Genomic DNA, 57,671 nt, shown 5'->3' with positions numbered 1-57,671 from the left:
GAGGTCGATATCGTGACCGTGTCCGAGCCGTGGGCCGTGGGCATGTATGACGCCATGGGCTGGAGCGTGGGCTACATGAACAGCCCGGAATACAAGGCTGACCGCGAGGAGGGCGCGCAGAAGGTGCTGCAGCCGGCGCTGGCCAAGGCCGCCGAGCAGGGCATCACGGCCAACCCGGTGCACGTGCTGGACCGCTACGCGGCCGACGGCATCATCGAGACGGCGGCCGAGCGCAACAGCGACCTGATCGTGATGACCTCGCACGGCCGCCGTGGCGTGACCCGTGTACTGCTGGGCAGCCAGACTGCCGAGGTGCTGGCGCGCAGCACGCTGCCGGTACTGGTCATCCGCTGATCCATACCCGCTGATTGAAGCGTTCCCCGGGGAGGGGACCCGACGCCGGTGCGCAGGATGCGTGCCGGCGTTGTTTTTTTGTGGGGGGATCGGCGGCCGTGCCGATGGCTTCGAGGGGGTCAGAGCCCTTTCCTGTGGAAAGGGATCCGACCCCGGTCACAACCCCGGTCACCTCACCAGCTGTACAGCTTCCAGTAGACCGGCGAGACACCGTCCTTGTCGTTGTCCATGCGGCCGTCGCCGTTCTTGTCGTACATGTAGAACGGAGCACCGCGCGACGGGGTCACCTTGACCATGCGCAGCTGGCCGGACACACGGTATTCCTCGATGGTGTCACCGTTGTCCATGGTGCGCCTGGACACATCCGCGCCCTTGACGTCCACCGGGGGAGCACCCGCGCCACCCATGCTGGCGCAGCCAGCGAGCAGGAGCAGGGAAGCCAGCATCAGGGTCTTCATCGGCGGGGGCCTTTGCCTGGAAAGAGCCCTGATTATGCCCCATCGCGGTGTGCGCGCCGTGTCGCCGCGGTGCAGGCACGGGCGCGTAGAATCAGCGCATGAGCAGATTAGTCCTGATCGACGGGTCCAGTTACCTGTACCGCGCGTTCCACGCGCTGCCGCCCCTGTCCAATGCACAGGGTGAACCCACCGGCGCGCTGTTCGGCGTGGTCAACATGCTGCGTTCGACGCTGAAGGAGCGCCCGGCCTACGTCGCGTTCGTGGTCGATGCGCCCGGCAAGACCTTCCGTGATGACCTGTACGACCAGTACAAGGCCAACCGCCCGCCGATGCCCGATGAACTGCGCAGCCAGGTCGAGCCGATGTGCCGCATCGTCGAAGCGCTGGGCATCAGCATCCTGCGCATCCCCGGCGTGGAAGCCGACGATGTGATCGGCACGCTTGCGCTGCAGGGCCTGGCGCAGGACCTGAAGGTGACCATTTCCACCGGTGACAAGGACTTCGCCCAGCTGGTGCGGCCGGGCATCGAGCTGGTCAACACCATGACCGGCAGCCGCATGAATTCCGACGCGGCGGTGATGGACAAGTTCGGTGTGCGCGCCGATCAGATCATCGACCTGCTGGCGCTGATGGGCGACGCGGTCGACAACGTGCCGGGTGTGGAGAAGTGCGGGCCGAAGACCGCTGCCAAGTGGCTGGCCGAGTACCAGCACCTGGACGGGGTGATGGCGGCCGCGCCGACCATGAAGGGCAAGATCGGCGAGAACCTGCGCGCTGCGCTGGAACGCCTGCCGCTGAACCGCGAATTGGTGACGATCCGCACCGATGTGGAACTGGAGGCCAGCCCGACCACGCTGGCGCTGCGCGAGCAGGATGTTCCGGCGCTGACCGAGCTGTATACGCGCTATGGTTTCACCCAGGCGCTGAAGGAGCTGGGCGCGCCTGTGCCGGCACCGGTGGCCGCCAGCGAGGCGACCCCGAGCCTGCGCGGCACTGCGGCCGGCTTCGCGCGTGGCAGCGTCGAGGCGCCCGCCGCCGGCACGCTGGATCCGGCACTGTCCGCGCCGGGTGAATACGAGACCGTGCTGACCAGCGGGCAGCTGCAGGCCTGGGTCGAGCGCCTGCAGCAGGCCGAGCTGATCAGCTTCGATACTGAAACCGATGCGCTGGACGCGATGCGCGCGCGCCTGGTCGGCGTCAGCCTGGCTGTCGAGCCGGGCAGGGCGGCCTACATTCCGGTCGGCCACGATTACCCGGGTGCGCCGGCCCAGCTGCCGATGCAGCAGGTGCTGGATGCGCTGCGGCCGGTGCTGCAGGACCCGGCGAAGAAGAAGCTGGGCCAGCACGGCAAGTACGACCTGCATGTGCTGCGCCGCCACGGCGTGGAGGTGCAGGGCTACCACGACGACACCATGCTCGAGAGCTTCGTGCTCAACTCCACCGCCACCCGCCACGACATGGATTCGCTGGCCCTGCGTTACCTGGGCTACACCACCCTCAAGTTCGAGGACGTGGCCGGCAAGGGCGCCAAGCAGATTCCGTTCTCGCAGGTGGGCATCGACGAAGCCAGCCGCTATGCGGCCGAGGACGCCGACATTACCCTGCGCCTCCATCGCGCGCTGCAGCCGCAGCTGCTGGCCGAGCCGGCGCTGGACAGCGTGTACCGCGACATCGAGATGCCGCTGGTGCCGGTGCTGACCAGCATTGAAGCCAACGGCGTGCGGATCGACACCGACGAACTGCGCCGGCAGAGCCAGGACCTGTCCTCGCGCATGCTGGCCGCGCAGCAGAAGGCCACCGAGCTGGCCGGCCGCAGCTTCAACCTGGATTCGCCCAAGCAGCTGCAGGCGGTGCTGTTCGACGAGCTGAAGCTGCCGGCGGTGGTGAAGACCCCGAAGGGCCAGCCCAGCACCAATGAAGAGGCACTGGAGGCAATTGCCGACCAGCACGAGCTGCCACGGGTGATCCTCGACTACCGCGGGTTGGCCAAGCTGCGCAGCACCTATACCGACAAGCTGCCGGAGATGGTCAACCCGGACACCGGCCGGGTGCATACCAGTTACCACCAGTCTGGTGCCGCCACCGGCCGCCTGTCCTCATCGGACCCGAACCTGCAGAACATCCCGATCCGCACCGAGGACGGCCGCCGCATCCGCCGCGCGTTCGTGGCGCCGGAGGGCTTCCAGCTGCTGGCCGCCGACTATTCGCAGATCGAGCTGCGGATCATGGCCCACCTGTCCGAGGATCCGGGCCTGGTGCGCGCCTTCGAGCAGGGCGCCGACGTGCACCGCGCCACCGCCGCCGAGGTGTTCGGGCGCACGCTGGAGGAAGTGACCCCGAACGAGCGCCGCGCCGCCAAGGCGATCAACTTCGGCCTGATGTACGGCATGAGCGCCTTCGGCCTGGCCCGCAATCTGGGCATCGACCGTGGCCAGGCACAGGACTACGTGGCGCTGTACTTCAGCCGCTATCCGGGCGTGCGCGACTTCATGGAGCGGATGCGCCAGCAGGCCCGTGACCAGGGCTACGTGGAAACCCTGTCCGGCCGCCGCCTGTACCTGAACGACATCCACGCCCGCAACCAGGGCCTGCGTGCCGGTGCCGAGCGCGCCGCGATCAACGCGCCGATGCAGGGCACCGCCGCCGACATCATCAAGCGTGCAATGGTGGATGTGGACCAGTGGCTGCGCGACAGCGGGGCACCAGCGCGGATGATCCTGCAGGTGCACGATGAACTGGTCTTCGAAACCGAAAGCAGTTTCGTTGAAGACCTGCGTTTGCAGGTGGTGGAGCGCATGTCGCAAGCGGCCAAACTGCGAGTGCCGCTGGTGGTCGATACCGGCGTCGGCAGCAACTGGGATGAGGCGCACTGACGGAATTCAGGCCGAAAACGATGTGAATGTGTTCATGAGTCGGGGGTTTCTGACTCGACCATGAATGTTGCCCCGATTGAAATTCATTAAATGGGGCCCCTTCACGAACCGTTAGTGTTCGGAGTGCTTCTATAACTCCCGACAGGCGCAATGCCTGTTGTGGATCTCTCCCATCCCCTGGAGCAGATCTCGGAACGGGGACTCCTCCCCAAGTGCCCGTTCCCCGGCCCCGTTGACCTCCCCCTGGTCAGCGGGGCTTTTTATTTGCGCCAACGGAACCTCGGATGGGGTCAGATCCCTTTGCCCGTCGGGCAAAGGGATCTGACCCCAGGTGCTAGGCTGGGCCACCGTTCCGCAGGGGAAGACCATGCCCGACCTGTTCGCCCTGGCCATGCCGTGGTGGGAATTCATCCTGCGCGCGGTGGTGGTGTATGTCGTGGTGCTGGGCATGGTCCGGCTGGGCGGCAAGCGGGCCCTGGGGCAGATCACGCCCTTCGACGTGCTGCTGATCGTGCTGCTGGGCAACGCGGTGCAGAACGCGCTGCTGGGCGCTGACACCTCGCTGGGCGGCGGCCTGCTGCTGGCGGCGACCCTGATCCTGCTGAACTACGGGGTGGGCTGGCTGACCACCCGGAACCGGCGGATGGAGCGGTTGATCGAAGGAGAACCCACCGTAATCGCGCGCGATGGTCGCCTGTTCGAGGCGGTACTTCGCCGCGAGCTGATCAGCCGCGCCGACTTCGATGCCGCGCTGCGCCAGCAGGGCGGGCTGCAGATTGAAGACGTGCAGATTGCCCTGCTGGAGACCACCGGGCACATCACCATCATCGCGCGGAAGGGCAGCTGACCAGCGCCGAGCCCACGCCCCGCGCGACGGCACCCCTCAGACCCAGTCGCGCGGCACCAGATAGTCGGCCAGGCGCGATTCGGGGCTGCCCGGTTCGGGCGAGAAGCCGTATTCCCAGCGCACCCGCGGTGGCAGGCTCATCAGGATGCTTTCGCTGCGGCCACCGCTCTGCAGCCCGAACAGGGTACCGCGGTCGTAGACCAGGTTGAATTCCACGTAGCGGCCGCGGCGGTACAGCTGGAACTCGCGTTCGCGCTCGCCGTAAAGGGCGTCCTTGCGCTGCTGCACGATCGGCAGGTACGCATCGAGGAAGCCATCGCCGACCGCACGCAGATAAGCGAAATCGCGCTCGAAGTCGCCGTGCAGGTCATCGAAGAACAGGCCGCCGACGCCGCGCGTTTCATTGCGGTGGCGCAGGAAGAAGTATTCGTCGCACCAGCGCTTGTGCGCGGCATAGCGTTCTTCGCCGAACGGCGTGCACAGGTCGCGTGCGACCCGGTGCCAATGCTGCACGTCCTCGTCGAACGGGTAGAACGGGGTCAGGTCGAAGCCGCCGCCGAACCAGCTGGCCACCACTTCGCCGTCGCGCTGCGCCTGGAAGAAGCGCACGTTGGCATGGGTGGTCGGCACGTACGGGTTGAGCGGGTGGAACACCAGCGACACGCCGGTGGCGCGCCAGGAGGCGCCCGCCAGTTCCGGGCGGTTGGCCGAGGCTGACGGTGGCAGGCGGCTGCCAGCCACGTCGGAGAAGCCGATGCCGGCCTGCTCGAACACCGCACCGTCGCGCAGCACGCGGGTACGCCCGCCACCGCCCTCGGCACGCTGCCACAGGTCTTCCTGGAAGCGGGCCCGGCCATCGACGGCCTCGATCGCCGCACAGATGCGGTCCTGCAGCTCGGTGAGGTAGGCGCGAACGCGCTCGAATTCGTTCATGGCGCGTACTTTACCGCAGGCCCCGGCCAACGCCGCGGACAGGCCCTGGCAGGCTCAGCGCTTGCTGTTGGTAGTGCGCGGCGCCGGAGCGTCGTCCAGGGCCGCTTCATCAACCGCCTTCTGCAGGGCACCGCCCAGCGTGATCAGCTCCCAGTTCTGGGTTCCGAGCACATCGCAGGCCACATGCAGGCCGCTGCGGTCGGCCTCGCACAGTTGCCCCAGGATGGCGCGTGCATCCACGTCCGCCCCATTGCCCTGCGCGGTGACCAGGTTCTCGCACCCTTCGCGGACGCCGGCGCGGCAGACCGTGGTGTAGTGCTCTGCGGCCTGCAGCCAGTGCCCGGACAGCGCCAGCCGGTTGCCGAGTATGTTGCAGCCCTGCAGCTTGCCCTGCGCACAGCAGGCGTCGGCGCCGTCCTCGTTGGCCAGCGCCAGTGGGCAGTCCTGCGGCAGCGGCAGCACCGTGTAGTGTTTCGGCGGGCTGCAGGTGCTCGCGCCCTCGCCGGTCGGCACGAACACCTGGAAGCGTGTCCACGTGTCCAGGCCCAGCAGCTGGCCCCCGGGCAACGGCCGCAGCACGAAGTCGCCGCCCTTGTCGTGGCGGATGCGGATGTCGCCCTCTTCGACACGGGCACGCAGCTGGCTGTCCCAGCCGATGCCGACCCGTCCCGCATCGCCGAAGTCCAGCGTATCCATCAGGCCACCTGCGGCGCGGAAGGTACCGCAGGGCAGCGCCGTAGCCGGCTGCGGCCGCAACGAGGCGCCCAGCGCCCGCAACGCAGGCAGGCGCTCACAGGCGGCGCTGTCCTTGCCGGGCGCGCACGCTGTGGCCAGTGCCTGCACCGCCTGCAAGGGGTCGCCGGATTCCCACGAGAGCTCGGCCACGCGGCTGCAGAAGCCGCCATGGCCGACCTGCTGGCACAACTGCAACAGCTGCTGGCGCTGCGCGGCCGGCACCACCACCGGCGTGGAGGGTGACAGCACGGAGCTCACCGCTTCAACCATCGCCGCACCCATCGCGGCCTTGACGATCTGCTCCTGCAGCGCCGGATCCGCTTCCAGCGCCGCTGCACAGGCCGGTGTCTCGTTGCTGAAGCCGCCATTCCGGCACGGCACAGGCAGTTCGATGCCGGCCAGTGCGGTATCGAGGATGGCCTGTTGCTGCGCCTCATCCGGCGTGGCCGGCGCCCTGGCCTCGTCATGCCAGCGATCGGCCAACTGCAGGCACATGCCGGGCACGCCCTCCCGGCAAGCCGCTGCCAGCACGGTCGGGGTCGCTTCGCGACGGTTGTCCAGGCACGCCGCCGCATCGGCCAGGCAGCTGCCTTCAGCCGGGGTGGCGGCTGCGGCGCATTGTGCGGGGGCCTGCAGGGTGTAGACCGTGCCATCCACCTCGACCGTGCGGCCCCGATCGCGCACTTGCAGCACGCTGGGCAGGCCGTACTCCAGGTTCACCAGCTGCAGCTTTCCGTCGATCTGCTGGAACGCGACCGGCGTCGGTGCGCTGCCGAAGTGCTTCTGCTCGCCGCGGTTGGATGAGCTGACACGCAGCGTGCTGCTGCCTTCGTCGGCCTCGAACAGGCCGCATTGCGGTGACTGTGCCGCGGCCACCGGCGTGGCCAGCAGCAACGCCCAGGCCAGCCAGTGGCGGTACGGTGCGCGTGAGAGCATGTCGTCTCCTTGACGATCAAAGGCAAACGCCGGGTGCTGCCGGAGGCCCTGGCCCACGCCCGGCAGAACTCAGTGGAAGCGCGCGCGCACGTCGGGGCGCAGCAGTCGCCAGGCCAGCCAGCCCTGCAGGCCGAGAAGCACGAACGACATGCCGACCACGGTCAGCGTGATCAGCCAGCGTTTCAGCTGCAGCTCCTGCAGCAGGGCCGGGTCATCGGCCAGCAGCGGAATGAAGTCGCCCATGAACAGGTCCAGCCACCAGGCGGCTGCGAAGTTGGTCAGGGCACTCAGCAGCAGCAGTACCACGAAGCTCCACAGGCCCCAGCGACGTTCACGCAGCAGGCCCCAGCTGGACACGGTCGAGGCCAGGCACAACAGCGCGACGACCATTGACGCGGCCACCGGGTGCGCCAGCAGCCAGACCAGGCTGTGCAGCTGCTGTTGCTGCACTTCGCTTTCCACCAGGCGCCACAGCCTGAGGTTCTGCAGCGGCCACAGCACCAGTCCCTGCAGCACGAAGTAGATCGTCAGCAGCAGTGACAGCCAGAACGAAGCCTGTGCGACCGGGCGCACCCAGGCGTGATAGGCCGGGGAAAGCGGCGAGGGGATCGACGGGATCGACATTGACATCCGATGTCCTTGCAGTCGGCGCCCGCCTGCTCAGCGGGCCGTCGCCCGGGTGGCGACGGCCGGCAGGATATGGTGTTCGCTCAAGGGTGCCAAGGGTAGGCCATGCGGCGGTTGCAGCGGCACCCAGGCCAGTTCGGCAATTTCGGCGCGCGCCTGCGGCGCACCGTCCACCTGCACCCACCACGCCTGTGCCTGCACGCGGTGGCCGGGCTCGTTCACAGCCCAGTCCTCGAACGTGCCCAGCGCGATGGCGGCATCGGCGCGCAGCTGCACGCCCAGTTCCTCGTCCAGCTCGCGGGCCAGCGCCTGCAGGGGCGCCTCGCCGGGTTCGGGCTTGCCACCGGGCTGGATGAAGCGGCGCGCACCCTGCTTGCGCACCACCAGCGCCCGGCCGCGGTCATCCAGGATGACCGCAGCCACGATCCGGATCGTGGCTGCGGCATTGCTCACTTCAGGTTCTGCTCGAACAGCTTGAGGATGCGCTTGTACTGGTCCAGCCAGGAATCGGCACGCACATAGCCGTGGCGTTCCAGCGGGTAGGGGGCGATCGACCAGTTGTCCTTGTGCAGTTCGATCAGGCGCTGGGTGAGGTTCACCGAGTCCTGGAAGAACACGTTGTCATCCATCATGCCGTGGGCGATCAGCAGGTTGTCCTGCAGGTTCTGTGCGTACTCGATCGGCGAGGACACGCGGTACGCCTCCGGGTCGATGTCCGGGGTGTTGAGGATGTTGCTGGTGTAGCCGTGGTTGTAGTTGTGCCAGTCCACCACCGGGCGCAGCGCGGCGCCGGCCTTGAAGGTGCCCGGCGCACGGAACAGCGCCATGAAGGTCATGAAGCCGCCATAGGAACCGCCGTAGATGCCGGCGTGGTCGCGGTCACCCTGCTGGGTGTCGACCAGCCAGTCCAGGCCGTCCTTGTAGTCTTCCAGTTCCGGGTGGCCCATGTTGCGGTAGATCGCCGTGCGCCAGTCGCGGCCGTAGCCCTCGCTGCCGCGGTAGTCCATGTCCAGCACGATGTAGCCCTTCTGCACCAGCAGGTTGTGGAACATCTGCTCGCGAAAATAGGCCGGGTAGCGCTGGTGCACGTTCTGCAGGTAGCCGGCGCCGTGCACGAACATCACGATCGGGTACTTGCGGCCCGGTTCCTTGTTCTCCGGTTCGTAGTACTTGGCCCAGACCACGCCGGCACCATGCTTGGACGGCACTGCCACCAGCTTCGGCTGGATCCACTGGCGTGCCTTGTAGTCGGCGGTGCGGGTGTCGGTCAGCACGCGCGCCTGGCCACCGGCACTGGGCAGCACCGCCAACTGCGGCGGCAGGTAGGCGCCGGAGTAGCGCACCAGCAGCTGCTGGCCGTCCGGCGACAGCGAGAAGTCTTCCACGCCGTTGAGGCTGGTCAGCTCGCGCACCTGGCGGTTGCCGGTGTCGACCGCGCAGACTTCGTAATCATGCGGCGCCTGCTGGTTGCACAGGAAGTAGAAGCCCTTGCCATCGGCCGACGGCACCGGTGCCGAGGTTTCCCACTTGCCGCTGGTCAGCGCCTGCGGCTTGGCGGTGCCGGCCTGGGTGTACAGGTGCGAGAAGCCCGATTCCTCGGACAACAGCCACAGCGTGCGGCCATCGGCCATCCAGCCGAAATCGTTGAAGCCCCAGTTGATCCAGGCGTTGTCGGTCAGGCGGTGGCGGTTCTGGACGCGGCCGTCGGCGGCGTTGACGCTGATGATCCAGCGGTCCTTGTTGTCGTTGGCACGCAGCATCACCGCGGCCTGCTGGCCGTCGGCGCTCCAGCGGATGCCGCCGCCCATGAAGTCGCTCATCACCTGCACGCTGCGCTCGCCCTTCAGCGCATCCTTGCCGGCCTTGCGGCGCAGTTCGGCCAGCGGGTCGGTGCTGATGCCCGGCAGGCCGGACAGCGAGACTTTCTCGGCCTTGCCGGTGCGCACGTCCACGTACCACAGGGTGTGTGGCTCGAAGCCGTTGCGGCCGACGCGGGTGCGGGTGTCCTCGGTTTCCTCGTAGCCCGACTCGGTCACGTACAGCGGCATCTTGCTGGTGCGGCCGTCGTCGAAGTCCTTCGGCTTGGTCACCACGATCAGGTGGGTCAGGTCCGGCGACAGCACGCTGTCACCGATCTCGACGTCGGCGCCCAGGTAGACCGGGCCCGGTGCGCGGGTCGGATCCGCCTGGCGCCAGCGCTGGTCCTGGTCCTTCAATGCCTCGCGCTGCTCGCGGTCGCGGCGCAGGGTTTCCAGCGTGCGCAGCTGCTGGTCGCGGAGCACGTCGGCCTTCGGCGGCGTGCGCGGGTCCTTCTCGGCCTTCAGGCTGGCCACCTGCTGCACGCCGCTGGCGGCGGTCCAGTGGAACCAGTTCTGGCCGACGCGCCAGATCACGCCGTTGTCGGCCGCGAAGTTCACATTGCCCGCGCGCTCGTTGCTGCGGGTCAGCTGGGTCAGCGCGCCACTGCGCAGGTCGCGCACGAACACATCGCCATTGCGCACGAAGGCGCTGCGGCTGCGGCTGCGGTCGTAGACCGGATCGGCGACGTCCAGGGTACCGCGCTGGTCATCGGCCACCTGCGCGGCCACGCCGCCGGCCACCGGCTGGCGGAAGGTGTCGCGCACCGGGCTGCCGTTGCGCTTGAGCTGGTATTCCACCTGCTGGCTGTTCCACGACCACCAGGCCTTCTCGACCGGCGGACCGATCCAGTCCGGGTCGGCCATGGCCTGTTCGATGGTGATCGGCGTCGGCGCGGCATGCGCGGCCGGTGCGGCCAGCACGGCCGACAGCAGGAGGGACAGGGGCAGCACTCGGGACATGGGCGGACGGCACCAGAAGAGGAAACCGGGCAAGGGTAGCAGCCGTCCGGGCCGGGGGCAGGGGCCACAGGTCATGGCAGCGGAATCGGCAAAAAGGCACCGCCCGGGTCGCTGCGACGGCGTGTGCGGCATGATGGTCATTCCGTTCGGATGGAACCGATATGTACTGCTACGACTACAGGATCTCTCTGGGCGTGCAGCACCCGACAGAGGCCGGCGCCGGAATTGCCGCCCGGCTGGATCTGGAACCGGCGTTTTCCCGTGATGTCGGGACCGGATATCGGGATCGCGACGGTACCTTGATCCGGGTTCATGCGGCGACCCGCGTGGTGTTCGTACTGCAGAGGGGAAAGGACGGTTGGCTGATGGATGCCTGGCCGGCGTTGATCGATCTCCTGCGGGCACGCGCCGACGTGATCAGGGAACTGCTGCAGGAGGGGGCCGGGATCGGCCTGCGTGTTGGCATCTTTGGAAAGACGGCATGGGCGGGTTTCGAGCTGGATCCGCAGTTGCTGCGGCTGATGACGGACCTGCAGCTGGATTTTCAGGTGGAGACCTATTTCCCCGACCCGGCGGACACGACCGGCGCCAGCGAAACGTCGGCGGACAGCTAGTGCAACCGGTTGCCGTGGTCGCGCATCCATTCTCCTGAACCCGCATCATCCATCGAACAGGAGCCCGACCATGCAGGAACTGATCCCGATCACCCTATTCATCTGCATCGCCTACGCGATCCATGCCATTGCCGATGCACGCGCGCGCAGCAAGCTGGTGGCCCCGCACGTACCGGAGGAAGTGATCCGCTCGCTGGCCGTGCTGGAAGAAGAGCGCCGCCGCCAGGGTGCGTTGCGCTGGGGCATCAGCCTGGTCTGCCTGGCCCTGGCCATGGCCCTGCTGGAAGCCATCGGGGCCCGCGACCTGACCTTTGGTGCCGCTGCCGCGCTGGTCGGCAGTGCCGGCCTCGGCCAGCTGCTGGCCTGGCACTTCACCCGGCCTGCCGCGCGCAAGGGCTGAGGCAGGCATGCCACGGGCACAGGGGGCGCCCCGCGCATGAGCCTGCTGGGCGGAGCATTGGCTGCATGGCGGGGACGCCGCCGCGATGTCCGCGTTGAGCCCTCGCTGGACGCGGGCGACGACCGCGCCCTGGTCATCGCCATCATCGACGGCTCGCAACCGGCGTTCGCGCAGCTGGTGCAGGCCCATCAACGTACCTGCGCGCATCTGATCGGGCGGATGGTCGGCGACCGCGACCAGGTGGCCGACCTGCTGCAGGAAACCTTCCTGGCGGTATTCCGCCAGCTGCACCGGTTCCGCTTTGAATCCTCGCTGCGCACCTGGGTCTCAAGGGTGGCCTACACCACGGCGTTGCAGCACCTGCGCCGGCGGCGACTGGAGGCGCAGTGGATGGTGGCGGTGGAGGCGCCGGAGGAACTGGGCATCGGCGATGAAGGCCCCGGGCCCGCCGAGTTGAGCGAGGCGCTACAGGCCGGGCGCCAGCTCAGCGCGGCACTGGAACGGCTGAGTCCGCCGCAGCGCCTGATCGTCGGCCTGCATTACCTGGAAGATTTCGATCTGGCCGAGATCGAACAGGTGACCGGGCTGGCGCGCGGTACCATCAAGAGCCACCTGCACCGCGCGCGCCAGACCCTGAAGCAGGAACTGACGCGGCATGCCACCGCCGGAGAGCTGCTGTGAACCCACCGACCGACCCTCGCGATGCGGAAGCGCGCGCGCTGGCACAGGCGTTGCGTGAGCAGGCGCAGCAGGAAGACACGCCGGATGTGAGCGAGGCGCTGCAGAAGCGCATTGCCGCTGAGTCGCGCGACGGTGGCGTGGGTTATGTGGTGGTGCAGGTGCTGTTGTTTGGCGCCCTGCTGGCTGCGGCGGCCTGGTATTTCTGGCACTGAGGCACCCGCCGGGCAAGGGGCCGCTCCAATCGCGGTGGGTGGATGCCGACCTGGGTCGGCGTTTGGGCGTGTGTGCCAACCAAGGTTGGCAGCTACCAGAACGGTTGACCCCTGCGACAAAGTGAAGCAGCGCGTCACCCGGTCGCATCCCGTCTTAACGAAATCCTCCTAAAGTGGTCCGGTATCCCACCGGTCGCAGGCAGGAGGCGTCCCTTGGACGCGTTGTTGTTGTCCCGGATCCAGTTCGGATTCGTCATCAGTTTCCACGTGCTGTTCCCCGCCTTCACCATCGGTACGGCCAGCTGGCTGGCCTTCATCGAGTGGCGCTGGCTGCGCACGAGGCTGCCCGTGTGGCGCGAGCTGTACTTCTTCTGGCAGAAGATCTTCGCGGTGTCGTTCGGCATGGGCGTGGTCAGCGGCATCGTCATGGCCTTCCAGTTCGGTACCAACTGGCCGCGGCTGAGCGAGGTGGCCGGCACGGTCATCGGCCCGCTGCTGACCTACGAGGTGCTGACCGCGTTCTTCCTGGAAGCCAGCTTCCTCGGCGTGATGATGTTCGGCTGGGGCCGGGTCTCGCCGCGCCTGCATTTCCTGTCCACCTGCATGGTTGCGCTGGGCACGCTGTTCTCCACGTTCTGGATCCTGTCGTCCAACAGCTGGCTGCACACGCCGGCCGGCTACGAGATGGTCAACGGCATCGTGCATCCGGTGGACTGGTGGCAGGTGGTGTTCAATCCCTCGTTCCCCTACCGCCTCGCGCACATGGCGCTGGGCTCGTTCATCACCACCTGTTTCGTGATTGGTGGCGTGGGTGCGTGGTACCTGCGCAGGGGCACGCACGTGGAAGCGGGCCGGCGCATGCTGATCGCCGCTGTGGCATTCGCCGCGCTGACCGTGCCGGTGCAGATCTTCGTCGGCGACATGCATGGCCTGAACACGCTCAAGCACCAGCCGATGAAGATCGCGGCGGTGGAAGCGCATTGGCATGAGACCCGGGAAGGCGAGGGCGTACCGCTGGTGGTGTTCGCGCTGCCCAACGAGAAGGAGGAGCGCAACGATTTCGAAGTGGCCATCCCGAAGCTGGGCAGCGTGATCCTGACCCACAGCCTGGACGGCACCTTCGACCCGCTGACCGCGGTACCGGCCAGCGAGCGGCCGCCGGTGACGCCGGTGTTCTTTGCCTTCCGCATCATGGTCGGGCTGGGCACGCTGATGCTGCTGCTGGCCTGGGTGTCGGCCTTCCAGCTGTGGCGCAACAAGCTGCTCGATTCGCCATGGCTGCTGCGCGGCTGGAACTGGATGCTGCCCAGCGGTTTCATCGCGCTGCTGTCGGGGTGGTTCGTCACCGAGATGGGGCGCCAGCCATGGGTGGTGTATGGCCTGCTGCGCACCGCCGATGCGGTCGGCCCGCAGAGCGCGTGGATGACCGCGCTGTCGCTGGGTGTCTACGTGGTTGGCTATGCCTTCGTGTTCGGCTGGGGCATCTGGTACCTGGTGAAGATCCTGCGCCACGGACCGCAGCCCTACGCCGAAGGGCCGTCGCTGGACCACGGCAGCCACACCCCGGCGCGCCCGCTGTCGGCAGCCGACGAACCGCTGGAGGAGCGCTGACGTGGACCTGATGACCTGGCTGCCGGTGGCGTGGTTCGCGGTGATCGGCTTCGGCGTGCTGATGTACGTGGTGCTGGACGGCTTCGTGCTTGGCATCGGCATCCTCGCCCCCTTCGCCGAGGACGAGGAGCAGCTGGACCTGATGATGAACACCGCCGCGCCGATCTGGGACGGCAACGAGACCTGGCTGGTGCTGGGTGGTGCCGGCCTGCTGGCGGCCTTCCCCAGGGCCTATGCGGTGCTGTTGTCGGCGCTGTACCTGCCGGTGCTGGTGCTGGTGGTGGCGCTGGTGTTCCGTGGCGTGGCCTTTGAATTCCGCTTCAAGGCACATCGGTCACGCCGGCTGTGGAGCGTGGCCTTCGGCCTCGGTTCGCTGCTGGCGACGTTCGCCCAGGGCGTGATCCTGGGCACCCTGGTGCAGGGCATCCCGCTGGTGGACGGTGTCTATCAGGGCGGGCCGTTCGCCTGGTTCAGCCCGTTCGCGATGCTGACCGGTGCCGCGCTGGTGGCCGGCTATGCGCTGCTGGGCAGCACCTGGCTGATCCTGAAGACCGAAGGGCGCGTGCAGGCGCTGGCGCGGCAGATGACCCGGCCGCTGGTGGTGGCGGTGATCGCGGCGATGGGCCTGGTCAGCAGCTGGCTGCCGTTCCTCGATTCGCGGTTGATGGCGCGCTGGTTCAGCGACGGCAACTTCTGGTGGCTGTCGCCGGTGCCGCTGCTGACCCTGGCGGTAGCCGCTGCGCTGTGGCGCAGTGCCACCCACCCGCGCCGTGACCTGCCGCCGTTCCTGCTCAGCCTGGCCCTGTTCGTACTTGGCTTCCTCGGCCTGGTGCTGGGGATGTGGCCCTACCTGCTGCCACCGTCGATGACCCTGTGGCAGGCCGCCGCGCCGGCCTCCTCGCTGGGCTTCACCCTGGTCGGGCTGGTCATTCTGCTGCCGGTCATCCTCGGCTACACGGCGTGGTCGTACCGGGTGTTCCGCGGCAAGGTGCACGCCGATACCGGTTACCACTGATCGATTGAAGCGGGGGCCGCCGGTGCCGGCTCCCGTGTTGGGGAATGTGAAACCTGCACACCCCGTGCAGGACGTGCTAGCGTGCGCTCCTTTCCGGCAGCCAGGGGGGCAGCCGGCGACGTCCTGGACGGACGCACGGCTGCAGGACTGGGGGCCGCCGCGCGTCGCCGTAATGGCTCGTGCCTATCGTTCTCCCGTTGAAGCACCTTCGCTAAATGATCGAATTCTCCATCGTCGACTGGGCTGCCTGGGCGCCCGGCCTGAGCGAGCGTAGCCAGTGGCTGGGCTGGGCCGATGCGCCGTATCCGCCGGTTGGCGAAGACACGCCGGCGCTGGCCGAGATCCCGGCAATGCAGCGCCGCCGCATCGAGCGGCTGGGCCGGATGGCGATCCAGGCTGCCTGCTGGTGCGAGGATGGGCAGGGGGCGGACAACCAGGTCCCGCTGGTGTTCGCCAGCCGCCACGGCGACGTGGCCCGTTCGATGGAGCTGCTGGGGGCGCTGGCCAGTGATCAGCCCTTGTCACCGACGGGGTTCGGCCTGTCGGTGCACAACGCGATCGCGGCGTTGTACTCGATCGCGCGCGGCCACCGTGGCAACTACCTGGCGCTGGCTTCCGGCCAGGCCACGGTCGAAACCGCCTGCCTGGAAGCGGCCGGTCTGCTCGCCGATGGCGCCCGCGAAGTTCGGGTCGTGGTGTATGAGTCGCGCCTTCCCGAGATTTACGCGACGTTCGCCGACGAACCCGACCCGTTCTTTGCCTGGTGTTGGCGTTTGACGGCGCCGATGCCGGGCCAGCCGACCCTCTCCCTGCAGTGGGAGGCGGCGCCGGAGGCCCCTGCCACCGCCCGGGCGCGCTGCCGCACGCGCTGGACCTGCACCGGTTCCTGTTGTCCGGCGCGCCGGCACTGGAACACGTGGCCCACGGCCAGCGCTGGCACTGGGCGCGCCGTGGCTGAGGCGCTGCGCCGCCTCGATCATGCCTGGCGGGTGCTCGGCACCGGCCTGAGCTTTGCCGCATTCGGCATGGGTGGCCTGCTGCTGGGCGTGCTGGTGATGCCGGTGCTGCTGCTGATGCGCGACCCGGTGGTCCGTCGCCGCCGGGCGCGCCGGGTGGTTCAGGTTGCCTTTGCCAGCCATCTGCGCCTGATGCGCGCGCTGGGGGTGATGACCTACCAGATCGAGGGCGGTGAACGCCTGCAGCGCGACGGTTTGCTGGTGCTGGCCAATCACCCGACCCTGATCGACGTGGTCTGCCTGATCTCGCTGCTGCCCAACGCCGATTGCGTGGTGAAACGGGCCGTGGCCTGCAACCCGTTCATGCGCGGTCCGGTGCGGGCGGCCGGCTACATCTCCAATGACGATGGCGCTGGCCTGGTCGATGACTGCGTGGCGGCGGTGCACGCCGGCGGCACCCTGGTGATCTTCCCCGAAGGCACCCGCAGCGTGCCGGGCCAGCCGCCGCGGCTGCAGCGCGGGGCCGCCAACATCGCCGTCCGTGGCCGGCTGGACATCACCCCGGTGCGGATCACCTGCACCCCGCCCACGTTGACCAAGGGACAGAAGTGGTATCGTGTCCCCTCACGTCGCTTTCACGTTCGGCTGCAGATCGGCGAAGATATCCCGATCGCGCCCTTCCTGGCCGATGACGACTCGCCAAGGGGGGATGCCTTGGCAGCCCGCCGCGTCACCGAGCACCTTTCTCGTTATTTCGACCTGTCTGGAGATCCGCCCCGTGCAAGCACTTGAGCACGAGATCAAGGAATTGATCATTTCCTCCCTTTCGCTGGAGGACATCACGCCGGAGGACATCGATCCGACCGCGCCGCTGTTCGTCGAGGGCCTCGGCCTGGATTCGATCGACGCGCTGGAGCTGGGCCTGGCGCTGCAGAAGAAGTACGGTGTCAGCCTCTCGGCCGATTCGGAAGAAACCCGTCGCCATTTCTCCAGCGTGCGCGCGCTCGGCGAGTTCGTCGCCGCCCGCCAGTCGTAACGGCGCCAGGAATAGCCATGACCAAGAATGAACTGTTCGAACGCATCGTCAGCATCCTGACCGACAGCTTCGAGATTGAAACCGCCCGGATCACCCCCGAGGCCCGGCTCTACGACGACCTGGACATCGACAGCATCGATGCGGTCGACCTGATCGTGCAGCTCAAGCCACTGCTCGGCCGCAACCTGCAGCCGGAAGCGTTCAAGGCCGTGCGCACCGTGCAGGACATCGTTGATGTCGTGTATGGACTGCTGCCGGACCAGGCAGCCGCCTGACCGCAGCGCCGGCGGCTTCGCCATGGCTCGCGCACGTACCGTCGTGGTGGCAGCGATTTCGCTTGCCTACCCGCTGCTGGTGTACCTGGCGATGGGCCGCTTCGAGCCGCGCTGGCTGTCGCTGCTGCTGTTCACCCTGGCCCTGCTGCGTGCGCTGAGCACGCGCCAGCCGTTGTGGTGGGCCGCCGCCGCCGGCACCGGCCTGCTGGCGGTGCTGGCCACCGTGCTCAACCAGGCCCTGCCGCTGAAGCTGTACCCGGCGCTGGTCAATGCGGTGATGCTGGCGGTGTTCGGCACCAGCCTGCGCTTCGGGCCGCCGTTGGTGGAGCGCCTGGCACGGCTGCAGGAACCGGACCTGCCCCCGTTCGCGGTGGCCTATACCCGCCGCGTCACCCAGGTGTGGTGTGGCTTCTTCGTTCTCAACGGCAGCCTGGCCCTGCTGACCGCGCTGTACGCGTCGGACCGGGTCTGGATGCTCTACAACGGATTGTTGGCGTACGTGATGATGGGCGTGTTGTTCGCAGGTGAGTGGCTGGTGCGGCGGCGGGTGAAGGCGGCGCACGCGCATGGCTGAGTGGATTGCCCTGGACCGGCTGCTGCTGGAGGCGCGGCCGCAGCGCAGCGTCGGCCTGTGCGACGGAGACATGGTTGACCACGCCTGCTTCCGCCAGCGCGTACGGGGCTGGCGCGCCGCCTTTGCGGCGGCTGAAGGCCGGGACTGGGCCCTGTATTTCGATGACGCCGTGGCCTTCGCTGCGGCGCTGTTCGGCGCCTGGCATGCCGGCAAGCGGGTGTTCCTGGCCGCTGACAACCTGCCGGCCACGCTGCAGGCGCTGCAGCCGCAGGTGAGCGGTTTCGCGGGCGACGTACCGGCCGACTACCGCCCGCTGGCGGCGCTGGACGCCACACTGGACGACGAACTGCAGGCGCTGGACGAGCGCGCCTGCGAGCTGTGCGTGTTCACCTCCGGCAGCACCGGCCAGCCCAGTGCGATCGGCAAGCGCCTGGACCAGCTGGCGCGCGAGGTGGAAGCGCTGCAGGCCGCGTTCGGTGCGCAGCTGGATGGCGCGGAGGTGCACGGCACGGTGTCCCACCAGCACATCTACGGGCTGCTGTTCCGCGTGCTGTGGCCGCTGGCCGCCGGCCGCCTGATCCATCCGCGTCGGTTCTTCCACGAAGACCTGGTGGGTGCGCTGGCCGGTACCGACACGGTGCTGGTGGCGACGCCGGCCCATCTCAAGCGCCTGCCCGAGCAGCTCGACTGGGCCAGCCTGCATGGCCGCCTGCGCGCGGTGTTCTCCTCCGGTGGCCCGCTGCCGGAGGACGCGGCGCGACACGTGCGGCAGTGGTTGGGCGTGGCCCCGACCGAGGTCTATGGCAGCAGCGAGACCGGCGGTATCGCCTGGCGCCGCTGGGACACCGACCTGCCGCCGTGGCAGCCGCTGCCGGGTGTGCAGTGGCGGATCGACGACGGCTGCCTGGCGGTGGCCTCGGCGCATCTGGAAACCCCCGGCTGGTGGCGCACCCAGGACCGCGTGGAAGCCCTGGCCGATGGCCGTTTCCGGCTGCTGGGCCGCGCCGACCGCATCGTCAAGATCGAAGAGCGCCGCGTCTCGCTGGATGCGCTGGAACGCGCGCTGCGCGAAGACGCCGAAGTGGATGACGTGCGCGTGCTGGTGCTGCCCGGGCAGCGCGAGCAGCTGGCCGCCGTGGTGGTTCCGGCCGATCCGGCGCTGCTGGAGGGCGGCGACGCCGCGCGCCGTGCGCTGGGCCAACGCCTGGGCGCGCGTCTGGCGCATGCGCATGACGCGGTGACCCGGCCGCGCCGTTGGCGCCTGGTGCAGGCGTTGCCGATCAACGCGCAGGGCAAGGTGACCCAGGCGGCATTGGCGGCGCTGTTCCAGCCACTGATGCCGGTGCCGGTCTGGGACCGCCGCGACGCCGCCAGCGCCACGCTGCGCATGACCCTCGACCCGGCGCTGCGGCCGTTCCAGGGCCACTTCCCGCAGGCGGCGATCCTGCCCGGTGTTGCGCAGTTGGACTGGGCGATGCGTTTCGGCCGCCAGGCATTTGCGATGCCGCGCGCGTTCCTGCGCATGGACGCGGTGAAGTTCCAGCACGTGGCCCGCCCCGGCGATGAGTTGACCCTGCAGCTGGACTGGGATGCCGCACGCAACGTGTTGGCCTTCCGCTATACCTCCAGCCACGGTGTGCATGCCAGCGGCAAGGTGGTCTTCGCCGATGCGGACTGACCCGGCCGTTGCCGGTGCCGCGTTCGCGCCACTGGTGGTGATTCCCGTCTACGACCACGAGCACGCCATCGTGGCGGTGGTCGACGGTGTGCAGGCCGCTGGCCTGCCTTGCCTGTTGGTCGACGATGGTTCGCATGAGGCGTGCGCGGCGGTGCTGCGCACGCTGGCACAGCGCCAGGGCGTTGACCTGCTGCGCCTGGACGCCAACCAGGGCAAGGGTGGGGCGATGCTGGCCGGTTTTGCTGAAGCCGGCGCGCGTGGCTACAGCCACGTGCTGCAGATCGACGCAGACGGCCAGCACGATACCGCTGACCTGCCACGCTTCATCGAGGCCGCGCGTGTGCATCCCGACGCGGTGATCTGCGGCATTCCGGCCTACGACGCCAGTGTTCCCAAGGCACGCCTGTATGGCCGCTACGCCACCCACGTCTGGGTCTGGATCAACACGCTGTCGCTGCACCTGCGCGACACCATGTGCGGCTTCCGGGTGTATCCACTGCCACCGGTGCTGCGCCTGATCGGTGAAGAGACCATCGGCCGGCGCATGGATTTCGATACTGAAGTGATGGTGCGCCTGTACTGGCGCCAGCTGCCGGTCGAGCACCTGGCCACGCGCGTGACCTATCCCGCCGATGGCGTGTCGCACTTCGATGTGTGGCGCGACAACGTGCGCATCAGCCGCATGCACACCCGCCTGTTCTTCGGCATGCTCTGGCGCGCACCGCGGCTGCTGTGGCGCCGCCTGCAGGGGCAGCGCTGAGATGGCGACCGCGCAGGATGCCCCGCACTGGGCCGATATCGGCGAATCGACGTCGGTGGCCGGCGTGCTATTCCTGTGCTGGGTGCACCGCTGGTTCGGGCGCTGGCCATTCCGCCTGTGCGCGTGGCCGGTGGTGGCCTGCCATTGGCTGGGCAACCGTGTGGGGCGACAGGCCTCGATGCAGTACCTGCAGCGGCTGCAGGCATACAGCGGTGTGCTCGGCCGCGCGCCGACCCGGCGCGACAGCCTGTGCCACTTCTTCGCCTTCGCCGACACGATGCTGGACAAGATCCTCGGCCTGGGCGGGCGCTACCCGGCCAACCGTATTCACCTGCACCGCGACCTGGTGCTGCAGAAGATCGCGCGCCGCGAAGGCGGTCTGATCCTCACCGCGCACATCGGCTGCCTGGAACTGTGCCAGGTGCTGGCCGAACAGGTGCCGGGGTTCCGCATCACCGTGCTGGTGCATACGGCGCATGCGCAGCGCTTCAATCGCCTGCTGCAGCGGCTGGACCCGCTGGCGGCGGTGGAGCTGGTGCAGGTGACCGAAATGGGGCCGGCCACCGCGGTGATGCTGGCCGAGCGCGTGGCGGCCGGTGGCTTCGTCGCCATCGTCGGCGACCGCACGCCGGTGCAGGGCGGCCGCAGCGTCACCGCCGATTTCCTCGGCCATCGCGCGCCATTCCCGATCGGCGCCTATGTGCTGGCCGCGGCGCTGGGCTGCCCGGTCTACACCATGGCCTGCCTGCACCAGGGCGAGGGCTATCGCGTGGCATTTGAACAATTCGCCGAACGCATCGTGCTGCCGCGCGGCTCGCGCGACGCGGCACTTGCCGAACAGGCACAGCGCTTCGCGCGCTGGCTGGAACTCCAGGTCATCCAGTCCCCGTTGGACTGGTTCAATTTCTTCCCCTTCTGGGATCAGGCTCCGCATGACGACTGACGCCGTACCCGTGTGCCGCTTTGGCGATGCACCGTTGACCATCGAAGACGTGGTTGCCCTGGCCCAGCGCCAGTGCGAGGGCGCACTGAGCGACGCGCCGGCGTTCCGCGCACACATCCAGCGCGGTGCCGACTTCCTTGACCGCCTGCTGCGCGAGGATGGCGTGATCTACGGTGTGACCACCGGCTATGGCGATTCGTGCACGGTGAACATCCCGCCGGCACTGGTGGCTGAACTGCCGCACCACCTGTACACCTACCATGGCTGCGGCCTGGGCCGCTACCTGGACCCGGTCGAGACCCGTGCGGTGCTGGCCGCGCGCCTGGCATCGCTGGTGCGCGGCATGTCCGGTGTCAGCGTGCCGCTGCTGGAAGGCCTGGCCACGCTGCTGCAGCACGATGTGCTGCCGATGATCCCGGCCGAAGGCTCGGTCGGTGCCAGCGGCGACCTGACCCCGCTGTCGTACGTGGCTGCGGTGCTGTGTGGCGAGCGCGAGGTGCTGCACGATGGCCGCGTGCAGCCGGCGGCCGAGGTGCTGGCGAAGATCGGCATGACCCCGCTGAAGCTGCGGCCGAAGGAAGGCCTGGCGATCATGAACGGCACAGCGGTGATGACCGGCCTGGCCTGCCTGGCCTGGCAGCGCGCCGACTACCTGGCGCGCATGGCCACGCGCCTGACCGCGTTCAACGTGCTGGCCAGCGACGGCAACGCGCACCACTTCGACGAAACCCTGTTCGCGGCCAAGCCGCATCCGGGCCAGGGCCGCATCGCCGCGCGTCTGCGCAGCGACCTGCACAGCGAGCGTCCGCCGCGCAATGAACAGCGCCTGCAGGACCGCTACTCGCTGCGCTGCGCGCCGCACGTGATCGGCGTGCTGGAGGACAGCCTGCCGTTCCTGCGCCAGCTGATCGAAACCGAACTGAACAGCGCCAACGACAATCCGCTGATCGATGCCGATGGCGAGCGCATCCTGCATGGCGGCCACTTCTACGGCGGCCACATCGCGCTGGCGATGGACACCCTGAAGAACACCGTAGCCAACGTGGCCGATCTGCTCGACCGCCAGTTGGCGCTGGTGGTCGATGCCCGCTACAACCATGGCCTGCCGGCCAACCTGTCGGCGGCCACGGGCCCGCGCGCGGCCATCAACCACGGCCTGAAGGCGCTGCAGATCAGCGTGTCGGCCTGGACGGCCGAAGCGCTGAAGCAGACCCTGCCGGCCAGCGTGTTTTCGCGCTCCACCGAGTGCCACAACCAGGACAAGGTCAGCATGGGCACCATCGCCGCGCGCGACTGCCTGCGCGTGATCGAGCTGACCGAGCAAGTGGTGGCCGCGATGCTGATCGCCGCCCGCCAGGGCCTGGCGCTGCGCGAACGGGTTGGCCTGAACGCGCAGCTGCATGGCAGTCTGGCCGACATGTACGCCGACCTGGGGCAGCGCATCGCCCTGGTTGAAGAAGACCGCGCGCTGGATCGCGAACTGCGGGAACTGCTGGTGGAGATCCGCGCGCAACGTTGGGAGCTGTATGCCGGTGAATGAGGCCATCGAACGGGTCGGCGAGATTGCGCTGACCCCCGCCTTCCATGACTGCGATCCGATGAACGTGGTCTGGCATGGCAACTACTTCAAGTACTTCGAGATCGCGCGCTGCGCGCTGCTCGGGCGCTATGACTACGACTACCCGCAGATGCTCGAATCGGGCTACCTGTGGCCGGTGGTCGATGCCCGGGTGAAGTACGTGCGCCCGCTGCTGTTCAACCAGGCCTTGCGCGTGATTGCGCGCATCGTGGAATGGGAGAACCGGCTGAAGATCGAGTACGAAATCGTCGATGCGCAGAGCGGCCAGGTGCTGACCCGCGCGATGACCATCCAGGTCGCGGTGGACGCGGCCAGCAAGGAAATGCTGTACCAGTGCCCGCCGGTACTGTGGGAACGCCTGGGAGTGCCTGCGCCGTGAACATGCTTGCCCGTCTTTCCAGCGTGCTGCTGTGCGCGCTGATGTTCATTGCCGCACCGCAGGTGCAGGCCGCCGACCGCGCCATCGATGCGATCACCCAGGCGGTGGCGCGGCCGGACGTGCTGCGTGGCCAGTTCAGCCAGGAAAAGCAGGTCAGCGGCTTCAAGAACCCGCTGCGCTCGCAGGGCCGGTTCGTGGTCGCGCGCCAGCATGGCGTGATCTGGACCACGCTCAAGCCGTTCCCCTCCGAAGTGGTGGTCACAGCCGACCGCATCCTCAGCCGCCAGCGCGATGGCAGCACCCGTGTCGAGCTCGATGCACGGCAGCAGCCGGCGATGCGTTCGGTGAACGCGATCATGTTCGCGCTGATGAGTGGCGACGTGCAGGCGCTGTCCGGCCAGTTCAACGTGGCGGCCAGCCGTGAAGGGCAGGGCTGGCGGCTGCGACTGACGCCGAAGTCGGCGATGCTGGCCAAGGCGTTCCAGTCGCTGACCCTGCAAGGTGACCGCTACGTGCGCCAGGTCGAGATCGTCGAGGCCAACAAGGACCGCACGCAGATCCAGTTCAGTGCACTGAGCGAAGCGCCGGCCACGCTCACCGCCGACGAGGCACGCCGCTTTGAGTGAGGGGCAGCATCGAACGGGCCGGACCGGTTGCGGCGCTGGTGGCACTGGCTGGGCATCGCCTGGCTGGTGCTCCTGCTGGTGTTGGGTGCGCAGCAATGGCGCCTGTGGAGCCAGCAGTCGCGGATCGACACCGACATCCTCGCCCTGCTGCCGCAGGACGCGCATGACCGCCTGTTGAGTGACGTCACCCGGCGCATCGCCGACGGCAGCTCGCGCCAGGTGGTGGTGCTGCTGGGCAGCAAGGATGGCGCCGCCGCCAAGCGCGCACAGGCGGCGTTCGCTGCGGCGATGGCGGCGGATGCCGACAGCGCGTTGCTGGTGCCCAGTGGTTCGATCGAAGGCTGGTTCGACGAGGCGCGCGCGTTCTACGCGCCGTACCGCGACCGCCTGCTGACCCCGGCCCAGCGCGAGCAGCTGCAGGGCAGCGAGCCGGGCGCGTTGGCCGAGCAGGCGTTGGCTGCGCTGTACGGTCCGATGGGCGCACCGCGCCTGACCGATTGGCGGCAAGACCCGCTCTCGCTGTGGCCGCAATGGTGGCAGCAGCAGGCGCAGGGGTCGGGGTTGCGGCTGGGCGATGATGGCCTGCTCGAAGCCGAGGGCAGGCATTGGGCCGTACTGCAGTTCGATACGCCGGGGTCGGCGTTCCAGCTTGACGGCGAGCGCCATCTCGACGGCCTGCTGGAACGTGCCGGGCTGGCCGCCAGGGCGGCGGCGCCCGAGCTGGAAATCCTGCATGCGGGTGTGCCGCTGCACGCCGAAGCGGCGGCGGTGCAGGCCAACCAGGAGATCAACACGATCGGCTGGGGCTCGCTGGCCGCAGTGCTGCTGCTGGTGTGGCTGGCGTTCCGTTCGCTGCGGCCGATCCTGCTGGTCGCCGCGTCGTTGCTGATCGGCTGCGGCGTGGCGCTGGCGGTGACCGTACTGGTGTTCGGCAAGGTGCACGTGCTCACCCTGGTGTTCGGCGCGTCGCTGGTGGGCGTGGCCGAGGACTACGGCATCCATTGGTTCGCTTCGCGCCAGGCCGAACCGGCTGATCGTCGCTGGAAGCTGCTGCGGCACCTGTTGCCCGGCCTGTGGCTGGCCCTGCTGACCAGCGCGCTGGCCTACCTGGCACTGGGCCTGGCCCCGTTCCCGGCCTGCGCCAGATGGCATTGTTCTCGGTGGTCGGCCTGGCCGCCGCCTTCCTTACGGTGATTTTCTGGTTCCCGTGGCTGGATGGCGGTGAGATCCGCCAGACCCGTTTCTCGCAGTGGCTGGGCAACACGCTGGAGCGCTTCCCGCGGTTGCATGGCCGCCGGCCGGTGACGGTGTTCGTGGTGATCACGCTGGCGCTGTCTGCCATCGGCATTGCCCGCCTGAACAGCAACGACGACCTGCGCAGCCTGCAGTCCTCGCCGCCGGCGTTGATGGCCCAGCAGATCCGCCTGAGCCAGCTGCTGGGCATGCCCAGCCCGGCGCAGTTCTACCTGGTGCAGGGCAGTGACGCCGCACAGCTGCTGCAGCGCGAAGAAGCGCTGACCGAACGCCTGCGTGTACTGGCCAACGACAAGCGCATTGGTGGCTACCGTGCGATCAGCGACTGGCTGCCGTCGCCAGCGCGCCAGCAGGCCGATGCCGCGCTGACCGCCAAGGTGGAACCGGGCGTGCTGGACGCGGTGTCCGAGGCGGTCGGCGAACCGCTGCCGCGCCCGGATTTCGCCGCTACGCCGCTGACCGCGGAGGCGTTCCTGGCCTCGCCGGCCTCGCAGCCGTTCCGCCACCTGTGGGTGGGCGAGGTCGGCGGGCAGATGATCAGCGTGGTGATGGTCGATGACCTGTCGCGCGCCGATGCGCTGGCCACCCTGCGCGGGGCGGCCGAAGGCCTGCCGGGTGTGCGCTGGGTGGACCGCACCGCCGACTTCTCGCAGCTGCTGGGCCACTACCGCAAGCTGATGGGCGGGCTGCTGCTGGTCGGCATCGTGCTGGTGTTCGGCGCGCTGTGGCTGCGCTACCGCCGCCAGGCCTGGCGCGTGTTCGCGCCGACCCTGATTGCCGGCGCATTGACCTTGGGCCTGCTGGGCCTGTTCGGCCAGCCGCTGCAGCTGTTCAACGTGCTGGCACTGATGCTGCTGCTGGGCATGGGCATCGACTACGGCATTTTCCTGATCGAGCACCGCGGCGACGCCAGTGCATGGCTGGCCGTGTGCGTGGGCGCGGCCAGCACCTGGCTGTCGTTCGGCCTGCTGGGCCTGTCGCAGACCCCAGCGTTGCGCGCGTTCGGCCTGACCCTGCTGTTCGGCATCGGCCTGGTCTGGCTGATCTCGCCGCTGTTCCGTCCGCCGCCGCACGATCTGCCGCCGGCCTGAACCTGTTTCCGACTTCCTTCTTTCCACTTGATCGAGCAACAAGGACGCACCGATGAACACTGCTGTGGATGCTGTCGAACGTACTGAAATCCTGATCATCGGCGCGGGCCCGGCCGGTGCGGTGGCTGCGGCGATGCTGCGCCAGCAGGGCCGCCAGGTGCTGATGCTGGAACGCCAGCAGTTCCCACGCTTCTCCATCGGCGAAAGCCTGCTGCCGCAGAGCATGGAGTACATCGAGGCGGCCGGCCTGCTGCAGGATGTGGTCGAGGCGGGCTTCCAGTACAAGAACGGTGCCGCCTTCGTGCACGGCGAAGCGCGCACTGCATTCGACTTCAGGAAGAAGTTCTCGCCGGGTTGGGGCACCACCTACCAGGTGCAGCGCGCCGACTTCGACAACGTGCTGGCACGCGGTGCCGAGCGCATGGGCACCACGCTGCGCTTCGGCGACGAAGTGCTTGCGGTCGAGCCGGGCGAGCAACCGGCGGTGACGGTGCGCCGCCCGGACGGCAGTGAATACCGCATCGAGGCCGATTTCATCCTCGATGCCTCCGGTTTCGCGCGGCTGCTACCGAGGTTGCTGCAGCTGGAGTCGCCGTCCAACTTCCCGGTGCGCGGCGCGATCTTCTGCCACGTGCGCGACAACATTCCGGCCGAAGCGGACTTCGACCGCAACAAGATCCTGATCACCACCCACCCGAGCACATCGACGTCTGGTACTGGACGATTCCGTTCTCCAACGGCTGCTGTTCGCTGGGCGTGGTCGCCGAGCCGTCGTTCTTCGAGCGCTACGAGGGTGACGACCTGCAGAAGCTGCAGGCCATCGTTGGCGAGGACCCCAACCTGACCCGCCTGCTGGCCAACGCCGAATGGGCGGTGCTGCCGGTGCGCCGCATCACCGGCTATTCGGCCAACGTCAGTTCGCTGTGGGGGCCCGGTTACGCGTTGCTGGGCAACGCCGGCGAGTTCCTCGATCCGGTGTTCTCCTCCGGCGTGACCATTGCCTTCAAGTCCGCGCAGCTGGCCAGTGAATGCCTCAAGCGCCGCTATGCCGGCCAGGCCGTGGACTGGGAGGCTGAGTTCTCGATCCCGCTGCGTGCCGGCGTGAAGACCTTCCGGCGCTTCGTCGAAAGCTGGTACGAGGGCGGTTTCCAGAAGATCATCTACCACCCGCAACAGCAGCCCGAAGTGCGCGACATGATCAGCTCCATCCTGGCCGGCTACGCCTGGGACACCAACAACCCTTACGTGGCCGACGACAGCGGCCGCCGCATGCGCGTGCTGGAGCAGCTGTGCGGCGCGTGATTGCCCGTACTGCGGTGCTGCTGCTGTGCCTGCTGCTGGCCGCCTGTGCCGGCCGCATGCCGAAACCGCAGGTGGAACTGCCGCCGCTGCGCCTGGCGCCGGCCAGCCTGCCGGCGCCGCTGGCGCTGCAGCAGCAGCTGCATTTCCGCTTCGGCACGCATGAGCGCGATCTCGACGCGCTGCTGGAAGCCGACGCCCAGCAGGTGCAGCTGGCCGTGCAGGCGATGGGCCAGACCGGCGTGCGCCTGCAATGGGACGGCCAGCAGCTGACCCAGCAGCGCGCGCCATGGCTGCCACCGCAGGTGCGCGCCGAGCGCGTGCTGGATGACCTGCAGTTCGCGCTGTGGCCGACTGCGGCCATTGCCGCCGTGCTGCCGGCGGGCTGGCAGGTCAGTGATGATGGCCATCAGCGCAGCCTGTCGCGTGAGGGCACCGTGTGGCTGCACCTGCAGCGGCTGGACGATGGCAGCGTGCAGCTGGACAACCGCGCCGAAGGCTATGCGCTGCGCATCGAATCGATCGACATGGCCGGGCCGGACCGATGAGCGCACCGATCTACCTGAACGACCTGGGTGTGGTCTGTGCACTCGGCGCTGGCCGCGCCGCCGTGACGTCGGCACTGTTCGCCGACGCGCCGGGCGGGCTCAGCGACAACGACAGCCTGTTGCCGGGGCGCACCCTGGCGCTGGGGGAAGTACGCACGCCGCTGCCGGCGCTGGATGACCTGCCGGTGGCCCTGCGCGGGCGCAACAATGCCCTGCTGGACGTGGCATTGGCTCAGATCGCGCCGGCAGTGGCTGCGGCGATCGCCCGCTACGGTGCCGAGCGCGTAGCGGTGGTGCTGGGCACCAGCACCTCGGGCATTGGTGAATCCGAGCAGGCATTGCGCAGCCACGCCGAACAGGGCCAGTGGCCGCAGGGCTTTGATTACGCCCAGCAGGAAATGGGCACCGCCGCGCAGTTCGTGCGCCAGCGCAGTGGCGCACAGGGGCCGGCATGGACCCTGTCCACTGCCTGCTCGTCCAGTGCCAAGGCGCTGATGTCGGCCGCACGCATGCTGCGCGCCGGCATCGTCGATGCGGTGATCGCCGGTGGCGCCGATTCGCTGTGCCGCTTCACCGTGGCCGGCTTCAGCGCGCTGGAATCGGTCTCGGCCCAACGTTGCAATCCGTTCTCGCAGCATCGTACTGGTATCAACATCGGCGAAGGCGCCGCGCTGTTCCTGCTCACCCGCGAACCCGGCCCGGTATGCCTGGCGGGGTGGGGCGAGTCGGCCGACGCCCACCACATGTCCGCCCCGGACCCGCAGGGCCTGGGCGCCATCGACGCCCTGCAGCAGGCGCTGCAGCGTGCTGGCTGGGCCGCCGGCGAAGTGGACTATGTGAACCTGCATGGGACCGCGACCGGCCACAACGATGCGATGGAAAGCCTGGCCGTGTCGCAGGTGCTGGGCAGCCACGTGCCGGCCAGTTCGACCAAGCCGTTGACCGGCCATACGCTGGGTGCCTCGGGTGCCATCGAGGCGGCGCTGTGCTGGATCGTGCTGGCCGAGAACCCGCAGCAGCTGCTGCCGCCGCACTGGTGGGACGGCGTGGCCGACCCGGCACTGCCGGTGCTGCCGCTGGTCGCACCGGGCACGCGCCTTGCGCAGCCGCCACGGCGGGTGCTGAGCAATTCGTTCGCCTTCGGCGGCAGCAATGCCGTGCTGGCACTGGAGCGTCGATGAACACGCTGTACGCGATCGAAGACGTGGTGCCGCACCGCCAGGACATGTGCCTGCTGGAGCGCATCACGCAGTGGGACCAGGACGCCATCGAGGCCGAACTGGTGGTGCCCGAGGCCGGCCTGTTCGTCGAGGATGACCAGGTGCCGGCATGGGTCGGCATCGAGTACATGGCGCAGGCCATCGCGGCCTGGGCCGGTTGCCGAGCGCGTGCGGCCGGCAGGCCACCGCAGCTGGGCTTCCTGCTCGGCAGCCGCCGCTACAGCAGCGCGCGCAGCAGCTTCCCCAGCGGTTCGCGGCTGCGCGTACAGGCGCGCTGCGAGTTGTTGGGTGACAATGGATTGGGGATGTTCGCCTGCCGCATCCTGGCAGGCGAGGAAGAATGGGCGACAGCCAACGTGTCGGTGTTCGAACCGGCCGACGCGATGGCCTATCTGGAGAGTGGACAGGCATGACAGGGAATCGAAGCGTGCTGGTGACCGGCGCCAGCCGGGGCATCGGCCGGGCCATCGCGCTGCGCATCGCGCGCGATGGCTTCGACGTGGTGGTGCATTGCCGCAGCCGCGTGGATGAAGCACAGGCGGTGGTCGCCGAGATCCAGGCACTGGGCCAGCAGGCCCGCGTGCTGGTGTTCGACGTGGCCGACCGCGCGTCTGCGCGGGCCGCTCTGGAGGCCGATGTCGAAGCGCACGGCGCTTACTACGGCGTGGTCTGCAATGCCGGCATCGCCCGCGATGGCGCCTTCCCGGCGCTGTCAGCGGACGATTGGGACCAGGTCATCCACACCAACCTGGATGGCTTCTACAACGTGCTGCATCCGCTGATCATGCCGATGGTGCGGCGGCGCAAGCCGGGCCGCATCGTCACCCTGTCGTCGGTCTCCGGACTGGCCGGCAACCGCGGCAGGTCAACTACAGTGCCGCCAAGGCCGGCATCATCGGCGCCACCAAGGCCCTGGCGCTGGAACTGGCCAGCCGCCAGATCACCGTCAACTGCGTGGCCCCGGGCCTGATCGAGACCGAAATGCTCAACGACGAAGTGGTTGAACACGCGCTCAAGCTGATTCCCGCCGGCCGCGTTGGCCGCCCGGACGAAGTGGCGGCTACCGTGGCGTTCCTGCTGTCCGAACCGGCCGGCTACATCACCCGCCAGGTGATCTCGGTGAACGGAGGCATGCTCTGATGGCCGCCGATCGTCGCGTGGTGGTTACCGGCGCCGCTGCCATCAGTCCACTCGGCCACGACTGGCCGACCATCGAAGCGCACCTGCGCAGCTGCCGCAACGCGGTGCGTGCGATGCCCGAGTGGGATGTCTATTCCGGGCTGAACACCAAGCTGGCCGCGCCGGCGCAGGACTTCGAGCTGCCGCCGAACTACAACCGCAAGACCACCCGCTCGATGGGCAAGGTCGCGATCATGTCGGTGCGCGCCACCGAGGTGGCGCTGCGCGAGGCCGGCCTGAATGAGCATCCGGTGCTGCGCAGTGGCCGTACCGGCGTGGCCTATGGCTCCTCGTCCGGCAGCCACGAGGCCACCGGCGAATTCGGGCGCATGCTCAACGAATTCACCACCGATGGCATCAGCGCCACGACCTATCTGAAGATGATGAGCCACACCGCGCCGGTCAACATCGGCGTGTTCTTCGGCCTGTGCGGGCGCGTGTACACCACCTCCAGCGCCTGCACGTCAGGCAGCCAGGGTGTGGGCGCGGCCTATGAAGCCATCCGCAGCGGCAAGCAGACGGTGATGGTGGCCGGCGGTGCCGAGCAGCTCGATGCCACCGCTGCAGCGGTGTTCGACACGCTGTTCGCCACCAGCGTGCGCAACGACGCGCCGCAGACCACGCCTCGCCCGTTCGATGCCGGCCGCGATGGCCTGGTGCTGGGCGAGGGCGCCTGCACGCTGATCCTGGAAGACCTGGAACACGCGCAGGCGCGCGGCGCCACCATCCTTGCCGAGGTGGTCGGCTACGGCACCAACAGCGATGGCCAGCACGTCACCCAGCCCAGCGCCGACACCATGGCCCAGGCCATGCGCCTGGCATTGGAGGACGCCGGCCTGGACGCGGCGCAGATCGACTACGTCAACGCCCATGGCACCGCCACCGACCACGGCGACATCGCCGAGACCCAGGCCACCGCACAGGTGTTCGGCAGCCGCGTGCCGATCAGCTCGCTGAAGAGCTACGTCGGCCACATGCTGGGTGCCTGTGGCGCGTTCGAGGCCTGGGTGAGCATCCAGATGATGCGTGCCGGCTGGTTCGCGCCCACCCTGAACCTGGCCGCGGTCGACCCGCGCTGTGGCCAGCTCGACTTCATCACCGGGCAGGGCCGCGAACTGCAGGCCGAGTACGTGATGAGCAACAACTTCGCCTTCGGCGGCATCAACACCTCGCTGGTGTTCCGCCGCTGGAGCGAGTGATCCACTGCGCCAACACACCGTTCCCGTTACCCCGCGCCCTCGACAAGGAGATGTTCCGATGCGCCGCACTCTCATGATCGCCACGGCTACCGCGCTGCTGGCCCTGACTTCCACCGCTTCCGCCCGCGACACGCGTGTCGAACAGTCCCTGCAGGAACTGGTCAATTCGCAGGCCGCCAAGGACGCCGGCATCGACGGCAGCGTGCGTTTCTATCTGGCCGGCCAGCCGGTCAGCGTGCAGCAGCGCCTGGGCGAAGACGTGACCAACAAGAAGACCAACGCCGCCAACAAGAGCGATGCCGAGGCCTGCCGCTGGGTTGCGCTGTCGGCACTGCGCGCGCTGCAGGACGGTGCCAAGTCGCGCGGCGCCAACGCCGTGGTCGACATCGTCAGCTATTACAAGAAGAACGAGTTCAAGAGCAGCACCAACTACGAGTGCTACGCCGGTGCCATCCTCGCGGGTGTCGCGCTGAAGGGCACCTACGCCAAGGTCAAGTAAGCGCCCGTGTGGCGGCGGCGCAGCCTGAACGTCGCCGCCACATTGCTGAACCCCACAGGCGAAACGCCGCCGATCGCGCCGCCATCGTCGGCTGACGGCTTTCCCCGGTGTCGGCTTTCCGACACAATCATGGCTCTTCCCGGGTTATCGTCCCGCGGACATGCACGCCTACGTCTATAAAAGCCAACTCAAGCCGGACACCTACGTCTACGTTCCCCGACGCGATGATTTCAGCGCGCTGCCCGCGCCGCTGCTCACCTCGCTGGGGACGCTCGCCTTCGTCCTGGAGGTGGCCCTGGATGCCCAGCGCCGCCTGGCGCAGGCTGACCCGGAAAAGGTCCGCAGCGAAATGAGCGAGCGCGGGTTCTACCTGCAGGTGCCGCCGTCGGTGGCCAGCCTGATGCCGCGCCACTATGACTGACGCCTCCCGTCCGCGCATTCTGTCAATTGCCCTCGCCGCGGGCGCGGTGCTGGCGCTGGGCGCCGCCGTGGGCGGCGTTCCGGGTGCGGTCCTTGCCGCACTGGCGCAGCCCGCGTTCGCGTTGGCGATATCGTGGTGGCGCCGCAGCCGCGCGCTGCTGCCGCTGAAGGTGGTCGCACGCCAGGACCTGCCGGCGCTGCTGGCATTGTGGGCAGCCGCCCCGCTGTTGCTGGCGCTGCTGCTGGCCTGGCCGCTCGCAGCGCTGCGTGACAGCGGCAGCCTGGCGGCAGTGCTTGGCCTGAGCGTACTGGTCAGTGCCGGCCTGCTGGCGGCCTGGCGCACCTGGCCATTGTGGAACGATGTCGAACGCCTGGATGGCAGCCTGGCCCAGCACTGGCAGGCGCTGGCGGGGCGCGACCTGACTGCTTGGCGTGGCCTCGGCGTGGCCGCGCTGGTCATTGCGCTGGCCGCGCTGGTGGTGCTGCCGGCCTGGCCGGGCCTGTTGCCGGAAAGCGCGCGCTGGCCCGCCGCGCTGGCGGTCGTACTGCTGTCGCCGGTGCTGCACCTGCTGCTGCAGCGGGTCGCGCCTGCGCCGCTGGTGTCCTTGCGCTCCAGCCCGTTGGTGGCGTCCAGCGCTGAACCCGAACCGATGTTCGCAGCGGCGGCCGACGTCCTGCCGCTGGAGGCGATGGCGCCGCAGGAACTGACACCGGCGCTGTATGAAGCCGCCCGCCAGGGCCGCATCGACCGGGGCCTGCAGCTGCTGCAGGCCGGTGCCGATCCGTATGCGCTGCCGGACCCGAACTGGCGTGACCAGCGCAGCCTGGCGGTGCTGGCCGCGGTGCTGCCGGACCTGCGCCTGCTACGCGAACTGATTGCCCGCGGCGTCGATGTGAATGCGCCGCACCGGGGCATGACCCCCCTGCTGGCGGCGACCCGCGACAGCTGGCATGGCCGCCCCGAAGCGGTGATGACCCTGCTCGCCAACGGCGCCGACTCGCGTGCCACCGACAGTGATGGCAACACCCCGCTGCACCATGCCGCACGCAGTTCCGACCCGGGCGTGGCCGCGCTGCTGCGCGATGCCGCTGCCGAAGTCGATGCGCTGAACCGTGATGGCTGGTCGCCGCTGGCGGTGGCCTGCCAGGTGGGCAACTGGCGTCTGGCCCGCTTCCTGCTCGAACGCGGTGCACGCTGCGAACCGGCCGATGGCACCCCGGTGCTGCTGGCCGCCGCCGCCACCGAGGATGACGATCCGGCGGGCGTGCAGCTGCTGCTCAAGCACAAGGCACGGGCCGACGCCCGCGATCGCCAGCGCCGCAGTGCGTTGCATGAGGCGGCCCTGGCCGGCCATGTCGAGATCATCGGCGTGCTGCTCGGCGCGGGCGCCAATCTGGAGGCGCGCGATGCACTGGGGCGTACGCCGTGGCTGGAAGCGGCCCGTGCCGGTCGCGCCGCCGTGATCGAGCACCTGCTGCCGCACAAGCCGGACCTGGTCGCGGTGGACGGCGAAGGCCGCAATGCGGTGCAGCTGGCGGCGATGGCCGAGGATGTCTCGCCGCTGCTGATCAAGCGCCTGGTCGAACTGGGCATCGCGGCCGATGCCACCGATCCGGTCGGCCGCCGTGCGGTGGACTACGCCGCCGAGGCCGGCCGCTGGGCGATCGTAGCCCTGCTGGACCCGTCCTATCCGTTGCCGGCCGCGGTCAGTGATGGCCTGGCCGATCGTGGCGAAGCAGCCAGTGCCAGCGGCCTGCTGCCGGACCGTCCGCCGCTGACCCTGCTGCGCGAGGCTCTGGGCTTCGGCAACACCGACGGCATGGCGGCGCTGGCCAGGCTGTGCCAACCGGAGGAACTGGGCGGGCTGCTGCTCGATCCGGAGTTGGCGCTGGAACCGCGTGCGGTGGACTGGCTGCTGGGCCACGGCGCCGATCCCTATGTGCGTGATGCCTGCTCCGACACGCCGATGTTCGCGCTGTTGTCGCGCGGCATCGATGCGGTGCCGGCGTTGCAGGTGATGCTGCAGCGTGGCCTGTCGCCGGCCGGCCGCGGTGGCCTGGCGCGCTTCCTTGCTGCCTGCGCACAGCACGACCAGGCCGCGCGTGGCCTGGAACAGCTGGCACTGGAACTGCTTGAGCGTGGCGCCGATCCGTTCGCCGCCTCGCCGGCGGGCGATCCGCCGCTGTCGCTGGCGGTGCGCCTGGGGTGGCTGCGGCTGCAGCAGGCCCTGCTCAAGGCCGGCGTTGATCGCGAAGCACGCGACAGCCACGGCATGACCGCACTGCACCTGGCCACCGCATTGGCCCGCGAAGGCGCGCTTAAGCTGCTGGTGCAGCATGGTGCCTCGCCGGAAGCACGTGCCGCCGACGGCCAGACACCGCTGGGCGTGGCGCTGTCGATCGGTCGCCGCGATCTGGCCGACTGGCTCGATTGGCGGGTGTGGCCGTTGCCGCGCCGCACCCTGCGCGAGGACGATCTGCCGGCCGCCGCAATGGCCGGTGACGTCGATGCAGTGCGCCGCCTGATCGATCTGGGCTTCGCCGTCGACGCCGTCGACGCACAGGGCTGCACCGCGCTGCTGCGTGCTGCCGGTGGCGGCCACCTGGCGGTAACCGACCTGCTGCTGGCGCGCGGCGCCGATCCGCAGCACGCGGCGGCCAGTGGCGCGACGCCGCTGTCGGCGGCGGTCAGCATGCGCCAGGTGGACATCGTTTCGGCCCTGCTCGACGCTGGCGCCAAGCTGGAACACCGCCTGCCGGGTGGCGTGACGGTGCTGATGCTGGCCTCCGCGCTGGGCCTTCCGGACATCGTCGCGCGCCTGCTCACGGCGGGTGCCGACGTGCATGCCGGTGACGCGCAGCAGCTGGGTCCGCTGCACTGTGCCGCGCTGTACGGTTTCAGTGCCCGCGACCGCTCGCGCCTGCTGGCGCTGCTCGACACCCTGCTGCTGGCCGGTGCTGAACCGGACCAGGCCGCCGCTGGTTCTGTCACGCCGCTGCTGCTGCTGCTGGGCGCGCGCGCCGAGCCGGGTACCGCCTGCGACGAGCAGGTGGTGATGGCCGCAGTGGAGCGCCTGCTGGACGAGGACGTAAGCCTGGATGTACGCGACCCGCGTGGCTTCGGCCCGCTGCATCTGGCCGCGCTGCATGGCCTGCCGCTGCTGGTGCAGCGCCTGCTGCGCGCCGGCGCCGATCCTGAAGCGCGCGACAGCCTCAACCGCAGCCCGCGCGAGATCGCGGTGATGCGTGGCTTCATCGACGTGGCCGGCGAGTTCGAGCCGCGCGTGCCGGGCGTTTCCTCGATGGCGCGGTTCCTGCGCGACAACGGCTGATCGGGACCCGGTAGATCCACGCCATGCGTGGATGATCGTGCCCGGAAGCCAAAGCATCCACGCATGGCGTGGATCTACTGCCGGAATCCGCAACCTCAATCTGTGGTGGGTGCCGACCGTTGGTCGGCACGCCTATTTGTCGTCCCTTTCCGCGTCGGCCTCGAACAGGTGCATCAGGTCGTTGCGCGCATCACGCGAGGTCTGGATCACCGCGGCCTCGTCGTCGTACACCAGGTACTGGTCACGCAGCAGCTGCTCATCATGCTCACGGAAGCGCTGCACATGGCGTTCGGCCACGTCTGGTGCCACGCCCAGCGCCGTCAGCACGCGCCCGCTCATCTCCAGGCTGGTGCCGAACACTTCGCGGAACGGCTCGGCCGACATGTCCATCAGGCGCCACGCATGCTGGCGGTTGCGCGCTCGCGCCAGCACCTTCGCGTCCGGGTACAGCCGGCGCACCATGCGCACCGCGCGCAGGTTGGTCTCCGGGTCGTCCACGGTGATGACGAACACATCGATGTGCTCGCCACCCGCTGCACGCAGCATCTCCGGGCGGGTCGGGTCGCCGTAGTACAGCTGGTTGCCGAAGCGGCGCAGGTCGGCCACCGTGTCCGGGTTCGCCTCCAGCGCCACGAACGGCACCTTCTGTGCGGTCAGCAGGCGTGCGATCACCTGGCCGAAGCGGCCCATGCCGGCGATCAGCACCTTGGGCCGGTTGTCCGGTGCCACCTTGTCGGCCTCGGCGGTCCCGCGCGGTGGAGCCTTCTCCTGGCCGAGCAGCTTGAGCAGCGCGATCATCAGCAGTGGCGTGATCGCCATCGACAGGCCGACGATCGCCACCAGCCGATCGTGATTGGCGTTGCCCAGCAGGTGCGCGCGCTGCGCTTCGTTGAACACCACGAAGGCGAACTCGCCCCCCAGCCACAGCACGCTGCCCAGCAGCAGCGACTGCCGCGGACTGAGCTTTGCAATACGGCCAATCACATACAGCAGGCTGAACTTGACCACCAGCAGGATCGCCACGCCGGCCGCGATCAGCCACGGCTCTGCGGCGATGCGGTCGAGATCGATGCCCATGCCCACCGCGATGAAGAACAGCCCCAGCAGCAGGCCCTTGAACGGCTCGATCTGCGCTTCCAGTTCGTGCCGGAACTCCGAATCGGACAGCAGCACCCCGGCCAGGAACGCGCCCAGGCTGGGGCTGAGGCCCGCTTCCTGCATGAACCAGGCAGTGCCCAGCACCACCAGCAGGGCGGTGGCGGTGAACACTTCCGGGCTGCGGGTGCGCGCGATGATGCTGAACACCTTGCGCAGCACCGGTCGCCCGCACAGGATCACCACGGCCAGCGCGCCGAGGGCCACGGCGGCGTCTTCCCAGCGCAGGGTCTCGTTCTTCGCCCCGCCCAGCAGCGGGATGGCCGCCAGCAGCGGGATCGCGATCAGGTCCTGGAACAGCAGGATGGCAAAACCCAGCCGGCCATGGTCGCTGTTGATCGCCTTGTGCTCGGACAGCAGCTGCAGGCCTACCGCGGTGGATGACAGCGCCAGCGCAACACCGACCACCAGCGCGCTCTTCCACTGGAAGTGGTCGAGCAGCAGCAGGCCGCCCAGCACCAGCCCGGACATCGCCACCTGCGCCGCGCCCGCGCCGAACACCGAGCGCCGCATCACCTTCAGGCGTGCCGGCGACAGCTCCAGGCCGATCACGAACAGCAGCATCACCACGCCGATCTCGGCCGCGCCGAGGATGCGGTCGGCGTCCTGCACGAAGCCCAGCCCGTCCGGGCCCAGCACCACGCCGGCCGCCAAGTAGCCCAGCACCGCGCCGAAGCCGAACTTCTTGAACACCGGCACGGCAATGACCGCCGCCAGCAGCAGCACCAGGGCCAGTTCCAGACCGCCGCTATGCATGGGAATACCTGGTCATCGGGGAAGCCCGCAGTGCGTCCGTTCGGGTGGGGAAAGCGTGGCGAGCGCCACCCGGCCATTATGCGCGCCGGTTGGTGTATGCACGAGAACAACCGGCCGGCAGGCGCCCGGCGCAGGGATGCCGGGTTGACCTGCATGGCCCGCGGGTCCAGACTGCCCGCCGCTGGCGGCGCACCGCCGGCACGCGCATTCCGGAGTCCCCAACCCATGTCCAGCGACAGTAGAAGTCGACCTCGTTCGACGCCAGCGATGGCCACCGCCTGACATCGGGACGGTTTGCCTGCGTTGGCGTTGCGCGAGGTCGCACCCCCACAAGGCAAAACCGATGAACCAGAAGCAATTGCTGCGCCCGGTGGCCGATGCCGCCGCATTGGCCGCACCGCTGGCGAACTACAACACCGCCGATGCGGTGGAATTCCTCAACACATTGGAACTGGCCCGCGCCGCGGAAACGCTGGCCGCGCTGCCGTTGCCGCGTGCAGTGAAGATGCTGGAAGCGCCGGAGCTGCACCGCAGCGGTGAGCTGGTGGCCGCGCTGCCGCCGGCACGCGCCGCTGCCCTGCTCGGGCTGATGGCTGACGACCGCGCCACCGACATCGTCCACGAGCTGGATGAGGAAGAACGCGCGCGGCTGATCCCGCTGCTGGGCACCGACGCCCGCCAGGTCATCCAGAAGCTGCTGAGCTACCCGCCGAACACCGCCGGCGCGCTGATGACCACCGAATACGTGGCGGTGCCCGCCAGCTGGACCGTGGCGCAGACCCTGCAGCACATCCGCCAGGTCGAGCGCACGCGTGAAACGGTGTACGCGATCTACGTGCTGGACCCGGCCAGCCAGCAGCTGCAGCAGGTGGTGACCATGCGCCGGCTGATCACCGGCCTGCCCGAGGAATCGATCCTGGACGTGGCCCAGGTCAATCCGCCGGTGACGGTGGACGCGCTGATGGACCAGGAAGAAGTGGCGCGGCTGATCCGCCGTCACGACCTGCTGGCGATCCCGGTGGTCGACGCGCAGCAGCAGATGCTCGGCATCGTCACCGTGGACGACGTGCTCGATGCGCTGATCGAGGAATCCACCGAGGACGCGCACAAGTTCGGCGGCATGGAAGCGCTGGACAAGCCCTATATGCAGATCGGCTTCTTCGAGATGCTGCGCAAGCGTGCCGGCTGGCTGAGCGTGCTGTTCCTGGGCGAGATGCTGACGGCCAGTGCGATGCAGCACTACGAGGACGAACTGGCGCGCGCGGTGGTGCTGACCCTGTTCATCCCGTTGATCATGAGTTCGGGCGGAAATTCCGGCTCGCAGGCCACCTCGCTGTTGATCCGCAGCCTGGCGCTGCGCGAACTGCGCCTGCGCGACTGGTGGAAGGTGGCCATCCGCGAGATCCCGACCGGCATGGTGCTGGGTGCCATCCTCGGCTGCCTGGCGATCGTGCGCATCGTGATCTGGCAGCTGGGTGGCCTGCATGACTACGGCGAGCACTGGATCCTGCTGGCGATCACCATCGGCGCCGCGCTGGTCGGCATCGTCACCTTTGGTTCGCTGTCCGGCTCGATGCTGCCCTTCGTCCTGAAGCGCCTCGGCTTCGACCCGGCCAGCGCCTCGGCCCCGTTCGTGGCCACCCTGGTGGATGTGACCGGCCTGGTGATCTATTTCAGCATCGCCGCGCTGATCCTGCACGGCACGCTGCTGTAACAAAACGTGCACGCCGGGGTCGGATCCCTTCGCGCAGCGAAGGGCTCTGACCCCGGATATCCGCAGCAGGGGTCGGAGCCCTTTCCTGCGAAAAGGGATCCGACCCTTCCTCCGACCCCATCGCCACGGAATTTGGGTACCGTAGGCGCATGAGTACCTACCACCTGCAGTCCGTATTCCGTCCGCAGTCGGTCGCGGTGATCGGCGGCAGCCCGCGTGAGCGTTCGGCCGGCCGCGCAGTGATGCGCAACCTGCGCGGCACCGGCTTCCCCGGCAAGGTGGCGTGGATCAACCCGCGGCACGCCGAGATCGATGGCATCCGCACGGTCAAGCGCTTGAAGGACCTGGACTGGGTGCCCGACCTGGTGGTGATCACCGCGCCGGCGGCGATCGTGCCGCAAGTGGTGCGTACAGCTGCAGAGCGTGGCGTGCAGGCGGCGATCATCCTCACCGCGCACCTGGGCGAAGGCCCGGGTTCGTTGTCCGCACAGGTAGAGGCGGTGGCGCGCAAGCATGGCCTGCGCATCCTCGGGCCGCATTGCCTGGGCGTCATCGCGCCGCACGCGCGACTCAATGCCAGCATCGCCGCGCACTTCCCGCAGGCCGGCGACCTCGCGCTGATCTCCGAATCCTCGGCCATTGCCGCCGCGCTGGTGGAGTGGGGCGTGGCGCGCTCGGTGGGCTTCTCCGCCGTGGTTTCGCTGGGCGACACGATGGACGTCGACTTCGGCGACCTGCTCGACTACTTCGCCACGGACTACCGCACCCGCGCCATCCTGCTGTATGTCGAGCAGATCAAGGACGCGCGCAAGTTCATGTCGGCCGCGCGTGCCGCCGCCCGCGCCAAGCCGGTGGTGGTGGTGAAGTCCGGTCGCGCCGAGCGCGTGCAGCCGGGCAGCCGCGATACCCATGTGCAGGCCCTGGCGCGTGCCGATGATGTGTATGGTGCGGCCTTCAATCGTGCCGGCCTGCTGCGCGTGGGTGCGCTGGACGAACTGTTCACTGCTGCCGAATCGCTGGGGCGGCTGGGAACCTTTCCCGGTCGCCGCCTGGCCATTCTCAGCAATGGCGGCGGTGTCGGCCGCCTGGCCGTGGACCAACTGATCGCGCTGCGTGGCACGCTGGCCACCCTTTCCGACAGCACGGTGGAGAAGCTCGATGCGGTGCTGCCGCAGGGCTGGTCGCGCAGCAATCCGGTGGACATCGTGGTCGACGCCGATGGTGACCGCTATGCGTCGGCCATCGAAGCACTGCTGGCCGACAACGAGAACGATGCGGTGATGGTGGTCAACGTGCCAACCGCGTTTACCTCGTCCGCCGACGCGGCGCAGGCCCTCACCCGCACGCTCGGCCTGCGCCCGCGCCATCATCGCGACAAGCCGGTGTTCGCGGTGTGGCTGGGCAACGACGACCAGGCCACCGCCACGCTCAACGCAGCACGAGTGCCGACCTATCCGACCGAGGCCGAAGCAGTACGGGGCTTCCAGCACCTGGTGCGCTACCGCGAGGCACAGAACGCGTTGATGGAAACGCCGCCCAGCCTGCCGCAGGACTTCAGCGTCGACACAGCCACCGCGCGCGCACTGGTCGATGCCGCGCTGGCCAACGGCCAGCAGTGGCTGGACCCGCTGGCCACGCACGAGCTGCTCAAGGCCTACGGCATCCCGTCGGCGCCGGTGATGCATGCGCGCGATGCGCATGAGGCGATGGACCTGGCGCAGCCACTGCTGGAACGCGGTGCGTCCGTAGCGCTGAAGATCCTGTCGCCGGACATTCCGCACAAGTCCGAAGTGGACGGCGTGCGCCTGAATCTGTCCACGCTGCCGGCGGTGCAGAGCGCGGCCAACGCGATCCTGTCGCGTGCGCGCCAGCTGCGGCCGGATGCGCGCATCGATGGCCTGCTGGTACAGCCGACCATCGTCCGCCCGAAGGCGCGCGAACTGATTGTCGGCATCGCCGATGACGCGACGTTCGGCCCGGTGATCGTGGTCGGACGCGGCGGAACCGCCGTCGAAGTGATCAACGACAAGGCGCTGGCCCTGCCGCCGCTGGACCTGCGCCTGGCCCACGAGCTGATCGGCCAGACCCGCGCTTCGCGCATCCTCAAGGCCTACGGCGATGTGCCCGCCGCCGACGAGCGCGCACTGGCGCTGGCACTGGTCAAGCTGGCACAGCTGGCCGCCGACATTCCCGAAGTGCGTACGCTGGACATCAACCCGCTGCTGGTCGACGGCAAGGGCATCCTCGCCCTCGACGCGCGCGTGGCAGTGGCACCGTCGCGCATCCTGCACAAGGGCCGCGGGCATCCGCGCTTCTCGGTGTTCCCGTACCCGAAGGAGTGGGAGCGCACCATCGAACTGTCCGATGGCGGCCGCGCGTTCGTCCGCCCGGTGCGGCCGGAAGACGATGCGCTGTTCCGCGCGTTCTTCGCCCGCGTCAGCGACGAAGACCTGCGCCTGCGCTTCTTCCAGTCGGTGAAGCACTTCAGCCACGAATTCATCGCGCGCCTGACCCAGCTCGACTACGCGCGCTCGATCGCGCTGGTAGCGATCGAACCGCGCAGCGGCGAGATGCTGGGCGCAGTGCGCCTGCACGCCGATGCCGATTACCACCGTGGCGAGTACGGCATCCTGATCCGCTCGGACCTGAAGGGCCACGGCATCGGCTGGCGGCTGATGGCGATCATGATCGAGTACGCGAAGTGGCTGGGCCTGGACGTGGTCGAAGGCCAGGTGCTGCGCGAAAACAGCACCATGCTGGCGATGTGCCAGAGCCTGGGATTCAAGACCAGGCTGGACCCGGACGACCCGACGGTGATGATGGTGACCTTGCCGGTGCAGCAGGTCGAGGTGCCCGACGTGCCGCCGGTGGCGTAATTCCTGTAGAGCCGAGCCTACGCTCGGCTGCTTTTGCGTACGCTTGGCGGCTGCATCACCGCACCGGCTCTACCACCACCGCCGTGCCATAGCACAGCACTTCGGTCAGCCCGGTCATCACATCAGTGGCGTCGTAGCGCATGCCGATGATCGCGTTGGCACCCAGCTGCCGCGCGTGCTTGACCATGTCGCGGTAGGTTTCCTCGCGAGCCTGTTCGCACAGCTCGGTGTAGATGGTGATGTTGCCACCGAAGAGCGTCTGGATACCGCCCAGGAAGTTGCCGACGATCGAACGCGAGCGCACGGTGATACCGCGCACCACGCCGAGGTTGCGCACGACGCGATGGCCGGGCAGCTCGAAGGCGGTGGTGACCAGCGCATCGTCGAAGCGCAGTGCCGGCGGGGAAGGGGTGCCGCTGTTGTAGGGGTCTGCCATGGTCGCGTCCGTGTCGCTGCCTTCTGTAGAGTCGAGCCATGCTCGACGGGCTGTGCTGCAGTCGAGCATGGCGCGACTCTACAACGCAATCGCCCGTTGCGGCATGGTTCCGTCACCGTGCTGGCGCGACAATATCCCCATGACCGACCGTATCCCCCTGTTGCTGCTGCCCGGCCTGCTCAACGATGCCGAGCTGTGGCGCGCGCAGCTGGCCGACCTGGCCGATATCGCCGACTGCACCGTGGGCGACCAGACCCGTGGCGAGACCCTGCAGGCGGTGGCCGAAGACGTGCTGGCGCAGGCACCGGAGCGCTTTGCGCTGGCCGGGTTCTCGCTGGGCGGCTTCGTGGCCCAGCAGATCCTGCGCATCGCGCCGGAGCGGGTCCTGCAGCTGGCGCTGATTGATACCTCCATCCACGCCGACTCACCCGAGCGGGCCGAGCAGCGCCGCAGCCAACGTGCCAGCGTGCGCCTACCCGGCAAGTTCCATGGTTTCGGTGATGTGCTGATGCGCAGCTACATCGATGCCTCGCGGCTGGATGATTACGTGCTGGTGCAACGTGTGCGTGACATGACCGCCCGCCTGGGCGCGGAAGTGTTCCTGCGCCAGAGCGCACTGGAACGCCGCGATGGCCATGATGTGCTGGCCGGTTACCGTGATCCGCTGTTGATCGTGTGTGGCGCCAATGACCGCATTACGCCACTCGCGGTGAGCGAGGAAATGCGCGCGATGGTGCCGCACTCGCAGCTGGTGGTGGTGCCCGATTGCGGGCACCTGGCGCCGATGGAGAAACCGGACGAGGTCAGTGCGGCAATGCGTGGGTGGTTGTTGCAGGGCAGGGGATGATCCCCGCGTTCTGGTAGGTGCCGACCTTGGTCGGCACGGTGTTTCATCGATCGGTCAGACGTCTGCGCCGACCAGGGTCGGCGTCTACCAGAGCAGTTGCGCGCCGTCGTTGGAATCAATCCCAGGCTGGGGCGATGCCTTCCGGGTTGGCAAGGCGATGGCCGCGGTCGAGCTTGGCGATCTGTGCCATGTCTTCGTCGGTCAGGCGGATCGCTGCTGCCTCCAGGTTGCTGGCCAGGTTCTCGCGCTTGGTCGAGGACGGAATGACCGAGAAGCCCTGCTGCAGCGCCCAGGCCAGCGCGACCTGCGCCGGCGTGGCCTGGTGGCGGCCGGCGATGGCCTGGATCACCGGGTCCTTGATTACCTCACCATAGGCCAGGCTCATGTAGGCGGTGATGTGGACGCCGTTGTCCTGCAGGAATTTCACCAGCAGGCGGTTCTGCAGGTACGGGTGGATCTCGATCTGGTTGGTGGCGATGGCGCCGGCACCCAGGATGCCGATCGCCTTGCGGGTCTGCGCGATGGTGAAGTTGGAGATGCCGATCTCCTTCGTCAGGCCCTGTGCCTTGGCCTCGGCCAGTGCGGTCAGGTACTCCTCCATCGGCACGTCGACCTTGCCGTTCGGCGACGGCCAGTGGATCAGCGTCAGGTCCACATGATCGGTACGCAGCTTTTCCAGACTGGTACGCAGGCTGGCCAGCAGCGCTTCGCGCTTGAACGCGGTGATCCAGACCTTGGTGGTCAGGTAGATCTCATCGCGCGGCACGCCGGAATCGGCGATGGCCTGGCCGACTTCGGCTTCGTTGCCGTAGATCTGCGCGGTGTCGATGGCGCGGTAGCCGACCTCCAGCGCGTTGCGCACGGAATCGATCACGGTCTGGTCTTTGAGGCGGAAAGTGCCGAGACCGAAGGCGGGGACTGTCATGAGGGGCTCCAGCAGTGGGGGAGGGAGACGGGACTATCCACGAAAGGGTAGGTCAGCGGCCGTGTGCATGCCGGCAACGGTGCATTGCACTGCCGTGTACGACCACAGGCCGTAATGAGTGCGGAACGTTGGTCCGCACTGTTCATGCCGCCACCCATGTAGCGTTGGACGCTGCCGGCCAGCGGCCGGCACTACCCCCGTCCGCGCTCCACGGTGGTGCCGGCCGCTGGCCGGCAACCGGATCACTCAGGCTGCGCGCGCCAACGCGTCCTTCGCTGTCGCCGTGGCCGACAGGTCGAACACATCCACCGCATCGATCAACCGGTTCGCCTGCTGTTCCAGGCTGCGCGCCGCGGCGCTGGCTTCTTCCACCAGCGCGGCGTTCTGCTGGGTGGTGCCGTCCATCTGGATCACCGTCTGGCTGACCTGTTCGATGCCTGCGCTCTGCTCCTGCGACGCCGCGGAGATCTCGGCCATGATGTCGGTCACGCGCTGCACCGAGGCGACGATCTCGGCCATGGTGTCACCGGCCTCGCGCACGCGCTGCGCACCCTCACCGACCTGTTCCACCGACGCCTCGATCAGCGATTTGATCTCCTTTGCCGCCGCCGCAGAGCGCTGCGCCAGGGTGCGCACTTCGCTGGCGACAACCGCGAATCCGCGGCCCTGCTCACCGGCGCGTGCCGCTTCCACCGCAGCGTTCAGCGCCAGGATGTTGGTCTGGAACGCGATGCCATCGATCACGCTGATGATCTCGGCGATCTGCCGCGACGACGTTTCGATCGCACCCATGGTCGCCACCACCTGCCCGACCACGCTGCCACCGTGTGAGGCGACACTCTGTGCACCGATCGCCAGTTGGTTGGCCTGGCGCGCGTGCTCGGCATTCTGGCGCACGGTGGAGGTCAGCTCTTCCATGGATGCCGCGGTCTCTTCCAGATTGGCGGCCTGCTGCTCGGTACGGCGCGACAGGTCATTGTTGCCGGCGGCGATCTCCGCGGCGGCGGTGTGGATGTTGCCGGAGGCGTGCTTGATGTCGGTGACGATGGTCGCCAGCTGCGTGGCGGTGGTATTGGCATCGCCGGCGATACGCGCGAACACACCCTGGAAATCACCGTGCATGCGTGCACCGAGGCGGCCATCGGCGATCGCGCGCAGCATCGTCGAGACTTCGCCGAGGTTCAGTTCTGTGGTCTGCATCAGGCGGTTCAGGCCATCGACCATCGCGCGGAAGTCATGCTCGAAGCGCGCGCTGTCGCCGCGCTGGCTGAAGTCACCGGCGGCCGCCGCTTCGGCCAGGCGGCGGATCTCGCCGTTGATCGCCCCGAGGTTGTGCTTGACCGCATCCAGCGCTTCGGTGATCACTGCCTTCTCGCCGGGCAGGCGTTCCATGTCCTGGCTGAGGTCGCCGACGGCGTAGCGGCCCATGATCGAGATCGCGCGCATCTTCACCCGGATGTGCGCGTCGACCAGCGTGTTGCAGTCGGCCACCATGGTGCCGAACGCGCCGGGGAAGGCAGCGGCGTCCATGCGATGGCTGATGGTGCCGGCCTCGTGCGCCTGGGCCATCGCGGCCTGCGCATCCAGCACGCCGCGCAGCGTGGACTGCAACGCCTGCATCGCTTGGGCGAGGCGTCCGATCTCGTCGCGGCTGCGCACCTGCACCACGTGCTGCAGATCGCCGGCAGCCACTGCGCGTGCAGCGGCTTCCACCGCCAGTACCGGCTGCACGACGGCGCGCCGCAGCCACCAGGCCAGGCCGATCAGCAACAGCACCGCGGCCAGCACCGTCAATGACGCGCACAGCAGCAGGGTCTGCCGCGCCTGCTGCGAACGTGCCGCCAGCGCCGCTTCGGCCACCTGCGTGGCATGCGTACTCAATGCATCCAGTGCGGTCGCCACCGCGCGATCCTTGCCGCGCACGAGGGTGTCGCCGGCGGCGGGATCGTAGCCGGCCGCGGCAAATGCCTGCAGCGCCGCGTGATAGTCCTGCTGCAGCTGCGCGTGCAGGCCGATGAACGCCTGCGCCAGTTCACGCGTGCGCGCGTCCGGGCTGGTCACCAGGCCCTTGGCCAGCTGTTCGACCAGCTGGCCTTCGTTGTCGAAGGCGTCCAGGTGGCGCTGACGCAACGCGTCGTCGTGGCCGCGGAGCAGCACGTTCTTCCATTCCTGCACCTGGCCGCGGAACTCACGCTGCAGGCGTTCGGCGTCGCGGCTGTGCGTGACTTCGGGCGGAACCTCGGTGGACAACTTGAACCAGGCGGAGGCCAGGCCAGCCAGCGCGCACAGCAGGACCACGGCCAAGCCAACAGACACCGCGCCGAGCAGCTTGGACTGCAGGCGCGGAGCACGGACAGACGCATTCATGGGGAAGCACTCTCGGGAAGGGGCATTGCGGTATCGACCCGCCAAGCTCCCGCTGAAGTGCGACGGAAATCACATTGGCGTTTCGTTTAGTGATGTGAAGGAACTGTTTCATAGGACAAATGTGTCCGTATGGAACGAATGTGGACCCTGGACAGGGGATATAAATGTAACTATCGTAGTTACATGAAGACCGCGAACCCGCTCTCCGACGCCCTGCACGTGATGGCGCATCTGGTCGGCCAGGACGGCCCGCGCACCTCCGAGCAGCTGGCGTCCTGCCTGCCGACCCATCCGGTGGTGATCCGCCGTCTGCTGGCGCAGCTGCACAGGGCGGGCCTGGTTCGCAGCGCCCGTGGCCATGGCGGTGGCAGCCACCTGGCCCGTGATGCTGCAACGATCACCCTGCATGACATCTATCTGGCTGTGGGCGCACCACCGCTGGTGCAGGTCGGCGCCCGCGATTCCGGCGGCGGCTGCCCGATCCAGCAGCTGGTCAACAGCGCTTTGCTGGAGGGTGCACGCGAAGCACAGCGCCTGCTCGAACAGCGCCTGCGGGCGACCACACTGGACAAGCTCGGCGCCGACTTCGCCGCCACCTCGCCATCACCGCTCCCTGGAAGGTCACCATGAATCCTGATGTGCTCATCGTCGGCGGCAGTTATGCCGGCATTGCTGCGGGCCTGATCCTGGCCCGTGCCCGCCGCCCGGTCACCGTCATCGACGCCGGTTTGCCGCGCAATCGTTTCGCCAGCCATTCGCACGGGGTGCTGGGGCTGGATGGCATCAGCGGTGCCGAGCTGCTGAAGGCCGCGCGCCAGCAGCTGCTGGACTACCCCAGCGTGCGCTGGGTGCATGCCGAGGCCGTGCAGGCCACCGCCGGCGCAGAGGGTGTGGAAGTGCGAACCGCCGATGGGCAGGTGCTCGCCGCGCGCAAGCTGCTGCTGGCAAGCGGTATCGCCGACCAGCTGCCGGAGCTGCCCGGGCTGGCCGAGCGCTGGGGCAGCACCGTGCTGCACTGCCCCTATTGCCACGGTTACGAAGTGGGCGGTGGCGCCATCGGGCTGCTTGGTGGGCATCCGATGTCCGCCGGCAAGGCGCCGCTGTTTGCCGACTGGGGCAATGTCACCTTCTTCAGCCAGGGCCTGCCGATCACCGATGAGGAACGGGCTGCCATGCAGCAGCGTGGCGTGCGGATCGAGACGTCGCCGGTGCTGGGCGTGCAGGGCGACCAGCCGACCTGGCTGGAAGTGGAGCTGGCCGATGGCCGCCGCATCGCCCAGCGTGCGCTGTTCGTGCCGGCCACCCAGGCGATGGCCACGCCGCTGGTGCAGCAGCTCGGCTGCGTGCTGGCCGAGAGCCCGTTGGGCGTGCTGATCGAGGTCGATGCGATGAAGCAGACCTCGGTGCCGAACGTGTATGCCGCAGGCGATGCGACCACGGTCGGCAACATCACGTTGGCCGCTGCCGAGGGCGTGCGGGCAGGTATCGGCGTGCACCACGCGCTGGTGGCCGAGGACAGCAGCGCGCGCTGAACGTTGCACAGGTAGAGGCCGACCTTGGTCGGCGCCGTTCCATCCACGCATGGCGTGGATCTACTGCAATTGGGTGCGGTGGGTGCCGGCCTTGGCCGGCACCGCTCCATTACCCCTTCACGCACAACACCTGGCGCAGCGTGTGCACCACGTCGACCAGGTCCAGCTGCGCGGCCATCACATCGTCGATCGACTTGTACGCGGCCGGTGACTCGTCCAGCACGCCGCTGTCCTTGCGGCATTCCACATGCGCGGTGGCCTCGCGATGCTGGGCCAGCGTGATCTGCTGGCGCGCGGCGCCACGGCTCATCACCCGGCCGGCACCGTGGCTGCAGCTGTGGAAGCTGTCCGCGTTGCCCTTGCCACGCACGATGTAACTGCGCGTGCCCATGCTGCCGGGAATGATGCCCAGCTCACCCTCGCGGGCACTGACGGCCCCCTTGCGCGTCACCAGCAGCTCCTGTCCGTGGTGCGTTTCCTTCTGCACGTAGTTGTGGTGGCAGTTCACTGCCATCGCCGCCAGCTGGAACTTCGGCAGCCGGTGGCGCATCTCGGCCAGCACGCGCGACATCATCGCCTCGCGGTTCTGCCGGGCGTAGTCCTGTGCCCACGACACGGCTTCGACGTAGTCATCGAACAGCGGCTCGCCTTCCATGAAGAACGCCAGGTCCTTGTCCGGCAGGTGGAAGCCCAGCACGCGCCGGGCCAGTTCCTCGCGCGCCTTCTCGATGAAGTAGGTACCGATCAGGTTGCCGGTACCGCGCGACCCGCTGTGCAGCATCACCCACACCGTATCCGTCTCGTCCAGGCACAGTTCGATGAAGTGGTTGCCGCCACCCAGCGTACCGAGCTGGCGGTCGAGCTTGTCGGTGCGGATCCTGCGGTGCCTGTCCTTGATCTTCTCCAGGCCGACGGCCAGCCCGGACTGCACCAGCCGGGTGTGGATGCTGTCGGGCATGCGCTGATGCTCGCCGCCGCGCCCGTTGCCGACCGGGATGCTGCGCTCGATGCTGTTGCGCAGCTGCCGCAGGTCATCGGGCAGGTCGTTGGCGCGCAGCGTGGTGCGCACGGCCGCCATGCCGCAGCCGATGTCGACGCCGACCGCCGCCGGGATGATTGCACCGCGGGTCGGGATCACCGAGCCGACGGTCGCGCCCTTGCCCAGGTGCACGTCCGGCATCACCGCCACCCACGGGCCGACGAACGGGATCGCGGCGATGTTGCGCAGCTGCTCATGCGCCTGCGCCTCCAGTGGCACGCCGTTGACCCAGCCTTTGATCGGCGTGCTGCCCTCGGCATGCAGCCATTGATAATTGTATTGAGTGTCCATGTCTTCGTGTATGTCCTTGATGGGCCGGCGGCGCGTCCCTGCGCCACCGCGAGCCCCTACCTGATCGTCACCAGCTGCTTCAGCACGCCGTCCAGGCCGCCGAACACGGTGAGCTTGTCGATCTTCTCGGTGACCTTCTCCAGCGCCTCCAGCTCCTTCAGGCGCATCAACACCGGGTTGTCCTCGATCAGCTTTGCGGTGTTGAGCTGCGAACGGGTGGCATTGGCCTCCTCGCGGCGGCGGATCACGCTGGCCTGGGCCTGCTTCTCGGCCAGCACCACGCCGTTGAGAATCTCCTTCATCTCGCCCGGCAGGATCACGTCCTTGATGCCCACGCCAAGCAGACGTACACCGTGGCCCTCGATCGCGGCCTGCACATGGGCGGCGATCTCACCGTCCAGTGCCGCCTTGTCACCCAGCAGCTCGTCCAGGCTGCGCGCGGCAATCGCCTGGCGCAGGCCGAACTGCAGCTGACGATAGATGAACTCATCAGCATTGCTGAGCGAGCGGTGTGCGCGCACCGGGTCGACCACCTGCACGGTCGCGGCCAGGTTCACCCGCAGGGTCACCTTGTCGCGGCTGAGCAGCTCCTGGCCGGACACGTCCAGCGACCGCGCACGCAGCTCCACACGCTCCACCGACACGTTGCCGTTGAAGTTCCAGAACGCGTGCAGGCCGGCGTCCAGCGTCTGCCGCAGCGTGCCATCGATGAACAGCAGGCCCACCGACTCGCTCGGCACGGTGCTGATCACCGCCACACGCGGCAGCACGCCCAGCTGGCCCAGCCGCTGCTGCACGTCCGCCGGGACGCGCGGCTCGTCACCCAGTGCCATCACGCGCACCTGGGTGTCGACAGAACCGCGCCAGTACAGGCGGCGGCTGCCCGGCGGAAGCACTTCATCGATGCGGCCATTGCGCAGCAACAGGCCAACTTCGCTGGCGCCGACGTTGGCCAGCACGAAGTGCGTGTCCAACCGCGCGCCCAGTGCCTCGATCAGGCTGTCCTGGTCGCTGCCGGTGTAGGCCGCGCCCTTCGATGCGGTGTGGATGTCCACCTGCGGGCGGCCGCCGAACGGCGACAGGCGGTGCACGCCCGGCAGCAGGATCTGCTGGAAACGACGGTTGCGATACACCAGGCCGCGCTCGCCGTCGCCGATCACGACCTTGATGGTCCAGAACATGGGAGTCTCTCCTTGTATGGCTCTGGTGGTTCGACCCGTTGCGGATGAATCGCCATGACCCGGGTCGATCGGGTCGTGGCGGGGCCGCCTGCACACCACGTGCAGGCAGCGGAAGAGGGCGGCCATCGGCGGACGGTCCGCGCGCGGAGCCTTCGGTGCACCGGCAGTGCTGCCATCGTCGTTCCCGGCAGGCAGCACCGGGGCGGAACGTGGCTGGCAGTGACAGCGGGCCGAGGCCCGGCGTGCGGTCCGTTGCCTTCCACGCCCCCGCCCGAAGGCAGTGACCGTGGACGGCGACGATGGCCGCTGGGGCTTGCGCCCCAGGTGTTGCTTCAAGTCATGACGTGACAGGTCATGTGGTTGGAGTGGGAGTCGAACCCACGACAGACGGAATCAGGATCCGTTGCTCTACCCGACTGAGCTATCCAGTGGTGAACCGCGCGGAATCGAACCGCGTACCGGCGAACCGGCGCCTGCCTCCAGCAGGCGATCCAGGCGATGGCATGTCCGCGACCTCCGGCATACGCCACGGCAACGCCGCGCGCACCAGCCCGTGGTTGAAACGGGACCGTTGGTAGTCGAGGGTGCAGGCCACCGACATTATCGGCGAGCGATAATGTTTGGGTGCGATGCAGATAATGTCCAGGCGTTGCCGTGCACGCGGAGAAAATCCTCCGGCGCGGCAGAAAAACCTGGATCAGTGAGCGGCGGGTCGCCGCGCGGGGTGCAGTTCTGGCATCGCGGGTCCTTGTGCCGACGCAAACGAAAACGCCCCCGGGACTTGCGTTCCGAGGGCGTCGTCAGGCCTCGGAGATCGGGGTGGCCGATCTCCGCAGGGCGGGCATCAGGCCGTTGTCAGCTGGTCTTCCTTGCCGAACGCGCGCGCCGGCCGGTCCATGCGCAGGCATGGCAGCAGTTTGGCGATGGCGACGGAATGCGCGTTCAAGGGAAGTTTCCCGTGGGTGTTGAAACGAGGTGCGCACGATAAACCACGATTTAGTCGCGCGCAACCATTTTGTTCAATTATTTCCTTCTTTACCGCGCGATGCCGGCCAGCGACCGGCACTACCTGACTGTGTCATGCCGGCCAGCGGCCGGCACAACCGGGTCTCATGATTCGGCGCTGGCGGCATCCAGCTGCGCGACATCCTGCACGCTCAGCGATACGTTGGCTGCGGCCAGCAGGTCGTGCAGCTGTTCGACGCTGGTGGCGCTGACGATCGGCGCGGTGATCGACGGCCGCGCGATCTGCCAGGCCAGTGCGATCTGCGCAGCGCTGGCGCTGTGCTTGCTGGCTACGTCATCCAGCGCCTGCAGGATGCGCAGGCCGCGCGGGTTCAGATAGCGCTTCACCACCGTCTCGCCACGCGCCGGGCTCTTGGCGGCATCGGCCGGCGTGCGGTACTTGCCGCTGAGGAAGCCACTGGCCAGCGCGTAGTAGCCGATCACACCGATCTGCTCGCGCTGCACCAGCGGTTCCAGTTCCTTTTCGTAGCCGGCGCGGTCATACAGGTTGTACTCCGGTTGCAGGGTTTCGTAACGCGGCAACTTGTAGTCGGTGGACATCTTCAGCGCATCGGCCAGGCGCGTGGCGCTGTAGTTGGAAGCACCGATCGCACGCACCTTGCCGGCCTCGATCAGGCGGCCGAATGCGGCCAGCGTGGCTTCCAGCGGCGTCGACTCGTCATCCTCGTGGGCCTGGTACAGATCGATCACGTCGGTCTGCAGCCGGCGCAGCGAATCCTCGACCGCCGCATTGATGTTGTCCGGGGTCAGGCCGGGGCGTTCGGCCCACTTGGCCACCTTGGTTGCCAGCACCACCTTGTCGCGCTTGCCGCTGCGGGCAAACCACTTGCCGATCAGCGTCTCCGATTCGCCGCCGACATTGCCCGGCACCCAGGCCGAGTAAACGTCGGCGGTGTCGACCAGGTTGAAGCCGGCATCGACGAAGGCATCGAGCAGGGCGAAGCTGGCCTTCTCATCGGCGCTCCAGCCGAACACGTTGCCACCGAAGGCGAGCGGACGTACATGCAGGCCGGAACGGCCCAGTTCGCGGGTTGCCGTCATGGGCACGGACTCCTTGGGGAAGTGTTCCAGAATAGAACGCGATGTGTGACCGTGCTGCGGCGACGACCACAAAACAGTGTTCCGCGACGCGCTCGCCGCTAACGTTTTGTGAACACCTGGGACGCTGCGACTGCTAGTCTCGCCGCATCTTCCGCTGGAGTCGTCCCGATGATGCCTGCTTCGTCCCTGCGTGGTTGCCGCCTGCTGCTTGCTTCGGCCCTGCTTGCCGCTGTTCCCGCGTTCGCTGCACCGGCCACGGTGGTACCGGCGAAGATCGAGGTCTTGCCGGCCATCGACGCGGCGGTAAAGGCGCCCACCCGCGATGCCAACAACGTCAAGCGCGATGGCTTCCGCCATCCGGCGCAGACGCTGTCGTTCTTCAAGGTGGCACCGGGAAAGACCGTCATCGAGATCACCCCCGGCAACGGCTGGTACTCGGAGATCCTGGCGCCGCTGCTGCATGACAAGGGCCACTATGTGGCTGCCGTGGTCGATCCGATGGCGGTGCCCGAGGGTCGCGGCCGCGACTACCAGCAGCGCAGCCGCGACAGCCTGGAAAAGAAGTACGCCGGTGCACCCGCGCAGTTCGGCAGGACCGCCGTCGTCGCCTACGATCCGGCCAAGCCGGTGTTCGGCCCGGCCAATTCAGCCGACGTGGTGCTGACCTTCCGCAACGTGCACAACTGGCGCAAGGCCGGCCAGGCGCAGGGCATGTTCCAGGGCTTCTTCAACGTGCTCAAGCCGGGTGGCGTGCTGGGTGTGGTCGAGCATCGCGCCAAGGCCGACGTGGCCGACGACGATGACACCGGCTATGTCGGCCAGCAGCAGGTGATCGCAATGGCCGAGGCCGCCGGCTTCAGGCTGGACGCGCGCAGCGAGGTCAACGCCAACCCGCGCGACACCAAGGACCACCCCAATGGCGTGTGGACGCTGCCGCCGACCAACCAGCACGACAAGGCCGATGATGCGAAGTACCAGGCGATCGGTGAAAGCGACCGCATGACCCTGCGCTTCATCAAGCCGTAAGCCGGCACGCCGTATTGCCAGCGCGGATTGCCCTGTAGAGCCGAGCCGATGCTCGGCTCATCGCGCGCAGCGCGACGGAGCACAACAGCAGCCGAGCGTGGGCAATGCCGGCCGTCCTGACCGGCACCCTTCGGATCGTCGCATGCGACGTTGGCAGCGGCTCCTGCCGCTGCCTCCGGTTCTACAGTCGCCTGGCGCGAGGCGTGGGACAATGCCTTACCCGCCGCCCGCCGTGCCTGCAATGCTGATCGCCTTCAACAAGCCCTTCAACGTGCTCTGCCAGTTCACCGACCGCAGCGTGCCGCCGCGGCCGACCCTGGCCGGGTTCGGCCTGCCGCCGCGCGTGTATGCCGCCGGCCGCCTGGACCATGACAGCGAGGGCCTGCTGCTGCTGACCGACAACGGCACGCTGGCGCACAAGCTCACCGACCCCAGGCACAAGGCCGACAAGACCTACTGGGTGCAGGTGGAAGGCACGCCCGGTGACGAGCAGCTGCAACAGCTGCGCGATGGCGTTGTGCTCAACGATGGACCGACCCTGCCGGCGAAGATCGAGCGCCTCGACCCGGCGCCGACGCTGTGGACGCGCGATCCGCCGGTACGTTTCCGCAAGACCGTGCCGGACAGCTGGCTGGCGATCACGGTCCGCGAGGGCCGCAACCGCCAGGTGCGGCGGATGACTGCAGCGGTGAACCTGCCGACGTTGCGACTGGTGCGGGTGTCGATGGGACCGTACCGGCTGGAGGACCTGCAGCCCGGGCAGTGGCGGCAGATTGGTTGACACAGAAAGGGCCGGAGGCCTTGCGGCGTCCGGCCCTCATGCAGTGCCTTGCGGTCAGAGCCCTTCCCGCGGAAGGGGTCCGACCCTGGCAAATTCACGCGTCGCTGCCGATATCGCTGTGCTCGTCCACGACGGTGTCGTTGCGGCGGTCACGCGCGCTGATGCGCTGCGCCTGCCCATTCACCACGTGGCCATTGGCGGCCTTCTTCTTCTGCTGCTTGCGGTACAGCGCATAGCCGAGCAGGCCAACACCCACCGCAGCAGCGGCCACGGCCACAGCCGGATTGCGGCGCACGAACTTGGTCGCGGCCTTGCCGCCGGTCTTCACTGCGCCGATGGCGGCGCCGGTCTTGATCCAGTCCGCATTGCGCAGGCTGCCACCGGCGCTCTTCAGGCCATCGCCGGCGGTGTGGGCCAGCTCCAGGGCGCGCTCCAGGGCGCGGTCGGTGATTACGGTCAGCTTGCTCATGCGGGGGTCCTTTGCCTCGGGTCGAAGTCCAGTGTCGCGCGTTGCCCGTAAACGGTATGTCAGCCGGTGACGCACGTGGTGTGACTCTACCGCAGCCATTCAGGATCAGGCAGGGTGGGGCGGATCCCTTTCTTTTGGGAAAGGGCTCTGACCCCGGCGCGGTGTATGGGGTCAGAGCCCATTGCGATGCAATGGATCCGACCCCGCCCTCAGGTTCCGCGCGGCTTTGCCCGGTGCGTGGCCGTGGCTGTCCACGGATCATCCGGCCATGGATGGCGCGGGTAACGGCCCTTCATTTCCTTTTTCACTTCGGCGTAGGTGTTTTCCCAGAAGTTGCGCAGGTCCTGGGTGACCTGAAGCGGGCGGCCGCCGGGGAGAGCAGGTGCAGGGTCAGCGGCACGCGGCCATCGGCGATGCGCGGCGTGTCGGCCAGGCCGAACAGTTCCTGCAGTTTCACCGCCAGCACCGGCTGCAGCGGATCACCACTCTCGCTGTCCAACGCGTAGGTGATCGGCCGCTCCAGCCCGGACGGCACGGTGATGCGGGTCGGCGCATTACGCTCGACCAGCTGCCGTTGTGACCATTCCAGCGGCGACTTCAGTGCCTCGCCGAAACTGGCCTCATCCAGCGCGTCCAGGCGGCTCTTGCCGGCGAACGCGGGTTGCAGCCACTGCGTGAGGTTGGCCAGCAGGGCCGCGTCGCTGCAGTCGGGCAGGTCCAGCTCCGGCATCCAGCGCCGCAGTGACTCGACGCGCGCCTGCCACTGGCGCAGGCCCTCGGTCCACGGCAGCGCCTGCAGACCGAGTTCGGCTACCGCGCCGGTCAGTGCCTGCGCGGCGTGCTGCGGATCGACTCGGCCGGCCGAGCGGCTGTCCAGCACGATGCGGTCGAAACGCGTCTCGCGCAGTGCCACCAGGGCGCGTCGCTCGCTGTCCCAGCGCACTACGTCTTCGGTGACGAAGCGATCCGGCCACGCCTTGCGCAGCCGATCCTCGTCCACCGGTGCGGCACGCAGCAGCAGTGCATCGCGCGCCTCGAAGCGCAGTTCGCTGGCCACCAGCCACGGCTCACCGCGCAGGTCGCTCAGCTCGTGCAGGCGCGCGCTGCGGCCATTGGCCAGCAGGTAGCGCAGAGGATCGCTGGGATGCTGGAAGCCAATTCGATCGGGAAAGGCATGAGCGAGCAGGTCGCCCAGCTCATGGGCCTCGATGCTGGCCGGCGGCGTGGCTTCGCAGCGCAGGCGGCGACGCCACTGCTTGGCGGCGGCATCGATCGCGGCCAGCCCGCTGCGGTTGGCATCGCCCGGTGTGCGGCCATTGCGGAACGCGGCCAGTGCGCGCCAGCGGGCCGCCAGCGCGTCGCCGCCCTGGCGCAACGGGTCGCGCGCCTCCAGCAGCGCGGCCAGGTCGGCAGCCAGCGCCTGGGCGCGGGCATCGGGCGCTGCCAGCAGCATCGCCGCCATCCGTGGATGCGTGCCCAGCGCCAGCACACGCCGGCCCAGTTCGGTGATCGCGCCACTGCTGGACAGGGCGCCGAGCCGCTGCAGCAGTTCGCGCGCCGCGCCCATCGGACCCGCCGGGGGCGGATCGAGGAAGCGCAGATCGCTGCTGCCCCAGGCCGCCAGTTCCAGTGCCAGTCCGGCCAGTTCCACCTGGTCGATCTCGGCGCGGCGCTGCGGTTCCAGCCGCTGCGACTGTGGCCACAGCCGCCAGGCCACGCCTTCGGCGACGCGCCCGGCACGGCCCGCGCGCTGGTCGGCCGATGCCTGCGCGATGGCCACCACGTCCAGCCGGGTGAAGCCACTGTTGGGGTCGTAGCGCGGTTCGCGTGCCTGGCCGCTGTCGATCACCACGCGCACGCCGGGCAACGTCACCGACGACTCGGCGACGTTGGTCGCCAGCACCACGCGCCGGCGGCCATCGCTGGCCACCTGAAGTACGCGCGCCTGTTGTTCCACGGGCAGTTCACCGTGCAGCGCCAGGACCTCGACATCGCCATTGAGCGATTCCTGCAGGCCCGCCTGCACCCGCGCGATCTCGCGCTGGCCGGGCAGGAACACCAGCAGGTCACCGGGGTGCTCGGCCAGGGCCTGCTGCACCGCGCGGCGCACCTGCAGTTCCAGCGCCTCATCGCGGCGCGCCGGGAAATGGCTGATCGCCACCGGGTAGCTGCGGCCCTCGCTGCTCAGCCGCGGCGCATCGAGAAAACCCGCCAGCCGCTCGCCGTCCAGCGTGGCCGACATCACCA

Annotated in this window: 46 protein-coding genes, 1 tRNA gene and 6 pseudogenes (2 of these 53 cut by a window edge); 37 read left to right on the top strand and 16 right to left on the bottom strand. The window is 68.4% G+C overall.

Annotated features, from left to right (window positions below; all coding sequences use genetic code 11):
* A protein-coding gene (locus tag DL544_RS20645) for a universal stress protein (protein ID WP_005420335.1) crosses the window boundary here: on the top strand, positions 1 to 354 show its 3' portion. The gene continues 93 nt to the left of window position 1, outside the view; the window shows 354 of its 447 coding nt (coding positions 94–447); the start codon falls outside the window, past its left edge; its stop codon occupies positions 352 to 354.
* 173 nt (positions 355 to 527) lie between these two features.
* Here DL544_RS20645 and DL544_RS20640 read toward each other — a convergent pair whose 3' ends face one another.
* Entirely contained in the window at positions 528 to 812 is a 285-nt protein-coding gene (locus DL544_RS20640) for a DUF2782 domain-containing protein (RefSeq protein ID WP_005420332.1), read from the bottom strand.
* A 98-nt stretch (positions 813 to 910) separates the two neighbouring features.
* Here DL544_RS20640 and polA point away from each other — a divergent pair, with 98 nt between their 5' ends.
* Together polA and DL544_RS20630 are read left to right on the top strand one after the other, a co-directional pair.
* Entirely contained in the window at positions 911 to 3,685 is a 2,775-nt protein-coding gene (polA, locus tag DL544_RS20635; protein ID WP_139728002.1) for a DNA polymerase I, read from the top strand.
* Between the two features lie 367 nt (positions 3,686 to 4,052).
* Entirely contained in the window at positions 4,053 to 4,532 is a 480-nt protein-coding gene (locus DL544_RS20630; RefSeq protein ID WP_053498330.1) for a DUF421 domain-containing protein, read from the top strand.
* Positions 4,533 to 4,568: 36 nt separating this feature from the next.
* Here the strand turns inward: DL544_RS20630 and hemF are convergent, their stop codons facing one another.
* From hemF to DL544_RS20605, 5 genes are all read right to left on the bottom strand, one after another.
* Complete coding sequence (hemF, locus tag DL544_RS20625; protein WP_005420328.1) at positions 4,569 to 5,465, bottom strand: oxygen-dependent coproporphyrinogen oxidase; 897 nt, start codon at positions 5,463 to 5,465, stop codon at positions 4,569 to 4,571.
* Between the two features lie 54 nt (positions 5,466 to 5,519).
* Positions 5,520 to 7,136 carry a hypothetical protein gene (locus tag DL544_RS20620; protein WP_139728000.1) on the bottom strand — a complete coding sequence of 539 codons (1,617 nt, stop codon included), beginning with the start codon at positions 7,134 to 7,136 and terminating at the stop codon, positions 5,520 to 5,522.
* Between the two features lie 69 nt (positions 7,137 to 7,205).
* Positions 7,206 to 7,766 carry a hypothetical protein gene (locus DL544_RS20615; protein WP_032954647.1) on the bottom strand — a complete coding sequence of 187 codons (561 nt, stop codon included), beginning with the start codon at positions 7,764 to 7,766 and terminating at the stop codon, positions 7,206 to 7,208.
* Between the two features lie 30 nt (positions 7,767 to 7,796).
* Complete coding sequence (locus tag DL544_RS20610) at positions 7,797 to 8,216, bottom strand: NUDIX hydrolase (RefSeq protein WP_005420325.1); 420 nt, start codon at positions 8,214 to 8,216, stop codon at positions 7,797 to 7,799.
* On the bottom strand, positions 8,213 to 10,582 hold the full coding sequence (locus tag DL544_RS20605; protein ID WP_065177831.1) for a S9 family peptidase: 2,370 nt from the start codon (positions 10,580 to 10,582) through the stop codon (positions 8,213 to 8,215). The genes DL544_RS20610 and DL544_RS20605 overlap by 4 nt, the downstream gene beginning before the upstream one ends.
* Before the next feature lie 161 nt (positions 10,583 to 10,743).
* Here DL544_RS20605 and DL544_RS20600 point away from each other — a divergent pair, with 161 nt between their 5' ends.
* From DL544_RS20600 to DL544_RS20470, 27 genes and pseudogenes are all read left to right on the top strand, one after another.
* Complete coding sequence (locus DL544_RS20600) at positions 10,744 to 11,196, top strand: hypothetical protein (RefSeq protein ID WP_005420323.1); 453 nt, start codon at positions 10,744 to 10,746, stop codon at positions 11,194 to 11,196.
* Between the two features lie 70 nt (positions 11,197 to 11,266).
* Entirely contained in the window at positions 11,267 to 11,596 is a 330-nt protein-coding gene (locus DL544_RS20595) for a hypothetical protein (RefSeq protein ID WP_005414880.1), read from the top strand.
* A gap of 36 nt (positions 11,597 to 11,632) precedes the next feature.
* Positions 11,633 to 12,277, top strand: a complete 645-nt coding sequence (locus tag DL544_RS20590) for an RNA polymerase sigma factor (RefSeq protein WP_005420322.1) — start codon at positions 11,633 to 11,635, stop codon at positions 12,275 to 12,277.
* A complete protein-coding gene (locus tag DL544_RS20585; protein ID WP_053498343.1) occupies positions 12,274 to 12,489 on the top strand; it encodes a hypothetical protein in 216 nt (71 codons plus the stop codon). Before DL544_RS20590 ends, DL544_RS20585 begins: the two co-directional genes overlap by 4 nt.
* A gap of 213 nt (positions 12,490 to 12,702) precedes the next feature.
* Complete coding sequence (locus tag DL544_RS20580; protein WP_065177834.1) at positions 12,703 to 14,100, top strand: cytochrome ubiquinol oxidase subunit I; 1,398 nt, start codon at positions 12,703 to 12,705, stop codon at positions 14,098 to 14,100.
* A gap of 1 nt (position 14,101) precedes the next feature.
* Positions 14,102 to 15,115: a cytochrome d ubiquinol oxidase subunit II gene (cydB, locus tag DL544_RS20575; protein ID WP_065177835.1), complete on the top strand. Its 1,014-nt coding sequence runs from the start codon at positions 14,102 to 14,104 to the stop codon at positions 15,113 to 15,115.
* Between the two features lie 215 nt (positions 15,116 to 15,330).
* Positions 15,331 to 16,073 (top strand): annotated as a pseudogene (locus DL544_RS22670) (beta-ketoacyl synthase chain length factor).
* Positions 16,066 to 16,863, top strand: coding sequence for a lysophospholipid acyltransferase family protein (locus DL544_RS22665; RefSeq protein WP_005420313.1), 798 nt, complete (start codon positions 16,066 to 16,068; stop codon positions 16,861 to 16,863). Before DL544_RS22670 ends, DL544_RS22665 begins: the two are co-directional and overlap by 8 nt.
* Positions 16,850 to 17,107, top strand: a complete 258-nt coding sequence (locus DL544_RS20560) for a phosphopantetheine-binding protein (protein WP_005411610.1) — start codon at positions 16,850 to 16,852, stop codon at positions 17,105 to 17,107. The genes DL544_RS22665 and DL544_RS20560 overlap by 14 nt, the downstream gene beginning before the upstream one ends.
* Before the next feature lie 17 nt (positions 17,108 to 17,124).
* A complete protein-coding gene (locus DL544_RS20555) occupies positions 17,125 to 17,382 on the top strand; it encodes an acyl carrier protein (protein WP_005420312.1) in 258 nt (85 codons plus the stop codon).
* Positions 17,383 to 17,404: 22 nt separating this feature from the next.
* Positions 17,405 to 17,956, top strand: a complete 552-nt coding sequence (locus tag DL544_RS20550) for a COG4648 family protein (RefSeq protein WP_032954654.1) — start codon at positions 17,405 to 17,407, stop codon at positions 17,954 to 17,956.
* Positions 17,949 to 19,634: an ApeI family dehydratase gene (locus DL544_RS20545; protein WP_065177837.1), complete on the top strand. Its 1,686-nt coding sequence runs from the start codon at positions 17,949 to 17,951 to the stop codon at positions 19,632 to 19,634. The genes DL544_RS20550 and DL544_RS20545 overlap by 8 nt, the downstream gene beginning before the upstream one ends.
* A complete protein-coding gene (locus tag DL544_RS20540) occupies positions 19,624 to 20,394 on the top strand; it encodes a glycosyltransferase family 2 protein (RefSeq protein ID WP_065196793.1) in 771 nt (256 codons plus the stop codon). Before DL544_RS20545 ends, DL544_RS20540 begins: the two co-directional genes overlap by 11 nt.
* 1 nt (position 20,395) lies before the next feature.
* Positions 20,396 to 21,337, top strand: coding sequence for an LpxL/LpxP family acyltransferase (locus tag DL544_RS20535; protein ID WP_065177839.1), 942 nt, complete (start codon positions 20,396 to 20,398; stop codon positions 21,335 to 21,337).
* The gene (locus tag DL544_RS20530; protein WP_139727997.1) at positions 21,327 to 22,877 is read left to right on the top strand and encodes an HAL/PAL/TAL family ammonia-lyase; all 1,551 of its coding nucleotides are present in this window, start codon (positions 21,327 to 21,329) and stop codon (positions 22,875 to 22,877) included. The genes DL544_RS20535 and DL544_RS20530 overlap by 11 nt, the downstream gene beginning before the upstream one ends.
* A complete protein-coding gene (locus DL544_RS20525) occupies positions 22,864 to 23,295 on the top strand; it encodes an acyl-CoA thioesterase (protein WP_014038931.1) in 432 nt (143 codons plus the stop codon). The genes DL544_RS20530 and DL544_RS20525 overlap by 14 nt, the downstream gene beginning before the upstream one ends.
* Positions 23,296 to 23,297: 2 nt before the next feature.
* Positions 23,298 to 23,921 (top strand): LolA family protein, encoded by a 624-nt coding sequence (locus tag DL544_RS20520; RefSeq protein ID WP_176556948.1) that lies wholly within the window; start codon positions 23,298 to 23,300, stop codon positions 23,919 to 23,921.
* Positions 23,922 to 23,948: 27 nt separating this feature from the next.
* Positions 23,949 to 26,266, top strand: a pseudogene (locus DL544_RS22660) (MMPL family transporter).
* A 52-nt stretch (positions 26,267 to 26,318) separates the two neighbouring features.
* Positions 26,319 to 27,568: pseudogene (locus DL544_RS22655) on the top strand (NAD(P)/FAD-dependent oxidoreductase).
* On the top strand, positions 27,556 to 28,113 hold the full coding sequence (locus DL544_RS20505; protein ID WP_005420289.1) for a DUF3261 domain-containing protein: 558 nt from the start codon (positions 27,556 to 27,558) through the stop codon (positions 28,111 to 28,113). The pseudogene DL544_RS22655 and the gene DL544_RS20505 overlap by 13 nt, the downstream one beginning before the upstream one ends.
* On the top strand, positions 28,110 to 29,294 hold the full coding sequence (locus DL544_RS20500; protein WP_139727993.1) for a beta-ketoacyl-[acyl-carrier-protein] synthase family protein: 1,185 nt from the start codon (positions 28,110 to 28,112) through the stop codon (positions 29,292 to 29,294). The genes DL544_RS20505 and DL544_RS20500 overlap by 4 nt, the downstream gene beginning before the upstream one ends.
* Positions 29,291 to 29,746, top strand: coding sequence for a hotdog family protein (locus tag DL544_RS20495; RefSeq protein ID WP_005420287.1), 456 nt, complete (start codon positions 29,291 to 29,293; stop codon positions 29,744 to 29,746). Before DL544_RS20500 ends, DL544_RS20495 begins: the two co-directional genes overlap by 4 nt.
* Positions 29,743 to 30,473, top strand: a pseudogene (locus tag DL544_RS20490) (3-ketoacyl-ACP reductase FabG2). Before DL544_RS20495 ends, DL544_RS20490 begins: the two are co-directional and overlap by 4 nt.
* On the top strand, positions 30,473 to 31,711 hold the full coding sequence (locus DL544_RS20485; protein WP_139727991.1) for a beta-ketoacyl-ACP synthase: 1,239 nt from the start codon (positions 30,473 to 30,475) through the stop codon (positions 31,709 to 31,711). The pseudogene DL544_RS20490 and the gene DL544_RS20485 overlap by 1 nt, the downstream one beginning before the upstream one ends.
* Positions 31,712 to 31,769: 58 nt before the next feature.
* Positions 31,770 to 32,210 (top strand): hypothetical protein, encoded by a 441-nt coding sequence (locus tag DL544_RS20480; RefSeq protein ID WP_005420284.1) that lies wholly within the window; start codon positions 31,770 to 31,772, stop codon positions 32,208 to 32,210.
* Between the two features lie 160 nt (positions 32,211 to 32,370).
* Positions 32,371 to 32,631: a YcgL domain-containing protein gene (locus DL544_RS20475; RefSeq protein WP_014648833.1), complete on the top strand. Its 261-nt coding sequence runs from the start codon at positions 32,371 to 32,373 to the stop codon at positions 32,629 to 32,631.
* A complete protein-coding gene (locus DL544_RS20470) occupies positions 32,624 to 35,962 on the top strand; it encodes an ankyrin repeat domain-containing protein (protein ID WP_139727989.1) in 3,339 nt (1,112 codons plus the stop codon). The genes DL544_RS20475 and DL544_RS20470 overlap by 8 nt, the downstream gene beginning before the upstream one ends.
* Before the next feature lie 132 nt (positions 35,963 to 36,094).
* On the opposite strand, the gene DL544_RS20465 is transcribed toward DL544_RS20470, so the two are convergent.
* Positions 36,095 to 37,873: a monovalent cation:proton antiporter-2 (CPA2) family protein gene (locus DL544_RS20465; RefSeq protein WP_065177846.1), complete on the bottom strand. Its 1,779-nt coding sequence runs from the start codon at positions 37,871 to 37,873 to the stop codon at positions 36,095 to 36,097.
* Positions 37,874 to 38,216: 343 nt separating this feature from the next.
* Between DL544_RS20465 and mgtE the strand changes: the two genes are divergently transcribed.
* Positions 38,217 to 39,587 (top strand): magnesium transporter, encoded by a 1,371-nt coding sequence (gene mgtE / locus DL544_RS20455; protein ID WP_005420274.1) that lies wholly within the window; start codon positions 38,217 to 38,219, stop codon positions 39,585 to 39,587.
* 149 nt (positions 39,588 to 39,736) lie between these two features.
* A complete protein-coding gene (locus DL544_RS20450; protein WP_005420272.1) occupies positions 39,737 to 42,463 on the top strand; it encodes a bifunctional acetate--CoA ligase family protein/GNAT family N-acetyltransferase in 2,727 nt (908 codons plus the stop codon).
* 55 nt (positions 42,464 to 42,518) lie between these two features.
* Here the strand turns inward: DL544_RS20450 and DL544_RS20445 are convergent, their stop codons facing one another.
* Positions 42,519 to 42,899 (bottom strand): YbjQ family protein, encoded by a 381-nt coding sequence (locus tag DL544_RS20445; protein WP_065185897.1) that lies wholly within the window; start codon positions 42,897 to 42,899, stop codon positions 42,519 to 42,521.
* 139 nt (positions 42,900 to 43,038) lie between these two features.
* Here DL544_RS20445 and DL544_RS20440 point away from each other — a divergent pair, with 139 nt between their 5' ends.
* Positions 43,039 to 43,746 (top strand): alpha/beta fold hydrolase, encoded by a 708-nt coding sequence (locus tag DL544_RS20440; protein ID WP_005420268.1) that lies wholly within the window; start codon positions 43,039 to 43,041, stop codon positions 43,744 to 43,746.
* Between the two features lie 115 nt (positions 43,747 to 43,861).
* Here DL544_RS20440 and dkgB read toward each other — a convergent pair whose 3' ends face one another.
* Both dkgB and DL544_RS20430 read right to left on the bottom strand, forming a co-directional pair.
* Positions 43,862 to 44,671, bottom strand: coding sequence for a 2,5-didehydrogluconate reductase DkgB (gene dkgB / locus DL544_RS20435; protein WP_139727987.1), 810 nt, complete (start codon positions 44,669 to 44,671; stop codon positions 43,862 to 43,864).
* Positions 44,672 to 44,917: 246 nt separating this feature from the next.
* Positions 44,918 to 47,038, bottom strand: coding sequence for a methyl-accepting chemotaxis protein (locus DL544_RS20430; RefSeq protein ID WP_139727985.1), 2,121 nt, complete (start codon positions 47,036 to 47,038; stop codon positions 44,918 to 44,920).
* Between the two features lie 183 nt (positions 47,039 to 47,221).
* Here DL544_RS20430 and DL544_RS20425 point away from each other — a divergent pair.
* Positions 47,222 to 47,675, top strand: a pseudogene (locus tag DL544_RS20425) (Rrf2 family transcriptional regulator).
* The gene (locus DL544_RS20420; protein WP_065177852.1) at positions 47,665 to 48,570 is read left to right on the top strand and encodes an NAD(P)/FAD-dependent oxidoreductase; all 906 of its coding nucleotides are present in this window, start codon (positions 47,665 to 47,667) and stop codon (positions 48,568 to 48,570) included. Before DL544_RS20425 ends, DL544_RS20420 begins: the two are co-directional and overlap by 11 nt.
* Positions 48,571 to 48,679: 109 nt before the next feature.
* On the opposite strand, the gene DL544_RS20415 is transcribed toward DL544_RS20420, so the two are convergent.
* From DL544_RS20415 to DL544_RS20400, 4 genes are all read right to left on the bottom strand, one after another.
* Complete coding sequence (locus DL544_RS20415; protein WP_139727983.1) at positions 48,680 to 49,900, bottom strand: RtcB family protein; 1,221 nt, start codon at positions 49,898 to 49,900, stop codon at positions 48,680 to 48,682.
* A gap of 56 nt (positions 49,901 to 49,956) precedes the next feature.
* Positions 49,957 to 51,081, bottom strand: coding sequence for a slipin family protein (locus tag DL544_RS20410; RefSeq protein ID WP_065177854.1), 1,125 nt, complete (start codon positions 51,079 to 51,081; stop codon positions 49,957 to 49,959).
* Between the two features lie 357 nt (positions 51,082 to 51,438).
* Positions 51,439 to 51,509 (bottom strand) — tRNA-Gln (locus DL544_RS20405).
* 682 nt (positions 51,510 to 52,191) lie between these two features.
* Positions 52,192 to 53,148 carry an aldo/keto reductase gene (locus DL544_RS20400; protein ID WP_139727981.1) on the bottom strand — a complete coding sequence of 319 codons (957 nt, stop codon included), beginning with the start codon at positions 53,146 to 53,148 and terminating at the stop codon, positions 52,192 to 52,194.
* Positions 53,149 to 53,316: 168 nt separating this feature from the next.
* On the opposite strand from DL544_RS20400, the gene DL544_RS20395 reads away from it, so the two are divergent.
* Complete coding sequence (locus tag DL544_RS20395) at positions 53,317 to 54,174, top strand: class I SAM-dependent methyltransferase (protein WP_139727978.1); 858 nt, start codon at positions 53,317 to 53,319, stop codon at positions 54,172 to 54,174.
* Between the two features lie 241 nt (positions 54,175 to 54,415).
* The gene (locus DL544_RS20390; protein WP_065177857.1) at positions 54,416 to 54,955 is read left to right on the top strand and encodes a pseudouridine synthase; all 540 of its coding nucleotides are present in this window, start codon (positions 54,416 to 54,418) and stop codon (positions 54,953 to 54,955) included.
* A 94-nt stretch (positions 54,956 to 55,049) separates the two neighbouring features.
* On the opposite strand, the gene DL544_RS20385 is transcribed toward DL544_RS20390, so the two are convergent.
* Positions 55,050 to 55,424, bottom strand: a complete 375-nt coding sequence (locus DL544_RS20385; RefSeq protein WP_005420251.1) for a hypothetical protein — start codon at positions 55,422 to 55,424, stop codon at positions 55,050 to 55,052.
* A gap of 209 nt (positions 55,425 to 55,633) precedes the next feature.
* Positions 55,634 to 57,671: pseudogene (gene hrpB / locus DL544_RS20380) on the bottom strand (ATP-dependent helicase HrpB); it runs 466 nt beyond the window's last position.

Origin of the sequence: Stenotrophomonas sp. pho (assembly GCF_006228405.1) — a bacterium.
GTDB lineage: Bacteria > Pseudomonadota > Gammaproteobacteria > Xanthomonadales > Xanthomonadaceae > Stenotrophomonas > Stenotrophomonas sepilia.
Note: the sequence above shows the minus strand (reverse complement) of the source record. Positions and strands in the feature narration are given on the sequence as shown.

Bases quoted from the DNA above. Each gene is read 5' to 3' on its own strand.
- DL544_RS20640 (WP_005420332.1), bottom strand. From the start codon at position 812: ATGAAGACCCTGATGCTGGCTTCCCTGCTCCTGCTCGCTGGCTGCGCC.
- polA (WP_139728002.1), top strand. From the start codon at position 911: ATGAGCAGATTAGTCCTGATCGACGGGTCCAGTTACCTGTACCGCGCG.
- DL544_RS20630 (WP_053498330.1), top strand. From the start codon at position 4,053: ATGCCCGACCTGTTCGCCCTGGCCATGCCGTGGTGGGAATTCATCCTG.
- hemF (WP_005420328.1), bottom strand. From the start codon at position 5,465: ATGAACGAATTCGAGCGCGTTCGCGCCTACCTCACCGAGCTGCAGGAC.
- DL544_RS20620 (WP_139728000.1), bottom strand. From the start codon at position 7,136: ATGCTCTCACGCGCACCGTACCGCCACTGGCTGGCCTGGGCGTTGCTG.
- DL544_RS20615 (WP_032954647.1), bottom strand. From the start codon at position 7,766: ATGTCAATGTCGATCCCGTCGATCCCCTCGCCGCTTTCCCCGGCCTAT.
- DL544_RS20605 (WP_065177831.1), bottom strand. From the start codon at position 10,582: ATGTCCCGAGTGCTGCCCCTGTCCCTCCTGCTGTCGGCCGTGCTGGCC.
- DL544_RS20600 (WP_005420323.1), top strand. From the start codon at position 10,744: ATGTACTGCTACGACTACAGGATCTCTCTGGGCGTGCAGCACCCGACA.
- DL544_RS20595 (WP_005414880.1), top strand. From the start codon at position 11,267: ATGCAGGAACTGATCCCGATCACCCTATTCATCTGCATCGCCTACGCG.
- DL544_RS20590 (WP_005420322.1), top strand. From the start codon at position 11,633: ATGAGCCTGCTGGGCGGAGCATTGGCTGCATGGCGGGGACGCCGCCGC.
- DL544_RS20555 (WP_005420312.1), top strand. From the start codon at position 17,125: ATGACCAAGAATGAACTGTTCGAACGCATCGTCAGCATCCTGACCGAC.
- DL544_RS20550 (WP_032954654.1), top strand. From the start codon at position 17,405: ATGGCTCGCGCACGTACCGTCGTGGTGGCAGCGATTTCGCTTGCCTAC.
- DL544_RS20545 (WP_065177837.1), top strand. From the start codon at position 17,949: ATGGCTGAGTGGATTGCCCTGGACCGGCTGCTGCTGGAGGCGCGGCCG.
- DL544_RS20540 (WP_065196793.1), top strand. From the start codon at position 19,624: ATGCGGACTGACCCGGCCGTTGCCGGTGCCGCGTTCGCGCCACTGGTG.
- DL544_RS20535 (WP_065177839.1), top strand. From the start codon at position 20,396: ATGGCGACCGCGCAGGATGCCCCGCACTGGGCCGATATCGGCGAATCG.
- DL544_RS20530 (WP_139727997.1), top strand. From the start codon at position 21,327: ATGACGACTGACGCCGTACCCGTGTGCCGCTTTGGCGATGCACCGTTG.
- DL544_RS20525 (WP_014038931.1), top strand. From the start codon at position 22,864: ATGCCGGTGAATGAGGCCATCGAACGGGTCGGCGAGATTGCGCTGACC.
- DL544_RS20520 (WP_176556948.1), top strand. From the start codon at position 23,298: ATGCTTGCCCGTCTTTCCAGCGTGCTGCTGTGCGCGCTGATGTTCATT.
- DL544_RS20500 (WP_139727993.1), top strand. From the start codon at position 28,110: ATGAGCGCACCGATCTACCTGAACGACCTGGGTGTGGTCTGTGCACTC.
- DL544_RS20495 (WP_005420287.1), top strand. From the start codon at position 29,291: ATGAACACGCTGTACGCGATCGAAGACGTGGTGCCGCACCGCCAGGAC.
- DL544_RS20485 (WP_139727991.1), top strand. From the start codon at position 30,473: ATGGCCGCCGATCGTCGCGTGGTGGTTACCGGCGCCGCTGCCATCAGT.
- DL544_RS20480 (WP_005420284.1), top strand. From the start codon at position 31,770: ATGCGCCGCACTCTCATGATCGCCACGGCTACCGCGCTGCTGGCCCTG.
- DL544_RS20475 (WP_014648833.1), top strand. From the start codon at position 32,371: ATGCACGCCTACGTCTATAAAAGCCAACTCAAGCCGGACACCTACGTC.
- DL544_RS20470 (WP_139727989.1), top strand. From the start codon at position 32,624: ATGACTGACGCCTCCCGTCCGCGCATTCTGTCAATTGCCCTCGCCGCG.
- DL544_RS20465 (WP_065177846.1), bottom strand. From the start codon at position 37,873: ATGCATAGCGGCGGTCTGGAACTGGCCCTGGTGCTGCTGCTGGCGGCG.
- mgtE (WP_005420274.1), top strand. From the start codon at position 38,217: ATGAACCAGAAGCAATTGCTGCGCCCGGTGGCCGATGCCGCCGCATTG.
- DL544_RS20450 (WP_005420272.1), top strand. From the start codon at position 39,737: ATGAGTACCTACCACCTGCAGTCCGTATTCCGTCCGCAGTCGGTCGCG.
- DL544_RS20445 (WP_065185897.1), bottom strand. From the start codon at position 42,899: ATGGCAGACCCCTACAACAGCGGCACCCCTTCCCCGCCGGCACTGCGC.
- DL544_RS20440 (WP_005420268.1), top strand. From the start codon at position 43,039: ATGACCGACCGTATCCCCCTGTTGCTGCTGCCCGGCCTGCTCAACGAT.
- dkgB (WP_139727987.1), bottom strand. From the start codon at position 44,671: ATGACAGTCCCCGCCTTCGGTCTCGGCACTTTCCGCCTCAAAGACCAG.
- DL544_RS20430 (WP_139727985.1), bottom strand. From the start codon at position 47,038: ATGAATGCGTCTGTCCGTGCTCCGCGCCTGCAGTCCAAGCTGCTCGGC.
- DL544_RS20420 (WP_065177852.1), top strand. From the start codon at position 47,665: ATGAATCCTGATGTGCTCATCGTCGGCGGCAGTTATGCCGGCATTGCT.
- DL544_RS20415 (WP_139727983.1), bottom strand. From the start codon at position 49,900: ATGGACACTCAATACAATTATCAATGGCTGCATGCCGAGGGCAGCACG.
- DL544_RS20410 (WP_065177854.1), bottom strand. From the start codon at position 51,081: ATGTTCTGGACCATCAAGGTCGTGATCGGCGACGGCGAGCGCGGCCTG.
- DL544_RS20400 (WP_139727981.1), bottom strand. From the start codon at position 53,148: ATGACGGCAACCCGCGAACTGGGCCGTTCCGGCCTGCATGTACGTCCG.
- DL544_RS20395 (WP_139727978.1), top strand. From the start codon at position 53,317: ATGATGCCTGCTTCGTCCCTGCGTGGTTGCCGCCTGCTGCTTGCTTCG.
- DL544_RS20390 (WP_065177857.1), top strand. From the start codon at position 54,416: ATGCTGATCGCCTTCAACAAGCCCTTCAACGTGCTCTGCCAGTTCACC.
- DL544_RS20385 (WP_005420251.1), bottom strand. From the start codon at position 55,424: ATGAGCAAGCTGACCGTAATCACCGACCGCGCCCTGGAGCGCGCCCTG.